Source organism: Burkholderia sp. BE12 (assembly GCF_002959955.1).
In the GTDB taxonomy this organism is placed as follows: Bacteria; Pseudomonadota; Gammaproteobacteria; order Burkholderiales; family Burkholderiaceae; genus Burkholderia.
Map to the genome: position 1 here is coordinate 1 of NZ_PREY01000019.1, position 57,528 is coordinate 57,528.

A 57,528-nucleotide genomic window follows, 5' to 3' on the forward strand; every position below is an offset into this window, starting at 1 on the left:
ACCAATCCGGCTGGCTGCATGGTCGGCTCCCGTGCTTGCTCAACGAGCCGTCCAGCATGCCAGCAGTCAAAAACACGACATCTGTAAATAGCCAGAACACGACATTAGGATATGGCTGCTACAACCACATCAGACGATAACGCGCCTTATGTCAAGGCCGGCCGCTTCGAGACGTTTCGCGGCGAAGCGACGCTGGGGCCCGGCATTCGCGCGGTGCCGATGCCCGGCCATACGCCGGGCCATACGGCTTATCTGATCGAGAGCGGCCACGCGGGCCTGCTCGCGTGGGGCGACATCGTGCACGTGGCGGCGATCCAGTTGCGGGACGTGAACGCGACGGTCCAGTACGACAGCGATGCCGGCGCCGCACGCCGCACGCGGCGGGACACGCTGAAGCGCGTCGCCGATCGACGCTATCTCGTCGGTGCCGCGCATATCGCGTTTCCCGGGCTCGGCCACCTGCGCCGGGACGGTGCGCAATACGACTGGGTGCCGGTCAACTATGACGCGACGCCGGTGCGGTGACGCCCCGGCGTGCGTCCAGGCCGCCGGTCAGCGCGACCGTGCGCGCCGCCACGCGCCGGGCGGATGGCCGACGATCCGCACGAATACGCGGTTCAGATGGCTCTGGTCGGCGAAGCCGCACGCGACCGCGATGTCGGCCAGCGTCATATCGGACGTCTCGATCAGTTCGCGCGCGCGCATCACGCGCTGTTCGAGCAGCCACTGGTGCGGCGTGCGGCCGGTGGTGCGCGAGAACGCGCGGATGAAATAACCGCGCGACAGGTCGCATTCGTTCGCCACTTCCTCGATCGATACGCCGAGGTCCGCCTTTTCCATCAACAGTTCCTGGGCGAGCGCCACCTTCGCGGGCGACAGCACGCCCTTGCGCTCGAGTTCGCACGCACGCGCGTTGCCGTAGCGGCGCACGAGATGCGTGCCCATCGCGAGCCCGACCTGTTCGATGAACAGCGCGTTCAGCGGGCCGGGTGCGTCGAGGCTGTCCGCCACCGCGTGCGCGAGATGGCCGAGGACCGGATCGCGTACGTCTGGGCGGCACGTGAGGCCGCTGATCGGCTGGCCGCCGTGCTCGGGGCCGACGTGTTCGAGATACGCATGCGGCAGCTCGACCAGCACGAAGTCGAAGTTGCCGTACAGGTCCGCGTGGAAAGGGCGCGAGAAGTCGCGAATGTAGATCGAGTGATGCTGGAACCGGCGCTCGCTCGCGCCGGCGTGCCCATAGAGCGTGCGGCGATGGCCGCCGCCCAGCGACACGCCGACCAGGAAGCCGCGATCGCACGCGGGCATCTCGATCCGTTCGACGTGCGCTTCGCTCATGCATTTGCGGTGAAGCCTCAGGCCGCCGGCCGCCGTCTCGATATCCTTCGACAGCAGGCTCGACACGCAGCCGAGCGTGTCTTTCGGCCGCCGCGGTGGCGATGCCACCGCGGCGGCGATGACGGAGTCTGACATGGAATTCCCCAGCGAGGGACTCGGAGCTGAAATGACGAGTCCAGTTTAGATGCGCACGCGGACGTTCAAAATGAATTTGCATAAACGTCCGCTCGTCATCCTGACAATTTGCTTTCAATGCGAGCGTGCGGTGAGTGCGTGTCCCGGCGCAACGCCTGCGCAAGCGGCCCGGCAGAGTATAGCGCCCCACTTTTACACGCAAGTGATCGTGCGCCCGGGCCCGCCCGGAATGCGCGAACAGCGCATTTTCCTCCAAGATTTTCGGCGACCGTCCGTCTACACTCGGTCCGGAATTCGACATTTTCCGTCCGGTGCAAGGTGCGCCGGACGCGGACTTCCTGCCGGGTGAACTGCCGCGTTCATCCGGCAGTCATCTCGAGGGACCGGAGGCGGCCATGATTCAGATCGGAACTTTGTCGGTGGATTTCGAGCAACGCGACATTCGTCGTCAAGGCGCGTCGCTGCGCATCGGCGCGCGCGCGCTCGACATTCTCGAAGTCCTGCACCGCGCCAGCGGTTCGGTCGTGTCGAAAGACGACATCATGGACGCGGTCTGGCCGGGCCTGATCGTCGAGGAAAACCGGCTTCAGGTGCATGTGGCGACGCTGCGCAAGGCGCTCGGCGCGAGCCGCGATCTGATCAAGACGGTGCCCGGCCGTGGCTACCTCCTGGTGGCGAACGCGTCGTCCGGCCCGGACCTCGCGTCCGCGCCCGAAGCGCCGGCCGTCGCCGCACCGCCCGATGCCCCCGTGTCCTCGCAGATCGCACCGCTCGTCGGGCGCGACGCCGAACTCGCGCAGATCGTCGACATGCTCGAACGCACGCCGGTCGTCACGCTCGTCGGCGCGGGCGGAATCGGCAAGACGAGCCTTGCGGTGCGCGTCGCGCACGGCGTGCGCAGCCGCTCGCGCGAGCGCGTGCTGTTCGTGGAGCTGGCGCGCGCGTCGACGCGCGACGACATGCTGATCGCACTCGCCGCCGAGCTCGGCCTCGATACGCAGGGCGTGCCCGCCGTCGACCGCATCGCCGACGCGTTCGCGACGGCGCGTTGCCTGCTCGTGCTCGACAACGCGGAGCACATCGTCGATCTGGTGGCGAGCCTCGTCGAAACGCTGACGTCGAGCGCCGGCTCGCTGCGCGTGCTCGTGACGAGCCGCGAGCCGCTGCACATCTCGGCCGAAGCGGTGCTGCGCATGAGCCCGCTCGCGGTGCCGGACGGCAACGCGTCCCTCGACGAAATCGTCCGCTGCTCGGCCGTCGAGCTGTTCCTGGAACGCGTGCGCGCGGCCGCGCCGGATTGCGCGATCGATGAAACCGGCGTGCGGCTGATCGGCGACATCTGCCGGCGCCTCGACGGGCTGCCGCTCGCGATCGAACTGGCCGCGGCGCGCGTGGCGACGCTCGGGCTCGCGGTCGTCGCATCGCGCCTCGACGACCGGCTGAACCTGCTGACCGGCGGGCTGCGCTCGGCACTGCCGCGTCATCAGACGCTGCGCGCGACGTTCGACTGGAGCTATGTGCTGCTCGATGGGGCCGCGCGCGCCCTGTTTCGCCGGATGGGGTGCTTCATCGGGCCGTTTTCGTTCGATGCCGCGCGCGCGGTCGCCACCGAGCCCGGTACATCGGCTGCTGACTTGATCGCGGTGCTCGGCGAGCTGGTGGCGAAATCGCTGGTGACGGTCGAGTTCCATGGCGCGTATGCGCGCTACCGGCTGACCGAATCGACGCGTGCGTACGCGCTGGAAAAACTGCACAACGAAGGCGAGTTCGAGCGCATCGTCGCGCGCCACGCGGAGTACGAGCGCGAGCGAGCGCCGGCGCGTCCCGCGGCGCTGGCCGACGCGCCGGCCGCGGATGCGCACGCGCCGGCCGTGGATGAACCGGCGGACGCCGCCGAGGCCGCAGGCGTGCCCGAACCCGACCGACTGGCGCGCGCGCTGCTGGAGCCGTCGCGGATGCGCGCGTGCACGGCGCGCGCCCGCCAGGTACTCGACGAACTTGACACGGGCGCCGCGGGCCCGGTCGACGCCGCGCGCGAGATGCGGCTTCGGGCGGCCTGCGCATCGGCGCTGCTGCATACCGACGGCGACGCACTGGCCGCCGCCGCGATGTGGGACCGCACGCTCGGTCTCGCCACGCACATCGGCGACGATGCGTTCGATGCGCGCGCGCTGGTGGGGCTGTGGAACACGATGCTGACGCTGTCGGACATTCACGAATCGCTGCGCTACGCGACGCGTTTCGAGCGGGCGGCGGAGCGGCGCGGCGACCGTTCGCAGCGGTTGCTGGCGAACACGATGGTCGCGACGTCGCTGCATTACTTCGGCGAGCATGCGCAGGCGCGCGAGCGGCTGGAAGCGGCGACGGCCGAGCTCGCCGACGCGTGCGAGCCGTCGTGCGCGCAGCCCGCGCTGGGCGTCGACATGGCGACGCTGGGGCGCACGATGCTGATCCGTCTGCTCTGGATGCAAGGCGAACCCGAGCACGCGATGCGCATCGCCGCGCAAGCGGTCGAGCACGCGCGCCGCGGCCCGTCGCCGCTCACGCTGTGCATCGTGCTCGGCGCGGCCGCCGTGCCGATCGCCCTGCGCTACGGCGATCACGACATCACGACAGACTATCTCGCGACGCTGCGCGCGACCGCCGACGCGCACGGCTTCGACATCTGGCGCAGTCACGCGGAATGCCTGACCGGCCAGTTCGACATCCAGGCCGGCCATCCCGGCGCCGGCCTCGCCCGGCTCGAACCCGCGCTGCGGCACGTCGAGGCGAGCGGATTCCGGCGCGTGCTCGCGCCGTTGACCGTCGCGTACGCGGAGGGCCTCGTGCGAACCGGCCGCGCCGATGAAGCGCGCATCCGGCTCGATGCGACGCTCGCACGCTGCCGCGCGCACGGCGAGCACCTGTTCGTCCCCGAGCTGCTGCGCGTGAGAGGCGTCGCGATGCTCGAACAGGCGCGCACCGTCGGCGCGAATCTCGCCGCGGCGTACGAGGCCGACGGGCATCGTCATCTGCAGATGGCGATCCAGACCGCGAACGCGCAGGGCGCCGCGATGTGGGCGCTGCGCAGCTCGCTCGATCTCGCCGATCACCTGATCGAGCGCGGGCACACCGGGCAAGCATCGGCGCTGGTCGCCGGCGTCGCGCGGCACTTCGATCCGCATTCGCGCGCACACGACGTGCGTCGCTTGCTGCGCGTGCAGAACTTCGTCCGTCAGGATGCGCCGCTCGCGCCATGCCTGACCCGCGCGCGACGCGATGCCGCCGACGCGGCGCAGCAGGCCGCATGACGATGCGCGATTCCGGTGCAGCCGCGCGGCCGCGCGATCAAAGCGTGCGTCTCGACGTGCGCGGTGCAGCCGCTTTCCGGGCCGCGGCGAGAAGCGGGGCGTGCCGCGCGGCGCCGCGCACGAGCGCGCGCGGGAGGCCCGACGGTGCTTAGAGCGACGGAACCCGCGCGCTCGGCGGACCTCGTCGTCTTCAACGGCAAGATCGCGACCCAGGACGAACAGCGCTCGTTCGTCCGCGCGCTCGCCGTGAAGGACGGGACCATCGTCGCGACCGGCGACGATCGCGACGTGCTGCGCCATGCGCACGACGGCACGACCTGCATCGATCTGCATGGCCGCACCGTGATTCCGGGCCTGATCGATGCGCACCTGCAGGCGATACGCGGCGGGATGAACTTCAATCTCGAGGTGCGCTGGGACGGCGTGTCGTCGCTTGCCGACGCGCTCGAGCTGCTGGGCCGGCAAGTACGACGCACGCCCGCGCCGCAATGGGCGCGCGTGGCGGGCGGCTGGACCGCGCTGCAGTTCGCGGAAAAGCGCGGCCCGACGGCGGCCGAGCTCAACGCGATCGCGCCCGACACGCCGGTATTCATCCAGCATCTGGGCGACTGCGCGTGGCTGAACGCGGCCGCGCTGCGCGCGCTCGGCTACGGGCGCGACACGCCCGATCCGCCCGGCGGCGAACTGCGACGCGACCGCCATGGGCGGCCGACCGGGCTGCTGATCGCGCGTGCGGACCCGGCGGTGCTGTTCGCGGCGCTCGCCCACGCGCCCATGCTCGATGCGGCCGACCGGGTCAACTCGACGCGGCAGTTCATGCGCGCGCTGAACCGCGTCGGCGTGACGAGCGCGATCGACGCCGGCGGCGACGGCCTCGCGTATCCGGACGACTATGCGGCGGTCGCGACGCTCGCGCGGCGCGGCGAATTGACGACGCGCATCGCCTATGCGTTGGGCGCGCGGCACGCCGGCCGGGAGCTCGACGACTTCGCGAAATGGATCGCGCTGACGGCGCCCGGCGACGGCGACGCGTTCCTGCGCGCGAACGGCGCCGGCGCGCGGCTGCTGTTCTCGGCGGTCGATCTCGGGAATTTTCTCGAGCCGCGCGTCGACCTGCCCGCGTCGATCGACGTGGAGCTGGCGGCCATCGTCCGGCTGCTCGTGCACCACCGCTGGCCGTTCCGGTTGCATGCGACCTACGACGAATCGATCGGCCGCTTCCTCGACGTGTTCGAAGCGGTGGATCGCGACACGCCGTTCGACGGGCTGCGCTGGTGCTTCGATCGCTGCGAGGCGATTTCGGATGCCAATATCGCGCGTGTCGCGGCGCTGGGCGGCGGCATCACCGTGCAGCCGCGCATGGCGTTCCAGGGCGAAGCCTTCATCGCGCGCCATGGTGCGGCGGCGGCCACGCGTGCGCCGCCGATCCGCGCGATGCTCGCGGCCGGGCTACCGGTCGGCGCCGGCTCCGGCGCGATGGGCGCGGCGAGCTACAACCCCTTCGTCGCGCTGTACTGGATGGTATCGGGGCGCTCCGTCGGGGGCACCGCGCTGTATCCGGCGCGCAACCGGCTGGGCCGGATGGAGGCGCTGCGCCGCTACACGGTCGGCAGCGCGTGGTTCTCCACGGACGAGCACCGCAAGGGCGCGCTGGTGCCCGGCCGGTATGCCGATTTCGCGGTGCTGAGCGACGACTACTTCACGATCGACGCGCGGCGCATCCCGGCGTTGTCGTCGGTGCTGACGGTCGTCGGCGGCAAGGTCGTGCACGCGGAGCAGGAATTCTCGCCGCTCGCGCCGCCGCCGCCGCCCGTCAGCCCCGCATGGTCGCCGGTCGCCGAGGGCCGCGTCGACGATGCGGCAGGCGCCGGCGGGCGCGACCGATCGCACGCGGCGGCGGCGGGCGACGCGTGCCCGGCGCCCGGTATCGATGCGTGCCGCGTGCGCGGCCATGGACGCCGCTTCGCGCGGCCGCGCTATCCGACGGCGAGTGCGGACGCCGAACCCTGCGAAGCCTTCGGCCGCTGCTGCGTCGCGTTTTGAGCGGTGCGAGCCGGTGCGCGACGCGCTGCCGGGGCGCCGCCATGCATTGAACGATTTTCCGCCCCGGGTACGGGGCACGAAGGAGACAGAATGAATGTTGCGCACACGCGCGCATTGGCCACCGGCGACGAAGTGGCCGGCGTTCGCATTCCGCGCACGCCCGTTGCGGTCGAGGCAGCCGACGCGGCCCGCGCGTCGTTGCCCGCCGCGCTCGCCGACCATGCGGCGCGCGTGTTCGTGTTCGCGTCGCTCGCCGCGCGGCGTGCAGGCGACGCGTGCGACGCCGACGCACTGTACGTCGCCGCGATGTACGCGAACATGGGATTGAGTCCGGCGTACTGCCGGTCGGCCGAACGCTACGAGCTCGACGGGGCGGACGCCGCGCACGCGCTGCTGCTGCGGCATCGCCGGTCGCGGCGCATGCGCGACGACGTGTGGCACGCGATCGCGCTGCATACGACGCCGGGTGTGGCCGCCCGTACGTCGCCGCTCGCGCGCGCGTTGGCAGGTGCGGTGTCGACGGACCTGATGGCGACCGACTTCGACGCCTACACCCTCGACGAGCGCACGGCGCTGCTCGCGACTTACCCGCGCGGCAGCGGCTTTCGCGAAGCGTTTCTCGACACGGTCGCGCGCGGCGTCGAGCATCGGCCGCAGTCGACGTTCGGCACGTGGAGCGCGGACGTGCTCGAGCGCGCGGATCCGGATTTTCATCGGCCGAATTTCTGCGGGCGCGTACTGGGCGCGCGGTGGAACGACACGTGACGGCGCTGGTCCGGCGTGCGGAGCCGGACGGACGACCGGCTGCATCGCGACACCGCGCGCGGCATGTCGCGCCGTGCGGATTCAGCCGCGTTTGCCCTGCAGCGTCGGAATCTGCTCGAACAGGCTCGCGAGCCAGTCGACGAACACCTTCAGCTTGACCGGGATGTGGCGATTGGGCGGATACAGCACCGAAATCGGCTTGGGCGGCGCGTTGAAATCGGTCAGGACCTCGCGCAGCCGCCCCGACTTCAGGTACGGCTCGACGAGGTACAGCGACGTCTTGATCAGCCCGATGCCGGCGACGCCGCATTCGATGTAGTTGTCCGCGTCGTTGACGGCCACCGTGCCGCACATCTGCACGATGCGCGGCTCGCCGTCGACGACGTAGTCCCACGCACGCGGCCGCCCGGTGTCGGCCGAGATGTGGCTGACCGCCACGTGCTGCGCGAGATCGTCGACGGTCGCGGGCTCGCCGCACCGCGCGAGATAGGCGGGCGACCCGCAGGTGCAGGTGGTCAGGCTGCCGATCCGCCGCGCGATCATCCCCGAATCGTCGAGCGCGCCGATGCGCACCACGCAGTCGACCCCTTCGCCGACGAGATCGATCTGCCGGTCGGTGACGCCGAGTTCGATCATGATGCCCGGATGGGCGTCGAGAAACGCCGGCAGCGCGGGCACCACGACCTGCTTGGCCATCGCGGGCGGCAGGTTCACCTTCAGCCGGCCGCGCGGCACGTTGCGGGCCTGCGAGACCGACGCCTCCATGTCGTCGATCTCGCGCAGCACCGCGACGGAACGTTCGTAATAAGCCTGGCCGTCCTCGGTCAGCGAGATCCGGCGCGTGGTGCGGTTCAGCAGCCGGCAGCCGAGATGCTGCTCGAGTGCGCTCAGCAGCGCGGACACGCGCGGGGTGGTGAGGCCGGTCGTGTCGGACGCGCGCGTGAAGCTGCCGGTTTCGACGATGCGCGTGAACACGCGCATCGAAAGCAAGGTATCCATCGTCGGAAGTTCTCCAGCCTGTCGGCATGCGACGCCGGTGCGTGCCGGCGCCGTCTGGTCGCGTATCGGGTAGCGCGTAGCGGGTGCGACCAAACCGCTATGCGTCGATGCGTTGTCTCAGTGCGTCGCCGGCGAACGGCATTTCGCGCATGCGCTGGCCGGTCGCATCGAAGATCGCGTTGGCCAGTGCGCCGGCGGTCGGCCCCATCGACGCCTCGGCGGCCCCGAGAAACGGCGCGCCGGGGCGATTGACCAGATGGACCGTCACGTTCCGCGGCACGGCCGAGAAGCGCAGGATCGGGTAGCTGCTCCAGTCGAAGCTGCGAATCCGCTCGGTGTCGTACTTCAGCGCCTCGTACAGCGTCCAGCTCGCGGCCTGCACGATGCCGCCCTCGATCTGGTTGCGGATGCCGTCCGGCGACACGATCTGGCCTGCGTCGACGGCGGCTTCCGCGTGTTCGAGCGTCACGTGGCCGGTTTCCGGCACGACCGACACCTCGACCGCGATCGCGACGTAGGCCATCAGGTTCTTGTACTTGCCGAACGCGAAGCCGACGCCGCGGTTGCGCGCGCGCGGCGGCCTCGGCCAGCCGAAGTGCTTCGCGGCGAGCCGGATCACCTGGCGCGCGCGATGGTCCTCCATGTGACGCAGCCGGAATTCGACCGGATCGACGCCGGCTGCGTGCGCGAGTTCGTCCATGAAACTTTCGATCGCCCAGATGTTCGTGTGCGCGCCGAGCGAGCGCATCGCGGACGTCTGCAGCGGCATCGTCGGCGAGAAGTTATTGACGATGTGCTGGTTCGGCAGCGCATACAGCGGAATCGCGTTGCGGTCGGCGCCGCCCTCGGGCTGCAGCATCGGCGTGGACGGCGCGGGCACGAACGGCGGCTCCAGCATGCGCGCGGGCAGCAGCCGGCCCGCGTTGACGATTCGCTCGTTGTGCGAGCTGCTCCACAACGCATAGTTCCAGTCGACGATGCGGCCGCCCGCGTCGAGCGATGCGCTGACCTCGGTCACCATCGCCGGCGTGAAATGATCCCACGTGTGCTCCTGTTCGCGCATCCATTGCACGCGGATCGGCTTGCCGGGCATCGCGGCGGCGATCAGCGCGGCATGCGCGGCCGCGTCGTCCGCCCCGTTGTGTCCGTAACAGCCCGACCCTTCGGTGTGAATGCAGCGCACGCTCGCCTTCGGCATCGACAGCATCTCCGCGAGCGCGTCGCGCAGCGGATAGACGCCCTGCGAGTGGGTCCAGACCGTCATCGTCCCGTTCTCGAGATGCGCGACCGAACACGACGGCCCGATCGACCCGTGCAGCAGGTAATTCTTCAGGAACGTCGCGTTGAGCGTCTTCACGGCCGGCGCGGTGGCCGCATGCGTGTTCGCGATCTCGATGCGCTGCGTCGAGATCCGCTTCAGATCCGCGTGCACGGTGCCGCGATCGGGCAGCGTGCGGCCCGGCGACCAGCGGCAGCCGGCGGCGAGCGCGCGCTGCGCGACCACCGCCTGCCATTCGCCCTGCGCGACCACCGCGAGCATGCTGCCGTTGCGCACGACTCGCACGACGCCCGGCAGCTTCAGGATCGCGGCTTCGTCGAACGACAGCAGCTTCGCGTCGTATACCGGCGGCATCACGACGCGTGCGTGCAGCATGCCGGGCAACTGCATGTCCTGCACGTAGCTGACGCCGCCCGTGACCTTGTTCGGGATGTCGACGCGCGGCAGCGACGTGCCGATCACGGCGAACGTCGCCGGGTTCTTCAGCGGCGACGTGGGCGCAGCATTGCGGTGCAGGTCGACCGTGCGAATCGCGTCGCCGTAGGTCATCGTGCGGCCGTCCGGCGCCTTGATCACCGCGTCGGCGGTCGTCAGCGTGCGCGGATCGACGCCGAAGCGTTTCGCCGCGCCTTCCACCAGCAGCGCGCGCACCTGCGCGGTCGCGTTCAGCAGCGCGGAGCCGCTGTCCGCCATCGTATGGCTGCCGGCGGTCAGTCCTTCGTCCGGCGACGCGCCGGTGTCGGCGGTCAGGAACGTGATCAGCGACGGCTTCATGTCGAGTTCCTCGGCGGCCACCTGCAGCAGTGCGGTGCGCACGCCGGTGCCGAGCTCCACTTTGCCGGTGAACACGGTGACCTTGCCGTCGGGCGCGATCTTGACCCACGCGTCGAGCAAGGGATTGGTCTTCAGGCTGCCGGCCAGCGTCTGAGTGGCTTTCGCGACATGCACGGCCGCGCCTTCGTCGGCGATCACCAGTTGCGCGGCCGCGCGCGACGCAGGCGCGAGGCTGAACGCGACGAACAGCGCGCCGGAGACGATGAAGTGCCGGCGGCCTTCGTCGATGTCGTCGTGGGAATTCATCACAGCCCCTTGCTGATCGTGACGGGAGCGGAAGCGGGTTCGGGGGGCGGCAGCCCCGCGACCGAGCGCACCGCCGCGAGAATCCGCATGTGCGTGCCGCAGCGGCACAGGTTCGGTTCCATGTGCGTGCGCAGTTCCTGCTCGCTCGGCTTCGGATTGCGTTCGAGCAGCGCCTGCGCGCGCATGATCATCCCGGCGATGCAGTAGCCGCACTGCGCGGCCTGGTGCTCGATGAACGCGCGTTGCAGCGGGCCGGGATGCTCGGCGGTGCCGAGGCTCTCGATGGTGCGCACGCTGCGCGAGCCGAGCGCGGCCACCGGCATCAGGCACGAGAAGGTCGGCTTGCCGTCGACGATCACGGTGCAGGCGCCGCATTGTCCCAGGCCGCAGCCGAACTTCGCGCCGTGCAGGTGCAGGTCGTTGCGCAGCGCGTACAGCAGCGGCGTGGACGGATCGATGTCCAGCGTGTGCCGCACGCCGTTGACGGTGAGGGTAATCATCGTGCGGAGTCCTCTTTTCTGAGCCTGGCGGCCATCGCGTTCACGCCGGACCATGCGGGACGATCGGTATAGGTCTCGCGCACGTATGCGGCGAGATCGGCGATCTGCGCGTCGTCGTACTGGTCGATGAACGAAGGCATCATGTTCAGCGTGTCCTCGCCGTGCCAGCCGATGCCGTTGAACATCATCTGGATCGCGTTACGCGGCGTATCGGCGTTGACCGCCGTGCTGAACGCGAGCGTCGGCCGCTCGCCGAGCGACTGCATCGGCGCGGCCGGCCCGTGGCACTGCGCACACGACGCCTGGAACAGCGTTGCGCCGCGCCGCGCGGCCGGCGTCGTCGCGGCGCGCTCTACCGGATTCGCGGCCGCACGCGCGTTCGCCGGTTTCTGGATCGACAGAATGTAGGCGGCGATCGCCTCGACGTCCTCCACCGGCACCGTCGCGAGATCGCGCGTGACCGGCAGCATCGGCCCGGCCGCCGCGCCGTGCTCGCTCGCTCGGCCGGTGCGCAGGTACGTGACGAGCTGCGCCTGCGTCCACGGGCGCGTCGCATGGCCCAGCGTATTGAGCGACGGCGCTTCCCAGCCGTCGACGATGCCGCCGTCGAACGCCTGGCCGCTGCGTTCGCCGCCGATCGCATTCAGCGGCGAATGGCACGACGCGCAGTGGCCGAGCCCGTCGACGAGCATCCTGCCGCGGTTCCATTGCGCGGACTGCGCGGGGTCCGGTTGATACGCGCCTTCGCGCAGGAACAGCACGTTCCAGAACGCGACCAGCGGCCGGAAGTTCAGCGGAAATATCAGGTCGTTGGCGGGCGCCGTCGCGTGTACCGGCTCGCGGGTCATCAGGTAGGCGTACGCGGCGGCGATGTCGTCGTCCGACATCCGCGTGAAATGAACGTACGGAAACGCCGGGTAAAGCGGCCGGCCGTTGCGTCCGATGCCGGTGCGCAGCGCACGAGCGAAGGCATCGCGCGACCAGCGGCCGATCCCCGTTTCGGCGTCCGGCGTGATGTTGGTCGCATAGATCGTGCCGAACGGCGTCGCGAGCGGCAGCCCGCCCGCGAACGGCTTGCCGTCCTTCGCGGTGTGACAGACGACGCAGTCGCCGAGCGCGACGACGCGCGCGCCGGCGCGCACCAGCTGCGGATCGAACGAAGCAGGGGCGGGCGGATCGATCGGCGCGATCGACGGCCGCACCATGATGCCGATCGCGACCGCGAGGCCGACGATCGCGATGCCGGCCGCGCCGAACCAGAGTCGTTTGTGCTTCATGTGCGCTCCAGGCGATGCGGTGCGCCGCAAGCCGTGCGATGCGCGGCAACACCGGACGATGCGTGTCGGCGATGCGTGGTCGTTCGATGCGGCCGCGACCGCCTTACCGCACGGCGATGATTGGCGACGGGGATCATATTGTCACTCCAGCAGTCGATGACGAGCGCAAGCGCCGTCCTGCGCGGCCGCTCATGAAGGCAGTCTACGCAGAGGCCGCGATGATTGCCTGAAGCGCGGGCTGAAACGTTCTGAAAGGTGTCCGGCCCCGGATCGACCGGGGTTCGGCGCCGGGGGCGGATGACGGCCGAGCGGGGGATACGCGGCATTGTGCGGCGCCGCGTCGCGGCCGGACCTTGATTGTCATGAAGCGGCCCGCGCGGCCCGCGCGTCGAGCGCCGGCGGCGTCCACCCGCCGCCCAGCGCACGCACGAGGCTCACCGTCGCGACGGCCAGCGCCTGCCGGCTGTGAATCAGCTGGCGCCGCGCATTCAGTGCATCGCGATCGGCGTCGATGACTTCCAGATAGCTGACGTAACCATGCGCGTAACGGCTCAGCGACAACCGCGCCGCCGCGTCCGTCGCGCGCGCCGCGTCGTCGTAGCGCACGATCCGCTCCTTTTGCGCGGCGATGTCGTTGAGCGCATCCTGCACGTCGCGCAATGCACCGATCGCGGTCGCGCGATAGTTTGCGTCGGCGATTTCGGTGCCGGCCCGCGCGGCGGCCACCGCGGCATCGCGCTTGCCGCCGTCGAACAGCGTCAGCGCGACGTTCGCGCCGAGACTCCACAGCGAGCTGTTGCGGTCGAGAAACGACCGCAGGTCGCGGGTGGCGAAACCGCCGTCGGCGGTCAGCGTCAGGGTCGGCAGCCACGCGGTGCGTGCGATGCCCAGTTCGAGCGACGCCGCATCGGCGCGCCGTGCCGCCGCGAATACGTCCGGGCGTTGGGCGAGCAGCGCGGACGGCAGCCCGGCCGGCACATCCGGCACGCGCACGGGCACGGCGCGCGTGTCGATGTCGAACGCGGTCGGCGATACGCCGGTCAGCACCGCAATGGCGTCGACGAGGTTCTCGCGCAGCCGGCGGCTCTCCGCGAGATCGGCATGCGCGGTATCGAGATCGGCCGACGCGCGCAGCCCGTCGAGATCGCTTGCCGCGCCGGCCCGCACGCGTGCGGCGATCACGTCGAGCGCGGTACGCCGCAACCCGATCGCGCGCATGAGTGTCATGAGATCGTCGTCGACGTAGCGCAGCGTCAGGTAGTCGACGGCCACTTCGGTTGCCACCCGAAGACGCACCGCATCGCGGTCGGCCGCCGCCTGCAGCACGTTCTGTCTGCCGATGTCGGCATCGCCGCGCAAGCGCCCCCACAGATCGACTTCGTAGCTCGCGGCGACGGGAACCGACCAGTTGTGCATCGTGCGCTTCGGCAGCGCGTTGTCGACCGTGCCGGATACGCGCGAGCGGCTGAACGACGGGTCGACGCGCACGCTTGGCGCCAGCGCGGCATCGCGCATGCCGAGCAGCGCTTGCGCCTGATCGACCCGCGCGGCCGCCGCGCGCAGGTCGAGGTTGTGCGCGAGCGCGGCGTCGACGAGGCGGCCGAGCTGTGGATCGCCGAACCCCGCGGGCCACTCGGCGAGCGACGGCGCGTGCGTATCGGTTGACGGATCGGCCGACGGATCGGCATGACGGAACCGGTCGGGCTCGACCGGGACGGGTGCGAGCGGCTGCGGTGCGATCGAGCACGCGGCCAGCAGGCTCGCGGCGAGCACGGCGAATGCGCGCTTCATCGCGATGTGCCGCCGTGCTGCAGCGTGACGACGACCGACAGCCCGGGCCGGATGCGCGGCTCCGACGCGGCCGGCCCGTCGAGCAGGATCTTCACGGGTACGCGCTGCGTGACCTTCGTGAAATTGCCGGTCGCGTTGTCGGGCGGCAGCAGCGCGAACTGCGCGCCCGTCGCGGGCGACAGGCTGTCGATGCGGCCGGTGAACGCGCGCCGCGGCAACGCATCGAAGCGCAGTTGGACGACGTCGCCGGCGCGCACGTGCCGCAGTTGCGTCTCGCGGAAATTGGCGACGATCCATGGATGCGGCTCGACCAGCGTGAGCAGTGCCTGGCCCGGCGCGACGTGTTCGCCGGTCTCGACGGTCTTCTTGCCGACGTAGCCGTCCGACGGCGCGACGACCGCCGTGTAGCCGAGTTGCAGCAGCGCGTCGCGCAATTCGGCATCGTTCTGGCTCGCTGCGGCATCGGCGGCCTGAGCGGCGGCGAGTGCGCTGCGCCGTTGCGCATCGGCCGCCGCGACGCGCGCGCGGGCGGATTTGCGTGCGGCATCGGCCGCGTCGAACTCCTGCTTCGACAAGCCGCGCGGCGTCTCGCGGGTCAGCTCGCGTGCGCGCGCGTAGTCGAGTTCGGCCTTGTCGGCATCGGCGTGCGCCGACACGAGCGCCGCGTCCGCCTGCTCGATCTGCGCGCGTGCGCGGCTCGCGTCGGCATGCGCCTGGGCGACGCGTGCGCGCTGCGCCGCGACGCGTACGTCGAAGTCGCGCCGGTCGATCTCGACGAGTGCGTCGCCCGCGTGCACGAACTGGTTGTCGTCGACGAGCACGCGCTCGACCGTGCCGGCGACGCGCGGCGAGATCACGTGCAGGTGGCCGGTCACGTATGCGTCGTCGGTGCCGCGATCGCGTGCGTCGAACTCGTACACGAGCAGTGCGACGAGCAGCAGCGCGATCATGGCGATCGCGACGATGGCCGGCCGTCGGGCGCGCGCGGACGCAGCGGGCGACGGCGTGGGGGAGGGTGGGGTCATGATCGGCAAACTCCATCGTACGGGCAGGATTCGACGCGCCGCGTTATGCTTGCGCCAGCTTGACAGGCGGGAGCCGCTCGACGATGAACACGACGTTCGCCACCGGCAGTGCCATGCCGGCGCCGGCCGCAGGCCCGGCCACCGACATCCCGACGTTTCGGTCGATCGCCGCGATCGCGGCCGTGCTGCTCGGCGCGATCATCGCGACGTTGACGTCGCGCATCACGTCGCTCGGGCTGGCCGACGTTCGCGGCGCGCTTGGCGTCGGCGTCGACGAAGGCGCGTGGATCAACACCGCGTTTACCGCGTCGCAGATGTTCGTCGGGCCGCTCGCGATCGCGGCGGCCTTCATGTTCGGCACGCGCCGCGTGTTGATGGCGGGCGCCGCGGTGTTTCTCTGTGCGGAAAGCGTGCTGCCGCTCTGCACGCAATTCGGCGCGTTCATCGTGTGCCAGGCGATCGCGGGGCTCGCATCCGGCGTGTTCGTGCCGTTGACGGTCGGCTTCGTCGTGCGCACGCTGCCGCCGCGGCTGATTCCGTTCGGCATCGCCGCGTATGCGATGAACCTGGAGATGTCGCTGAACCTGTCGGCCACGCTCGAAGGCTGGTACAGCGAACACCTGAGCTGGCGCTGGCTGTTCTGGCAGAACGCGGTGCTGACCGTGCCGTTCATCGCGTGCCTGATGGTGTCGCTCGCCGACGAGCCGATCAAGCGCTTCGCGTCCGGCATCGACGCGCGCGGAATGCTGCTCGGCGCGGGCGGCTTCGCGTGCCTGTGCATCGCGCTCGACCAGGGCGAGCGGCTGTTCTGGCTGCAGTCGCCGCTGATCGTCGCATTGCTGGCCGCCGGCATCCTGATGATCGCCGCGTTCCTGATTCACGAACTCGCGTCGCCGCGCGCGGGCCTCGATCTCGGCTACCTCGTGCGGCCCAACATCGCGCTGCTGATCGTGCTCGTCGGCCTCGTGCGCTTCACCGTGCTCAACACGAGCTTCATCCCGTCGCTGTTCCTCGCCAGCACGTACGGCCTTCGGCCGTTGCAGATCGGCGATACGCTGCGCTGGATCGCGATGCCGCAACTGCTGTTCGCGCCGTGCGTCGCGCTGTTGCTGCAGCGTGTCGATCCGCGGCGGCTCATCGTCGCCGGCTTCGCGATGGTGGCGATCGCGTTCGCGCTCGGGTCGCGGCTCACGCCGGTCTGGGCCGAGCCCGACTTCATTCCGTCGCAGTTGCTGCAGGCGCTCGGTCAGACGATGGCGCTCACGTCGGTCATCTTCTTCTTCGGCAAGCACGTGACGGCCGAACATGCGTTGACGTTCGGCGCGGTCGTGCAGACGACGCGCCTGCTGAGCGGGCAGCTCGGCACGACGTCGATCGCGGTGATTCAGCGCATCAGGGAGGCTACCCATTCGAATCTCGTCGGTCTGCATGTGTCGCTGTCGGATCCCGAGACGCTCGAGCGGCTGCGGGCCGGCGCGGCATCGCTGGTGGCGCATGGCGCCACGTTCGCGACGGGCAACCAGGCGGCCTATGCGCTCGTCGATCGCGCGGTGCGCGTGCAGGCCACCACGCTCGCGCTGGCCGACAACTTCCGCGTGGCGATGGCGTTCGCGCTCGCCGGTGCACTGCTCGGCATCCTGCTGCGTCCGGTGCGGGCGCCGTAAGCGCCGCATCGTGCGTCTGAAATAATCTGAAAATTCCTGAACGGCGCGTCTGCCGCGTCTGCCGCGGCGGCACGCGCGCCGCCGCGGCAGACGGCGCTTACGCTTGCAGGAACGCGAGCAGTTCGGCGTTGATGCGATCGGCGTTCACGACGCACATCCCGTGCGAGCCGCCCTCGATCACCTTCAGCACCGCGTGCTTCACGATCTTCGACGAGAGCCGGGCCGAATCGTCGATCGGCACGATCTGGTCGTCGTCGCCGTGCAGCACGAGCGTCGGCACGTCGATCTTCTTCAGGTCGTCGGTGTAGTCGACTTCGGAGAATTCCTTCACGCACAGGTACTGGCCGTGAATGCCGCCCATCATCCCCTGTGACCAGAAGGCGTCGATCGTGCCCTGCGACGGCTTCGCGTTCGGGCGGTTGAAGCCGAAGAACGGCACGGCGAGATCCTTGTAAAACTGCGAACGGTTCTCCGCGACGTTCTTGCGGATGCCGTCGAATACGTCCATCGGCAAGCCGCCCGGATTGGTCGGCGACTTCACCATCTGCGGCGGCACCGCGCCGATCAGCACGGCCTTCGACACGCGCTTCGTGCCATGGCGGCCGATGTAGCGCGCGACTTCGCCGCCACCGGTGGAGTGGCCGACGAGGGTGGCCTCGCGCACGTCGAGCGTGTCGAGCAGGGCGGCGAGATCGTCCGCGTACGTGTTCATGTCGTTGCCGAGCGACGGCTGGCTCGAACGGCCGTGGCCGCGGCGGTCGTGCGCGATCACGCGATAGCCGTGCTGCACGAGGAACAGCATCTGCGCATCCCAGGCGTCCGCGCACAGCGGCCAGCCGTGCGAGAACACGACCGGCCGGCCGCTGCCCCAGTCCTTGAAGTAGATCTGCGTGCCGTCCTTGGTGGTGATCGTGTTCATCGTGTGCGCTCCTGGGTGGGCTGAAGAGGTGCTGCGGGAAGGCGTGCCGGCTGCGGCCGCCATCGCGGGCAGGGCGGCTGCGGCGACGGCCGTCGCGCCGGCGAGCAGCATGTCGCGGCGGCGGGCCGACGCGACGGCATCGGTCTGTTCGGAATGCATCTGGACTCCTGAGGTATGCGGCTGCGATGCCGCACGGGATGGTGGATCGGTGGCGGTCTGCCGCGGCCATCCCGCCCGGCAGCCGTCCGGCCTGCGCCCGCCGCGCGACGACTGGTGCGCGCGGACGAACGAATGCCGTCAGGAGCGTATCCCGGCGCGGTGCGCGCCGTACTGAAATCCGGCTGAATTTTCTTGAACGCCGCGGCGTGGCGAGCGGATTTTGCCGCGCTGCAGAAAAATTAAGCGCGCGACCGGGACTCTTCAGCGAACGGCGGCTATCGTCAGCATCGGGTCACCGGCACACGTTGCGCACCATGCGAACGGCGCCGGCCGGCCCGCGCCGACCGTCACCTGCCTAGATATGCCGCCATGGACGCCTTCAATCGTTGGGAGCACATGATCACGTCGCTCAGGCCGTCGCCCGCCGCGAGCCTCCGGATGATGCCGATGCCGCGCGAGCGGACGGCCGACGGCTCGCGTCGCCCGCATCGGGACGACGCGCCGATGCCCTCGAGCGGCGACGTGCGCCGCCGCTGCGCGATCATCGCCGTCGAGCGGCAAACCGATTCGTCGATGCTGGTGTCGTGGAGCGACCCGACGCGCTGCCGCTACGACGAACAACGCTGGATCAGCGCGAAGGCGCGCGGGCCCGGGCTCGGCCGTTGCGCGCTCACCGGGCAGCCGATCCGGACCGGCGACGCGATCTACAAACCTCAGTGGCGCGGCGAGAAGCGCCCCGCGAATTGCCGCGAAATGATTCTCGCGACGGCGCTCGAGCAATTCGTCGCCCGGCAGTCCCGGGCATGACGTGCGGCGCCACACGCTTCGGCCGCGTCCGCGCACGCGCACGCGGCTTCCCTACTCGAAAGGAACCATCATGAGCACGTTCACCACCCGCGACGGCGTATCGATTCATTACAAGGACTGGGGCAGCGGCCGCCCGGTCGTGTTCATTCACGGCTGGCCGCTGAATGCCGACATGTGGGACGTGCAGATGCATCATCTCGCGTCGCACGGCCTGCGCTGCATCGCGTACGACCGGCGTGGCTTCGGGCGATCCGATCAACCCTGGAGCGGGTACGACTACGACACGCTGGCCGACGATCTCGCGACGCTGCTCGAGACGCTCGACCTGCATGACGTGACGCTCGTCGGTTTTTCGATGGGCGGCGGCGAGGTGGCGCGCTACATCGGCCGGCACGGTACGCGCCGCATCGCGAAGGCGGTGCTGATCGGCTCGGTGACGCCGCTCATGACGCGGCGCGACGATCATCCGGACGGCGTGGACGTCGCGGTATTCGACGGCATTCGCGCCGGCATCGTGGCCGATCGCGCGGCGTTTTTCGACAGCTTCTGGCCGCTGTTTACCGGATCGAACCGCGACGGTTCGACGGTTTCGCGCGCGGCGCTCGACTGGACGTCGTTCATGGCGCTGCAAGGCGGGATGAAGGGCACGCTCGATTGCGTTCGCGCGTTTTCCGAGACCGATTTCCGTGCCGACCTGCAACGGTTCGACGTGCCGACGCTCGTGATTCACGGCGACGACGACCAGACGGCGCCGCTCGCGCTGACGGGCGCCGCGACGGCGAAACGCATTCCGCATGCGACGCTGAGCGTCTACGAAGGCGGCCCGCACGCGCTCTACCTGACGCACGCGGCCAGGTTGAACGACGAGTTGCTGGCGTTCGCGCAGGCCTGAGCGAGCGAGGCATGCAGGCGGCGGGGCGGGCATGCGCGCCCGTTCCGCGCGGCGAATCGCGCCGCGAACGCAGTGAAACAAGCCGATGGACATTCGACCGCCGCAGTAATAGAAGGGCCTGAAAATAACCGGCCGGTCGAATCAAAACAAAAAAAGCACCGCATTGCTCCAATGGAAAACGATTCGTCTGATATATCGAAATCGTATTCATGGACGCATGCACGATTTGCACATGAAACGTGCGCGGCTCCGCCGCATTTCGGTGCAGGCGCGCAAAGCGGCGCCGCATCTCACTTCGCGGCGTTTTTTTGTCATTTCAAAAAATTCGAGCCGTTCATTCTGATAATTTGAATCATTCGACCATGCAAATACCGTAGCATTGATGCCGAACCGGCACCGGTTTCAATCGGAGCGCCGTTGAATGTCACCCACAAGAAATTCCCATGATCCGGATTGGAACACTTCACGTTTTTCTCGACAGACGTGAAATTCGTTCGAACGGCAAGCTGCTGCGTATCGGCAGCCGCGCATTCGAAATTCTCGAGCTGTTGATTCGGGCGAACGGTGCGCTGGTATCGAAAGACGACATCATGCAGCGCGTCTGGCCGCACACCGTGGTGGAGGAAAACAACCTGCAGGTGCACATCGCTTCGCTGCGCAAGGCGCTGGCCGGCGACCGCAACCTGATCGTGACGGTGCCCGGCCGCGGCTATCGGCTGGTCGTCGAGCAGGACGACGGCGATGCGCCCGTGCGTCCCGCGATGTGGCGGCCGTCCGCGGCGCCGAGCGCGTTGTTCGGCCGCGAACAGACGGTCGCCGACGTGCTGGCCGCACTGCGGAGCGCGCGCGTCGTGACGCTGGTCGGCGCGGGCGGCATCGGCAAGACACGGGTCGCGATCGAGGCGGCCGCGCGCGCCGACGCGCATTTTCCCGAAGGCACAGTATTCGTTTCGCTCGCCACCGTCGCGTGTCCGCGCTTCGTGCCGGACGCGCTCGCGGGCGCGTTCGGCATCGCGCAGCCGACCGGGTCGCTGACGCTCGAGGCGGTGCTTGCCAGCGTCGCGCGCCGCCGGATGCTGCTCGTGCTCGACAATTGCGAGCACCTGCTCGACGCCGCCGCGCGGATCGCGAGCGCGCTCACCGATGCGGACGACGGGCTGTGCGTGCTCGCGACGAGCCGGGAATCGCTGCGCATCCACGGCGAGCGCGTGTATCCGGTGCCGCCGCTCGACGTACTCGACGAAGGTGCCGGCGAGCGCGACGCGATGCGCGCGAGCGCGGTGCAATTGTTCGCGGCGCGTGCACGGGCGGCCGACCCGCGTTTTCCGCTCGATGCGCGCAGCCTGTCGTTGATGGCGTCGGTCTGCCGTCGCCTCGACGGCCTGCCGCTCGCGATCGAGCTGGCCGCGGCCCGTGCCGCCGTGCTGGGCATCGACGTGCTGGCCGCCCATCTCGACGATCACTTTCGGCTGCTGACCGGCGGTTTTCGCACCGCGTTGCCGCGCCATCAGACGCTGCAGGCGATGTACGACTGGAGCTACCGGTTGCTCGGGGAAGCCGAGCGCCTGCTGCTGCGATGGCTCGGCGTGTTCCGCGACGGCTTCTCGATCGAGGCCGTGCGCGAAGTCGTCGGTGCCAACGGGCCGGCCGGCGCCGACCTGCTCGATACGATCGCCGGCCTCGTGTCGAAGTCGCTGCTGATCCTCGAAACCGCGAACGGCGCGCCGCGCTATCGGCTGCTGACCACGACGCGGGCCTACGCGCTACAGCAGCTCGACAGTCACGGCGAGCGGGCGGCTGCCGCACGCGCGCATGCGACCTACTTCCTCGCGTTGTTCCGGCGCGCGACCTACGGCGGCGGCGAGCCGGGCAGCGAGGCGGGGAGCACGGCCCGGCTCGATGCGGTCCGACGCGAACTCGGCAATCTGCGTGCCGCGCTCGACTGGGCATTTTCGGCGCATGGCGACGCGGAACTCGGCATCGCGCTCGCGGCCGTCGCGGTGCCTTGCCTGTTCAATCTGTCGCTCGTCGACGAATGTCGCGAGCGGGCGCGCGCCGCGCTCGATGCGATGCGCGACGCGGACGCGGACGCGACCCCGGTGTCCGACGACGCGCGCGTGCGATTGCTGGCCGCGTATGCGGCTGCGCTCGCGCATACGGCAGGGTCGACCCAGGTCGCGCATGATGTGTGGTCGGAAGTGCACGCGCTCGGGCTCGGTGCGGCCGAGGCCGAGTTGCCGTCGCGCGAGTCGTGACACCGGCTTCGTGCGCATCGGTCACGTTTCAGAACGATTCAGCCCGGTTACAGGACAGCGGCAGGCGGCACGCGTAGATTGCGTGAACGGCGGGCGCCGGCACGCCGTCGGCACGCGTGCGCGCCGACCCCGAGCGCCCGTCGACATCGCGCGACCTCACTGAACGCCGGCGCGGCGAAATGCCCGGCGTGCGCGTCGTCGCGCATCCCGCTCAACCGACGAACCGCCGCATGAAACCTGACCCATCCGACCTTTCCCGTCACGCGACCGACCTCGGCCTGCTGTTCCTGCGTGTCGCCGCCAGCGTGCTGCTGATCGTGGTTCACGGCTTGCCGAAGATCGTTCATTACACAGCCGAAGCCGCCGCCATCGAGGATCCGTTCCATCTCGGCCGCACGCTGTCGATCCTGTTCGCGATCTTCGCGGAGGTCGTGTGCCCGATCTTCATGATCGTCGGTCTGTACCCGCGGCTGGCGGCGCTTCCGGTGATGATCGTCACGCTCGTCGCGCTGGTGTTCGTTCACCCTGACTGGCCGCTGCGCGATGCGCAGTTCGCGTGGATGCTGCTGATCCTGTTCGGCACGATCGCGATCGCGGGCGCCGGCCGCTATGTGTTGCGGCTGCCGTTGCCGGGTGTCATGCAGCGGCGCGACTAGCCGCTGCCAGCGCGTCGGCGGCCCGCACGCGATGTGCCTGCCGGTTCCGTGCCCGCAGCGACCTACGTGCTGCCGCTTTCACCCTTTCGCGCGCCGCGCTTGCGATCCGACATGTTGAATTTCTCCGATACGGCGCTCTACGGCGCGCCGATCGTGCTGGCCGACCTCGCCGCGTGGCGGCTGTTCGGGCGCGCGCGCTCCATGGCTCGTGCCGTCCGTCGATGCGCGGCGTTCGCCGCGCTGAGCGCCGTGCTGTTCGCGACCGGCATCAGCCCGCTCGCCGTTCCCGCCTCGCTAGGCGGGCTCGACCGAATCGTGGTCCAGGCCGTCTGCATCGCATGGTGGCTCCAGTGCGCGATCGTGTTCAGTCTGCTGATCAATCATCTGCTGCTGCCGCGTGCGTGGCGCAACCAGCGTCTCTTTCACGACATCGCCGAAGGCATCGTGTTCGGCGCGGCCGCGGTGGCCGCGCTGGGCTACGTGCTCGGCCTGCCGCTGAGCGGCCTGGTCGCGACATCCGGCGCCGTCGCGGTGATCCTCGGTCTCGCGCTCCAGAACACGCTGAACGACGTGTTCTCCGGGCTCGTACTGAATACCACGCAACCGTTCCGGCTCGACGATACGGTTTCGATCGGCGAACTCGAAGGGCGGATCGTCGAGAGCAACTGGCGGGCGACGAAGCTGATCGACAGTCTCGGCAACCTGGTCGTCGTGCCGAACAGCACCGCGGCGCGCGCGACGATCGTGAATCTCAGCGAACCCGCGGGCCTGCACGGCGTCACGCTCGTGCTCGACCTCGATCCCGCGGTACGGCCGGCCGTGGCCGTCGGCGCACTGGAGCGGGCCGCGGCGAGTTCGCTCGACGTGCTCGCGCGCCCCGCGCCGATCGCCGTCGTGAAGGCCTTCCGCGCGAACGCGATCCAGTACGAACTCGTCTGCTACGTCGACGCCCTGCTGAAGAAAACCGCCGTGCGCAACGCGCTCTACGATCTCGCGCATCGGCATCTGGCCGCGGCAGGCGTCGCGTGGCGGCCGCTCGCGGGCGCTGCGGCGGCGCCTGCATCGTCATCGATATCGCAAGGGCATCCGGTATCGCGTCGGCTGCTGCTGTTGCGTGCGGTCGAATTGTTCGCGTGCGTCGACGACGACGATCTGGCCGTGCTGGCGGATGCGCTGGTAGTGCGTTCGTTCGGCAGGGGCGACGTGATCTATGCGTCGAATTCGGAGTCGCGCGTGCTGACGGTCGTCGAATCGGGCGTCGCGGCGGTGTTCGTGCCGGGCGCGTCCGGCGATGTCGAAGTCAGGCGGATGGCGCCGGGCGATGCGATCGGGCAGTCGGTCGTGCTCGCCGGCACGCGGCTACACGCAACCGTCCACGCGGTGACCGCGATGACCGTGCATCAGTTGCGCAGCGAGGATCTGTCGGCGCTGATCGCCAGGAAGCCGGCGCTCGGCAGGCTGATGTGCGAGTCGCTCACCGACCATATCGCGACCGAGGAAAGGATGATGATTCCGCCGGTCGAGAAGGCGCACGCGGGATTCAGCCTGATCGGGTGGCTCGAGAAGGAAATGAAACGGCTGCACGATTCGCTCGGCTGACGCACGGCCGGATCGCGAGGGCCGCCCGCGGGCTGCGGCCCGTGAACGGGTGCGTCAGTCCGGCGTCGTGAACCGATCGACGAGATCGGGCTGGTCGAGTTGCTCGACCCACCAGTGCAGCGCGCGGCCCGCTTCGTCGCCGCGCCATGCGAGATAGCAGTGCGTGGTATCGCGCATGCCCGTCACCTGGCGCGCGACGAGCTTGCCGTCGGCGATCGCGCGCGCCGCGATGCATTCCGGCAGGGTGCCGACCGCGAGCCCTTCGCACTGCGCTTCGAGTTTCGCTGCCAGCGTCGGTACCGCGAGGTACGGCTGGCCTGCGTCGATCGCGACCGACTGCGGCTGCAATTCGCGCGACGTATCGCTGATCACCGCGCCGCGATACTGGACGACCGACGCCATCGACAGCGGTTCGGGCAGCGACGCGAGCGGATGGGACGGCGCGACCGCGAACAGATGTTTGAGCGAGCCGATCGGCCGCGCGATGATGCCCGGCAATTCCGGCGGTTCGCCCGCCGCGCCGACGACGAGATCCGCCCGCCGCGAAATCAGTGCATCCCACGCGCCGCCGAGCACTTCGGTCGACAATCGCAGCCGCGTGTCCATCCCGAGCGCATAGAACCGGTGTACATACGGCCACAGCGCGCCGAACGGCAGGATCTCGTCGATACAGACGCGGACTTCCGTTTCCCAGCCCTGTTGCGCACGCAGCGCCTTCATTTCGAGTTGCTCGGCCGCGCGCAGCAGACGCCGGCCTTCCTCGACGACGATGCGGCCCGCATGCGTGAGCTTCGCGCGCCGTCCGCTGCGGTCGAACAGCGCCACGCCGAGATCGCTTTCGAGTTTCTGCACCAGGTAGGTCAGCGCGGACGGGACGCGATGCAGCAGTTCCGCTGCTTCGGCGAAGGTTCCGGTGCGGTCGATCGCGTCCAGGGCTTCGAGCGCTTCGAATGACAGCTTCATCGCGAATTCCGGTAGGGTGGCTGGCGCATCATACCAGTGCCGGTACGGCGCGGGCGCCGGGCGAGCCGGTCCGTCGCGACGTGCTCGGCGTTCATGCGTAGAAGTCGATCAGCGTGTCGAGATTGCGTTGCGCGCGCCGCTCGAGCGGCGCGAATTCCGCCGATTGAAACAGCGGGGCCTGCTCGCGCAGATGCTCGAGCGCCTGCTTGCGGCCGGCGCGGAAGCTTGCCGACGGCGCATCGGGATCCTGCGCCCACTCGCGTGCAATTGCGCGGTCGTACTCGTGAAGCCGGTCGGGCGCGGCCGCGAGGATCGCGAGATCGGCGTCGAGAAAAATCCGCCCCGCGCGCTGCAATTGCGGATCGGCGGCGAACGTTTCGGGCAGCCGGTGCGACCGCGTCGCGAGGACGAAATCGGCTGCGACGGACACATGCGACGCGTGCGCGTGCAACCATGGAGCGGTACAGTGCGTGTTCGTGACCTGCGCGAGCCATTGCGCGCTGCGCGCTTCGTTGTCCGCGTAGTCGGGCAGCGTCGTCGCGTAGACGACATCGTGGGCCCATACCGCAAGCTCGATGGCCGGCCACAGCGGTTGCGACCGATACGGCGCGAGGTGCGCGAACAGTTCCGCCAGATGCGCGAGCGTGTGATAGAAGCGCTGCGGCTCGCCATAGGCGTGCGCGACGAGCGGCCACACGGCCGCCGTGCCGAAGCAGGCGTCGCAGGCGGCGCGCAGCGTGCGCTCGATATCGGGGGTGACGGCATTCATGGCGGCGATCGGCTCGGGCGGACGATGCGCGCAGCATAACAAACGCGGCGACGTGCAGGCATGCAACTTGCGCGCGAGCACGGCCCGCACCCCCTTCGGAGGTTTCCATGAAACGATGCTGGCCGCGACAATCGATGCTCGCGATAGGTGTGTCCGCGATATTCGGGCTGCATGCAGCCGCCGCATCGGCAGCGCCCGACGTCTCGATCAGCCGTGCGGATTACGGGACGACCGCGAGCGGGCAGGCGGTGAGCCAGTACACGCTCGCGAACCGGCACGGCGTGACGCTGAAAGTCATCACGTATGGCGGCATCGTGACTGCACTCGACGTGCCGGACCGCACCGGCCGCGTTTCCGACATCGTGCTCGGCTTCGATTCGCTGCGCGACTACGAAGCGCACAACGGCAACATCCATTTCGGCGCGCTGATCGGCCGGTATGCGAACCGCATTGCGGGCGGGCGTTTTACGCTCGACGGCAAAACGTGGAAGCTGCCGGTCAACGACGGGCCCAACACGCTGCACGGCGGCCCCGACAGTTTCGACGCGAAGGTGTGGACGGTCACCGGCACGCACAGCGACGCGAGCGGTTCGAGCGTCACGCTGCGCTACGTGAGCCCCGACGGCGAGAACGGTTTTCCCGGCACGTTGACGACGGACGTGACCTACACGCTGACCCGCGACGATCAGATCCGCATCGACTACCGCGCAACGACCGACAAGGACACGGTCGTGAACCTGACCAACCACAGCTACTTCAATCTGGCGGGGCAGGCCGGGGGCAGCGTCGAGCGGCAACTGATCGAGATCGCCGCATCGCGTTTTACGCCCACCGACGACACGTCGATTCCGACCGGGCAACTGGCGAGCGTCGCCGGCACGCCGATGGATCTGCGCCAGTTGACGCCGATCGGCGCGCATCTGCGCGATGCGTATCCGCAGCTCGCGATCGCCCATGGCTACGATCAGAACTGGGTGCTGGACCAGGGCGGTCAGCCGGCGCCGGCGTTTGCGGCGCGCGCTTACGACCCGGCGTCGGGGCGTTTCCTCGAGCTGTATACGACGCAGCCGGGGCTGCAGTTCTATACGGCCAACGGGTTGAACGGCAGTGTCGCGGGCAAGGGCGGCACGGTCTACCGGCAAACCGATGCGTTCGCGCTGGAAGCCGAGCATTTCCCCGATTCGCCGAATCATCCGGCCTTCCCGTCGACGGTGCTCAAGCCGGGCGAGACGCTGCACGAAGTGACGGTGTGGCGGGTGGGGGCGCGATGAGGGACGCTTTCAATGCGACGACACGAACACCGCATCGTCGAACGCCTCCGGAATCGCGAAGCTCGCGCGCATGCGCTGCGTTTCCTTCGCCGGCGTCAAGCCGAACAGGCGCTTGAATTCCCGGCTGAACTGCGACGGGCTCGTATAGCCGACCGCGTAGCCGGCCGCCTCCGCCGTCAGGTCCCGACGCACCATCAATAACCGCGCCTGATGCAGGCGCGTCGACTTCAGGTACTGCATCGGCGACACCTGCGTGATCGCCTTGAAATGACTGTGAAAGCTCGGCACGCTCATGCCGGCCGCGTCGGCCAGTTGCGACACGTCGAGCGGCCGCGCGTAATCGGTGTGGATCACGCGCAATGCGCGCCCGATCCGGCCGAATTGCCCGCGCATCGCCAGTGCGCTGCGCATCGCGTCACCCTGCGCGCCGGTCAGCACGCGGAAATACAGCTCGCGAAGCAGCGTCGGGCCGAGCACCGCGGCGTCGAGCGGCCGCTGCATCGCCTCGACGAAACGCAGCACCGACGCGTGCATCGCTTCGTCCATCGGCGTCGACATCATGCTCTTCGGCGCCTGCACGGTTTGCGCGAGGCCGGCGCGATCGATCTGCGCGGCGAGCTCGGCGGCCAGCGTGAAATCCAGGTGCAGGTACAGCGCGAGCAGCGGGCGCTCGGGCGTGGCGTCGGTTTCCATGCTGAACGGGACGGGCACGGAGACGGCCAGGTAATGACGCTCGTCGTACAGATAGCGCTCGCCGCCGAAGTAGCCGCGCTTCGATCCCTGGCACACGATCACGATGCCCGGGTCGTACAGCACCGGCGTGCGCGATAGCGCGCGGTTCGAGCGCAGGATGCGCACGCTCGGCAGCGCCGTCAGGTTGTAGCCTTCGTCGGGCGCCAGCGCGCGCAGCAGCGTCACCAGGCGCTTCCGGTCGCGCGGGGGCAGCGCAGGAGATCGGGCGGGGGCGGGCGAGCGGTTCATAGTTTTGTGCAAGAAAATCAGCGGAATCGGGCTTATTCGGCGCAGTTCGTCAGACTAGTATGCACGCTTCGATCGACATTCGGGAGAAGCTCACATGGCATCCGGCAACATCATGCTCATTACCGGCGTCAGCAGCGGTTTCGGCCGTGCGCTTGCCTGCGAGGCGCTGGCCGCCGGTCACACGGTGGTCGGTACGGTGCGCAGCGCGCAGGCGGCGCGCGACTTCGAGGCGCTGTCCGCGCACGCGGCCGTCGCGCGCGTGCTCGACGTGACCGACTTCGACCGCATCGACGGCGTCGTCGCGGACATCGAGGCGAACGTCGGGCCCGTCGACGTGCTGGTGAACAACGCGGGTTACGGGCACGAAGGGATCATGGAGGAGGCGCCGCTCGACGAGATGCGCCGGCAGTTCGACGTGAACGTGTTCGGCGCGGTCGCGATGATGAAGGCCGTCGTGCCGTTCATGCGCGAACGCCGGCGCGGCCGCATCCTGAACATCACGTCGATGGGCGGTCACATCACGATGCCGGGCATCGCGTATTACTGCGGCAGCAAGTTCGCGCTGGAAGGCATTTCCGAAACTCTCGGCAAGGAGCTCGAGCCGTTCGGCATTGCGGTGACGGCCGTGGCGCCGGGCTCGTTCCGCACGGACTGGGCCGGCCGCTCGATGGCGCGCACGCCGCGCTCGATTGCCGACTACGACGCGCTGTTCGACCCGATCCGACGTGCGCGCGAGGAGAAAAGCGGCAAGCAGTTGGGCGACCCCGCGAAGGCTGCGCGGGCGATGCTCGCCGTGATCGCAGCGGACCATCCGCCCGCGCATCTGCTGCTCGGCAGCGACGCGCTGCGGCTCGTGCGAAACAAACTGTCGGCGCTGGACGACGAAATCCGCGCGTGGGAAGCCGTGACGGTGTCGACGGACGGCTGACGCGCGCGGCATCGTTCATTTCCCGTCGGTGGATGATCGGCCCTCGCGGCCCGCGATGGCATTGGGGTTTCACAATAATGGCCGATAATGGCAGCCGGCCCGTTCGCCACGTTCATCCACCTCACAGGAGCATCGCGATGCCATACGTCACCACGAAGGACAACGTCGATATTTTCTACAAGGATTGGGGTCCGAAAGATGCACAGCCCGTCATGTTCCACCACGGCTGGCCGCTGTCCAGCGACGACTGGGATGCGCAACTGCTGTTCTTCGTTCAGAACGGCTATCGCGTGATCGCGCACGACCGGCGCGGCCATGGCCGCTCGGCGCAAGTCTCGGACGGTCACGACATGGATCACTACGCCGCGGACGCGTTCGCGGTCGTCGAGGCGCTCGACCTGCGCAATGCGGTGCATATCGGTCATTCGACGGGCGGCGGCGAAGTGGCGCGTTACGTCGCGAAGCACGGGGAGCCGGCCGGCCGCGTCGCGAAGGCCGTGCTGGTCAGCGCGGTGCCGCCGCTGATGCTCAAGACCGACTCGAACCCCGAGGGCTTGCCGCTCGACGTGTTCGATGGCTTCCGCAAAGCGCTCGCCGACAATCGTGCGCAGTTCTTCCTCGACGTGGCGAGCGGCCCGTTCTACGGGTTCAATCGCGAGGGTGCGACCGTGCACCAGGGCGTGATCCGCAACTGGTGGCGGCAGGGGATGGAAGGCAGCGCGAAGGCGCATTACGACGGCATCAAGGCGTTTTCGGAAACGGACCAGACCGACGACCTGAAGTCGATCTCCGTCCCGACGCTCGTGCTGCATGGCGAGGACGACCAGATCGTGCCGATCGCGGATGCCGCGCTGAAGTCGATCAAGCTGCTGAAGAACGGTACGCTGAAGACCTATCCGGGCTATTCGCACGGGATGCTGACGGTCAACGCGGACGTGCTCAACGCCGACCTGCTCGCGTTCGTGCGGGCATGACGGCGGCGGCGCCGGCCCGCTGCGGCGGGCGGCGTCGCGATCGAAGGCGGGCGATCCGGCCGCGCGTGGAAAAGGGCGGAGCGCCGGTGCCGACGGCCGGCTTGAACGGCAGCATGATCGCGAGCGCCGCGTAGCGCACCGGCGATCGGCATTACGCTTCGTTCGCGCCGCGTTTGCACGCGCTAGCCATTGCGCAGGAACACGACGTAGCCGCGGAACCACGGATTCGTTGCGAGATACGGCGGCGCGTCCCACTCGCCGCCCTGGATCACGCCGATGCGAAACGGCAGTTGCAGCCGTGCGACGCGCGGCAGATAGGCCGCGTAATCGGGGATCGTGCTGCGGCCCTGGTAGGTCTGCACGACCACCTCGTCGACGATCCCCTTGAGCTGGTTGACCTGGTCGGTATCGATGCGGCTGCTCCAGTCGAGCAGCCCCGTGATGCTCAGCCGGCAATCGGCGGGCAAGGTTTCGCGCAGCGTGCGCAGGAACGCGAGGTAATCCTGCAGGTGGCGCGTACCGGCGTCGAAATCGATCTGGATGCCGGCGATCGTGCGGCCCGACGCACGCCAGCGGGCGAGCTGCGCGAGCATGATCTGCGTGACGCGCGGCGTCCAGCGCAGCGTATGCGCACGATAGACGAGCCACACGCGCGCGTCGGGTGCGGGCGGCAACGCGACGCCCTGCGCGATCACGCGCACCTGCGACTCGTCGCGCGGCGACGCCTCGATCTGACCTTGCAGCACGTAGACGGCGCGCGCGCCGCGCACGACCGCCTGCGGCTTCACGCCCGCCCACAGCCAGAACGCGTCGTACCGTGCGGCGTCGACGGTGCCGGCCAGCGCGCCGCGCGCGGCCAGCAGCAGCGCGATGCACGCGATGCGCTTCATGCGGCGCTTACCAGTAGTAGCGAAGCTTCCGCGCCCACGGGCTGTCCGGATAGGCGGTCTTCAGCGTGTCGAACCAGCGCTTGCGCGTGCTCTTCGACACCTCCTTGCCGCCGCATTCGTTGGAGCCGCCCGGCGCGTAGCACTTGATCGCGCGATAGAACGCGTACGCGCGGTCGTTCGGGTTCGCCTGCGTATCGGCCATCACCGTCACGTAGCTCGACATCCGCTCGTACGGCTTGCCCGCGAACTGGGACGGCGCCGCGCCGAGCGTCGGCGGCACGCGCGTGGCAGTCGTGCTCGACGCGTTGCGAACCCACGGCGGCACCGGATCGATTTCGAGGCCGGGCGCCGGCGGATGAAGCCGCACGAAATCGGCGAGGCAGTTCAGCCCTTTCGGATCGGCGGGATTCTGCTGCAGCGTCGCGGCGATGTCGCGCGCCGAGAGGCACGTGTAACCGTCTTCGTTTTTCGCGCCGGCCGCGATGAACGGCTTCAACGGATCGGCGGGCGTGCCGGACACGAGCGCCGTATCGGCGAGGAAGTCCGCGTAGTGCGACCGCGTGAGCTCCTTGTACAGCAGCGTGTACAGCGCGGTGTCGCGCAGCGCGCCGCCGGTCGCCCGGTTTTGCGCCTGCGCGCGCAATAGGTCGGCATTGGCCGCGCGCTGCAGCAGCACCGCGCGGATCGCGGCGTTCTGCACGAGCGAATCGTCGGCGAACGCATCGTTGACGAGCCCGGCCTGCTCCAGGTTGATCGCGAGCGCGAGTTCCAGCATTTCGCGCTGGAAGCGGAATGTCGCGAGCGGGATCAGGTCGCGCCACAGCTGGCGCGCCTTGTCGTTCTGGCCGCTGTCCTCCAGCGCGAACCCGCGCAGCGCCTGCTGGCTCAGCCCGAAGTAGTCGAGCGGCGCGGCGGGCGTCTGCGGCAGCAGCTCGAGGGCGGCATCCGGCTTGTGCCCGATCTGCACGTACCAGGTCGCGAGCAGGTAGTCGTGGAGCGCGGGCGCGTTCGCGAAGCGCGGCTTCTGTGCCTGCAGTTCGTCGAGCGTCATCGGCTTGCGGTTCGCATCGCTGCTGTCCGACGCACGCATGCGCAGCAGATCGACGGTGGCGAGCACGGTCGGCGACTGGATCTGGCTTGCGTCGAATTCCGCGCCGAACAGCAGCTTGCTGTCGAGTTCGTTCGCCAGCTGCATCAGCGGCACGTTCGACGTCGCCGGCGACCAGCGCGCGAGCGCATGGCCGTACAGGTCGGCCTGTTGCGTGACGTTGCCGCCGAGCCATGCGACACGTCGCAGCAGCCCGGATGCGGACACCGCATAGCGGCCCTTCGGATACACCTTCAGGTAGGTCCGGAACACCGTGTTCGCCGCGTCGAGCGATACCTTCGTCACACGCGCGCGCGACGGTGTCGGGCTGTCGTTGTCGAATACGTTGGCCTGCGCGGCATTCAACTGCGCGCGCCCGGCCATGTAGAGGCCGGTTTCCTTCAGCCACGGGTCCGCGCTGTGCGATGCGTTCGCGAAGGCGCGGGTCGCGGTGAGGAAGTCGGCGCGATAGAACGCGTTCGTGCCGTCGAGGTACGCGGCGAACTGCTGGCCGAGCGGCGACTTGACCGGCGGCTTCGTCCACGCGGCGCTCGCGCCGCCCGCGGCACAGGTCTTCTGCGCGATGTCGGCGCGTGCCGCGCGCAGGCGCGCGGCTTCGTCGTCGGGCAGGCCGCCGGCGCCGCCCAATGCGTCGTTGAACGCTTCCGCGCCGGCGCTCATGCTGCGGCAGATGCTGCCTTCGCCGTCCGCGTACCGGTTCGACGACGCATCGGCATCCGCTGCGCCGTCGGTCTTGTCGGGCTCCTTCTGGCCGATATAGATCCATCCGGAGAAATCCATCGGGAACGGCACGACGATCCGGTCGATCCGCTCTTTCGCCGGGATGGTCTTCGGATCCGGAAACACCTGCGCGACCTTGCCGCTGTCGACCATCATCAGCATCGCGTTGATGCGCGTGTCGTTGGCGGGCGTCAGCATCGGCACGTTGCCGCACGAGTATGAAGTTTGCCGGAGCGTGTTCGGCACGTAGCAGCCGTCGTCTCCGCTGGCATGGGCGGCCGGCATCCAGAGCAGACCGGCCGCCAGCGCGGCGAACAGGTTTCGGTGCAGCATCGGGTTTCTTCGCATTTTTCTTGTGCTGGGTAGGGGGCCGCGACGGCCAGTTCTCTCAGGGGGCGCCTTGCCCCGGCGCGTATCGTACCTCACGGGCCGTCATGGTTGGCGTGGCCGGCGTGATCGGCGTGATCGGCGTGATCGGCGTGATCGGCGTGATCGGCGTGATCGGCGTGATCGGCGTGATCGGCGTGATCGGCAAGGTACCGTTCGGGGTGCTCACCAACTGAGCGGGCAGCACGCGGGCGTCGCGCGCCTGCCACGATCGCGCATCAGGCGCACACGCTGCTGGCGACGCCTCCGTCGTCCATCTCGTCGAGCGCGGCCCGCAAGTCGTCGATGGCCACCATCAGCTCGCGGACCTGCCGCAACGACGGGTACTGATGCAGCACGGCTTGCCATTGCGGCACGGTCAGCAGCGCGTGCCAGATGACACCGAGGCCGTCCGGATCGGCGTCCGGCTGCCGTGCGAGCGCGCTCGCGTATTCGAGGCTGGCCTGTGCCGACAGCAACTGCATCCGGCTCGCGGCGCCCAGCAGGCGCGGCGTCGCGTCCGCGGACGCGTCGCAGCAATACAGCACCTCGCGTTGCAGCGCCGCTTCGTTGGTCGTCAATGCGTGCAGCGATGCGCCATGCACGCGTACCGTGCCCTGGTGCGTCTCGAATGCATAGACCGTGTCGGGTGCCGCCTGCGCGAGCAGGTTCAGGCCGCGCAGCAGCCGCGGCAGGTCGGTCGTCGCGGCATCCGCGGATGCCTTCGCTTCGACGAGAAAGCGCACGTTCCACGCGAGCGCCGGATCGTTGCCGCGCGCGCGTTCGAGCAGAATCGCGTCCCATTCGGTTTTCGCGCGGTCGTGTTGGCCCGGGATCGACGAAGGCACGCGCATCGACGTGACCACGCGGTAGGTGCGCTGCTCGTCCACCGCGTCGAGCCGGCGCGCCAGCGCGTCGAGCGCCTGCGCCGCCAGCGCTTCGACGGCCGCGCCGCGCTGCTGGGACGCGGCGCCCTGCGCGACGGCGACCGTGCTGCCGACGAGCGGACCCTGACGGACCCACAGCGCGCGGTAGCGACGGACGTCGTTGTCCGCAGCCAGCGCATCGAGCCGCAGCATGCGTTCGAGCGCGGGGCTGTCCTTGAGCTTGACGATGTCCTGCTCGAACGCCGCGTCGCTCGCCATCTCGGGCAGCGCGAGCAGTTGCGCGAGCGCGGCACGCAGTTCGGCCCACGCCGCCGAGGTGGCGGCCGCATGCAGGCGCGCGAGGCCGTCGCGTTGCCAGGCCTGTGCGCTGCGTTCGAGCTTGGCCGGGTGCGCGATCGCATTGACGGCCGAGTGGAGTGCGCGCCGGTCCTGCTCGGCGTGCGCGGACAACGACGCGTATTCGCGCACGTTCGGCGCGTCGTGGCGCAGCACCGATGCCTGAAACGACGGATCGCCGGACGACGGATTCATCGCGTCGCGGATCATCCGTGCGAGCGCATCGATGAAGCGCTGCCGCAAGTCCGCGCCGGGCGCGTGGCCGTTCGCCAGCATCCCGCGCGCTTCCTCGATCACGACCGCCAGCGCGGTGGCCGGGTGCGTCGCACCGGTCAGCGACGACGCGCGGTCGAGCGGCGGCAGCCGATAACGGCGCGCGACGGTGCGCAGGGTGGCGTCGAGCAGGGCGGGAAGCGGTGTCAGCGACATGGCGGATCTGGGCGTGAATGCGGTTCGCGGGGGCGGCCGGCGGGCCGGAGCGCGCGACGATGTGCAACGTTATCACGGCGGGCTGAAGGTGCACGGTGCGGTGTTGTATCGGCGACGCGGGATGACGAGGGCGATGCTCGTGCCGTCGACGCCTGCACGCCACATTTCGCGCAATGCTGAAGCATCGCGCTTCCGGCCGTCGGCATAATCCGCACGTGCGGCCCGAAGCGAACGGGTCGACACCTCTCCGCCACGACCCCGAACGCGAGCGACCCGACATGCAGCCAGCCATGACCCGCAGCCCGCCCGCCGTCGCGGACCTGCTCCTGCTTTTGACGCTCTCGACGTTATGGGGCGCGTCCTACACGTTCATCCGGATCAGCGTCGAGACGATTCCGCCGCTGACGCTGATCGCGGCGCGGACCCTGATTGCGGGTTTGGTGCTGCTGCTATGGATGGGCGTCCGACGCATGCCGATGCCGCGCGATCGCGCGGTGTGGCGCCGCTTTTTCGTACAGGCGCTGCTGAACAGCGTCGTGCCGTTCACGTTGATCGCATGGGCCGAACGCTCGGTCGAGGCCGGCCTCGCGACGATCCTCAATTCCGCTTCGCCGGTGCTCGCGTTCGTCGGCACCTGGCTGTTCACGCGCCACGAACCCGTGACGCCGCGCAAACTGTTCGGCGTCGTCGCGGGGTTCGCGGGGATTGCGCTGGTGGTCGGCGTCGGTGCGCTCGACGGGCTGGGGCAGCAACTCGTGCCGCAACTGGCGATCGTCGCGGCCACCGTCTGCTACGCGGGCGCCGCAATCTACGGGCGCGGATTCAACGGGCTGTCGCCCGCGGCGCCCGCCGCGGGCTCGCTCGTCGTCGGCGCGCTCGTGCTGGTGCCCGCGAGCGTCGTGGTCGACCGGCCATGGACGCTGCATCCGTCGCCGCAATCGCTGCTGGCGCTCGCCGCGCTCGCGGTGTTCTCGACGGCGCTCGCGTTCGTCATCTACTTCCGTCTCGTGCAGACGCTCGGTTCGGTCGGCACGACTGCACAGGCCTATCTGCGCGTGCCGATCGGCGTCGGCATCGGCATGGCGCTGCTCGGCGAATCGCTGTCGATGTCGGCGTGGCTCGGGCTCGGCTGCGTGGTGGCGGGCGTGGCCGCGATGACGCTGCCGCCCCGCAGGGCCGCGCAGCCCCGCCCCTGACCCGTCACGCGGTCAACGTCACCGACAGGCTGCCGAGCTCGCCGAAGCGGACCGTCAGCACATCGCCGATCGGCACGTCGATCGCGCCCGCGTACGAGCCCGTCGTCACGATCTGGCCGGCACGCACCGCATCGCCGCGCGATGCGAGGAAATTGACGAGCCACACCAGCGGCTTGAGCGGATCGCCATCCGGATGGCGGCCGTCGATCGTGCGGTTCAGCGCGCCTTCGAACGACAGCGCCAGCGTCGCGAGCGGCACGTTCAGCCCGTCGGGCACGACCGGGCCGACGCACAGCCCCTGGTTGAATTGGCCGTCGGCCAGCAGCTCGAACTTCGACGCGCGCACCGGCTCCGCATAGCGGCAGCCAAGTATCTCGAGCACGACGCGCACTTCCCGGATCGCCGCCCGCACGTCGCCTTCGTCGTACGGCTGCTCGCGCGCGGGCAGGTCACGATCGAGCACGAATGCGATTTCCGGTTCGATCCGCACGATCGGCCCGCCGACGACGCGGTACGGCGCATCGGCTTCGCGGATCGTCGACGCGAAGATCGGCGCGAGGATCACGCGATCGGGCGGCGGCAGCGCGCATTTCCAGCCGCCGACGGGTTCGCCGAGCAGAACGGCGACGCGCTGCTGGATCGCGAGCGCGGTGTCGATGTCGTCGGGTCGCAGTGCATCGGGCAACAGCGGGCCGGGCGAGCCGGCATGGCGGGCGGCGACGAGATGCTGGGCGGCGCCGTCCACGCGTTCGGTAGTCGTTGTCATGTCGGTTGAGCGAGTTGAAAGTGGGGCCGGAAAAAAGGGCCGGACGAAAGTCGCACATTCGATGATAGCGCCTTCGGCGCGATGGCCGCTCGAAAGCGCGTCGGTGCACGCATGGCCGGCCCGCTTCGCGGCCTTGCCGACGACGCGAGCTTCCCCCCCTTCCCGTCGCGCCGTTTTGACGCATGCGTGCTCGCGGCCTCGTTTGACCGCCGTCAATATTCAAACTCGCCGTCGGCCGATGATGGAGACATGGCCGCGCGCGACAGGATGCGCGGCAACTCACCCCAGCGAGGTTTGCATGTACGAGAAGATCATGGTGGCCGTGGACGGCAGCGCTTCGTCGAAACAGGCGCTGGCCGAGGCCGTGAAGGTGGCGCTGGCGGGCGATGCGCACGTCAGCGTCGTGTACGTGGTCGACAAGTCGGTGCTGTTCACGTATGCCGGCCGCCTCGATCCGCACGCGCTCGTCGAGGAAATTCGCGACGACGGGCGCAAGGTGCTGCGCGAAGCCGAACAGATCGTCGCGCTGGCCGGTGCGAAGGGCGAAGCCGAACTGGTCGAGACCGAGAGCATCGGCGAGGACATCGCGGAACGCCTGCAACGTTACGTGAAGGAGCGCGGGATCGATCTCGCGGTGGTCGGTACGCACGGGCGGCGCGGCATCCGGCGCGTGCTGCTCGGCAGCGTTGCCGAGCGTTTCGTGCGCGGGTCGAAGTGCCCGGTGCTGTTGATTCGTGGCGACGACGCCGACGCGCCGGCCGCCGCGGCCGCGGCATGACGCGGCGCGCGCGATGATACGCCGCCAGTACCGGATCGTCGTCGCGGCGATCGCCGTGTTCGTGTCGCTCGCCGGGATGATGGCCGTCGTGACGGGCCTGCTGTTCGATGCGGCGACGGCGCTGCGCGGCGGCGCCCTCGCGTTGATCGTCGGCGTGGCCGGCTTCGTCGTGATGCTGAATCCGGGGCCGAAAGGCGAGGAGTGACCCGCATGGGCGAGGGGGCGGCGCACGTCCGGCCCCGGTGTCGCGACGACCGGCGATAGCCGTTGCCCCGCCCCGATTTCGCCTAGTCGCTCGTCGTCGCCTTCGTGCCGTCCTGCCCGACCTGAATCATCAGCCGCTTCAACGTTTCCGCCAGCGCGGCGTTCTTCGGCTGAATCTTCCCTGCCTGCGCGAACGCATCGCGCGCTTCGTCCTGGCGCCCCAGCTTCCACAGCACCTCGCCCTTGTGGGCCAACCCGGTCGCACGGGCTTCGCGCGCGTCGCCGTCGTCATCCTTCGCGAAGATCGCGATCGAGCGGTCGAACCACGCGAGCGCTTCGTCGTTGCGGCCGAGGCGATACAGCGCCCAGCCCTTGCTGTCGAGCGCGTACGCATCGTTCGGCGATTGCGCGAGATGCGCGTCGATCATCGCGAGCCCGCGCTCGACCTCGACGCCGGCATCGGCGAGCCGATAGCCGATATCGTTCAGGCGATCGTCGGGAATCCTGTCTAGATCGAGCACGGCGGCCACGCGGCTCGCGTCGCGTTCGGCGATCGCGAGCGACAGCAGCTTCGCGACGATCTGCCCTCGCAGCTCGCTGCTGATCCGCTCGCCGTTGGCGACCAGGGTGCCGAGGTACTGCGTATACAGGTCCGGTGCGCCGGGGGCGTTCGCGCTGTTCGCGATGGCCAGGCCCGGGCCCGCGCACCAGTCGATATCGGCCGAGCCGGCCAGCGTGCCGACGTAAAGATCGACGTTCCTCGGCGTGCGCGACTGCGCGTAGTAGGTGTAGCCGTTCGCATCCGAATAGCCGCACGCCAGATACTCGTTGTTCACGTCCAGCATGTACGGGACATGGCCGAGCTTCGCCGTGCCGCCCGGGTCGACGAGCCGGAACGATTCGCCCAGGTCGCCGTCGCCGACGATCGCGTTGAACACCCACTGCTTCAGAGGATGAAATTTCGGCAGGCGGATCTTGGCCGTGCGGCCGGCTGCGTCCGTCGTGCCGAAAATCACGCTGTCGTGCTGATCCGGCTTGACGGGCAGCCCTGCGATCACCTGGCCCGGCAGGAACAGTCGATAGCGCGCGTTCGGCAGCGGCTGCTGCGTGGCCGGGTCGCGCAGCACGAACTGGTGAACGTAAGCGCCTTTGCCGAGCGACACCGTCGGCGGGACATAGGTGCGGGCGTAGGCGGACGGCGCGGCGGCGCAATTCAAGGCCGCGACGATGAGCGCGGCGAGAAGTCGGGATGTCATGACAGTAGTTCTTATAGGTAGAGGTTTTATCGTTCGACGGCCGGAAATGCACTGAACGACCCACGCAGTCCTTGAAAAACGACGGGCGGCGGTGGGCGAATTCCGATGAGGTGAATCGAATCGTCCCGTGCAAATGAATGCGAATCCCGTATGCGTCGGCATGATGCAGCGAAGAGCCGGGCGGGCGATGCAGGAATGCAGTGCGCAGCATAGCAGGCTGCACGATTCGATCGATCCCGTCATCTGGTTTCGTTGTTGCAGGCGGATGAATGATTCCGTGATTTGTATCAAGTCGTGATATGCCGATCCGTCTGACAATGGGTTCGACCACGGTGAGCAGGGCGGAATGATCCAAATCCGATCGTCCTTTACAACCGGTATTTCACCTCCTTAAATAATCAGGGTCTGCCAAAAGACCGGAAAAACGAGATCCCCATGAGCCATTTCCTGGATAGATTGCGTTATTTCTCCACCGCGAGGCCACGTTTTTCCGACGGGCACGGCGCCGTCACCGACGAAGACCGCAAGTGGGAAGACGGTTACCGGATGCGCTGGCAGCACGACAAGATCGTCCGCTCGACCCACGGCGTGAACTGCACGGGTTCGTGCTCGTGGAAGGTCTACGTGAAAGGCGGGATCGTCACCTGGGAAACCCAGCAGACCGACTATCCGCGCACGCGTCCCGACATGCCGAACCACGAGCCGCGCGGCTGCTCGCGCGGTGCGTCGTACTCCTGGTATCTGTACAGCGCGAACCGTCTCAAGCACCCGATGGTGCGCAGCGCGCTCGTGAAGCTGTGGCGCGAGCGCCGCCGCACGCTCGGCCCCGTCGAAGCATGGCGTTCGATCGTCGACGACGATGCAGCGCGGCGCTCGTACCAGAGCCGGCGCGGCCTGGGCGGCTTCGTGCGTTCGAGCTGGGACGAGGTCAACGAGATCGTCGCGGCGGCCAACGTGCATACGGTCGAGCGGCACGGCCCCGATCGCGTGGTCGGCTTCTCGCCGATCCCGGCGATGTCGATGGTGTCGTACGCGGCCGGCTCGCGCTACCTGTCGCTGATCGGCGGGGTGTGCCTGAGCTTCTACGACTGGTATTGCGACCTGCCGCCCGCATCGCCGCAGACCTGGGGCGAGCAGACCGACGTACCGGAATCGGCCGACTGGTACAACTCAACGTTCATCATGATGTGGGGCTCCAATGTCCCGCAGACGCGCACGCCCGACGCGCACTTCCTCGTCGAGGCGCGCTATCGCGGCACCAAGGTTGTGTCGGTGTTTCCCGATTACGCGGAAGGCGCGAAGTTCGGCGACCTGTGGCTGCACCCGAAGCAGGGCACCGATGCGGCGCTCGCGCTCGCGATGGGTCACGTGATCCTGAAAGAGTTTCATCTGGCCGGGAAGAGCGATTACTTCGCCGACTACTGCAAGCGCTACACCGACATGCCGTGCCTCGTGCGCCTCGTGCCGCACGGCGACGGCTACGTGCCGGAGCGCCTCGTGCGCGCGTCCGACTTCGACGACGCGCTCGACGAAGCCGCGCATCCGGAGTGGAAGACCGTGATGATCGACGACGCGAACGGCGAATTCGTCGTGCCGGTCGGCTCGGTCGGCTTCCGCTGGGGGCAGCAGGACGACGCCGATAAAGGCAAGTGGAACCTGCGCGGCGAGACGTCGAAGGGCGCGGCGCTGTCGCCGCGGCTGTCGTGCACGGCCGCGCACGACGACGTGGTCGACGTGCTGTTCCCGTACTTCGGCAACCAGCCGCACGCGCACTTCAACTCGACGCAGCACGCGTCCGAGCTGTCGCGGCGGATCGGCGTGCGGCGCATCGCGACGCGCAACGGCGACATGCTGGTCGCGACCGTCTACGACCTGTTCGTCGCGAACTACGGGCTCGACCAGGGGCTCGGCGGCCGCGACGTGGCCGCAAGTTACGACGACGATCTCCCGTATGCGCCGGCCTGGCAGGAAACGATCACCGGCGTGAAGCGCGCGGACGTGATCTCGGTCGCGCGGCAGTTCGCGGAGAACGCGCACAAGACGCAGGGCAAGTCGATGGTGATCATCGGCGCGGGGATCAACCACTGGTTCCACATGGACATGTCGTACCGCGCGATCATCAACATGCTGATCATGTGCGGCTGTATCGGCAAGCCGGGCGGCGGCTGGTCGCACTACGTGGGCCAGGAGAAGCTGCGGCCGCAGACGGGCTGGACGGCGCTGTCGGGCGCGCTCGACTGGAGCCGCCCGCCGCGCCAGATGAATGCGACGTCGTTCTTCTACGCCCACACCGACCAGTGGCGTTACGACCCGATGGACCCGGCCACGCTGCTGTCGCCGCTCGCGGACAAGTCGCGGTTCCACGGTGCGCCGATCGACTACAACGTGCGCGCGGAACGGATGGGCTGGCTGCCGTCCGCGCCGCAGCTCTCGACGAACCCGTTGAAGATCGGCGCGGCGCTCGCCGATCCCGTGCACGCCGGCGCCGACATCGCGCAGCAATTGAAGGCCGGCACGCTGAAGCTGGCGAGCGAGGATCCCGACGCGCCCGGCAACTTCCCGCGCAACCTGTTCGTGTGGCGCTCGAACCTGCTCGGCTCGTCGGGCAAGGGCCACGAGTATTTCCTGAAGCACCTGCTCGGCACCACCAACGGCGTGCAGGGCGAGGATCTCGGCGCGACCGGCGGCCGGCGCCCCGAGGAAGTGACGTGGCATGACGAAGCGCCACGCGGCAAGCTCGACCTGCTCGTGACGCTCGACTTCCGGATGTCGACGACCTGCATGTATTCGGACGTCGTGCTGCCGACCGCGACGTGGTACGAGAAGGACGACATGAACACGTCCGACATGCACCCGTTCATCCATCCGCTGTCGGCGGCGGTCGATCCCGCATGGGAATCGAAGAGCGACTGGGAGATCTTCAAGGGGATCGCGAAGCGCTTCTCCGAGCTGTGCGACGGGCATCTGGGCGTCGAGCGCGACGTCGTGCTCGCGCCGATCGCGCACGACACGCCGGGCGAGCTCGCGCAGCCGTTCGACGTGCAGGACTGGAAGCGCGGCGAATGCGAACCGGTGCCGGGCCGCACGATGCCGAACGTGATCGTCGTCGAGCGCGACTATCCGAACACCCATGCGCGTTTCACGTCGCTGGGGCCGCTGATGGACAAGCTCGGCAACGGCGGCAAGGGCATCGGCTGGGACACGAAGGACGAAGTCAAGCTGCTCGGCGAACTGAACTACAAGGTGGCCGACGGTGCGGCGCAAGGGCGCCCGAGAATCGACACGGCGCTCGACGCCGCCGAGGTGATCCTCGCGCTCGCGCCCGAGACCAACGGCGAAGTGGCGGTGAAGGCGTGGCGCGCGCTGTCCGGCATCACCGGCATCGACCACACGCACCTGGCCGCCGCGCGCGCGGACGAGAAGATCCGCTTCCGCGACATCCAGGCGCAGCCGCGCAAGATCATCTCGTCGCCGACATGGAGCGGGATCGAGTCGGAGCACGTGTCGTACAACGCCGGCTACGTGAACGTGCACGAACTCGTGCCGTGGCGCACGATGACCGGCCGGCAGCAGCTCTATCAGGATCACGCATGGATGCGCGCGTTCGGCGAATCGCTGTGCGCCTACAAGCCGCCGGTCGATACGGGCAGCTACGAACACATGCTCGGCAAACGCTCGAACGGCAACCCCGAACGCGTGCTGAACTTCCTGACGCCGCACCAGAAGTGGGGCATTCACAGCACGTACACGGACAACCTGCTGATGCTGACGCTGTCGCGCGGCGGGCCGATCGTGTGGATGTCGGAGGACGACGCGAAGGCGATCGGCGCGGTCGATAACGACTGGATTGAGTGCTACAACTCGAACGGCGCGTTGTGCGCGCGGGCCGTCGTCAGTCAGCGGATTCCGTCCGGGATGGTGATGATGTACCACGCGCAGGAAAAGATCGTGAACACGCCGGGCTCCGAGATCACCGGCACGCGCGGCGGTATCCACAACTCGGTCACGCGCATCGCGCTGAAGCCGACGCACATGATCGGCGGCTATGCGCAGCTCGCGTACGGCTTCAATTACTACGGCACGGTCGGCTCGAATCGCGACGAGTTCCTGATCGTGCGCAAGATGAGCAGGATCGACTGGCTCGATGGCGAGGAAACCGCACCCGTCACCGCTCGCGCGGGAGAAACATCATGAAAATACGCGCACAGATCGCGATGGTGCTGAACCTCGACAAGTGCATCGGGTGCCATACCTGCTCGGTGACCTGCAAGAACGTGTGGACGAGCCGCGAAGGGATGGAATACGCGTGGTTCAACAACGTCGAGACGAAACCGGGCATCGGCTATCCGAAGGACTGGGAGAACCAGGACCGCTGGCGCGGCGGCTGGCAGCGGCGCGCGGACGGCAGGATCGAGCCGCGCCTCGGCGGCAAGTGGCGACTGCTCGCGCAGATTTTCGCGAACCCGCATCTGCCCGAGATCGACGACTACTACGAGCCGTTCACGTTCGATTACGCGCACCTGCAGGAGGCCGGCAACACGCGCGCGATGCCGGTCGCGCGGCCGCGCTCGGTGATCAGCGGCCAGCGGCTCGAGAAGATCGAGTGGGGGCCGAACTGGGAAGAAATCCTCGGCGGCGAATTCGAGAAGCGATCGAAGGACGCCAACTTCGAGAACGTGCAGAAGGACATCTACGGGCAGTTCGAGAACACCTTCATGATGTACCTGCCGCGCCTGTGCGAGCACTGCCTGAACCCGGCGTGCGTCGCGTCGTGCCCGTCTGGCTCGATCTACAAGCGCGAGGAAGACGGCATCGTGCTGATCGACCAGGACAAGTGCCGCGGCTGGCGCATGTGCGTGTCGGGGTGCCCGTACAAGAAGATCTACTACAACTGGCAGAGCGGCAAGGCCGAGAAGTGCATCTTCTGCTATCCGCGGATCGAGGCCGGCCAGCCGACCGTGTGCTCGGAAACCTGCGTGGGCCGCATCCGCTATCTCGGCGTGCTGCTGTACGACGCCGACCGGATCAGCGAGGCGGCCAGCGCCGAGAACGAGAAGGATCTCTACGAAGCGCAACTGTCGCTGTTCCTCGACCCGGACGATCCGGCCGTGATCGCGCAGGCCGAGCGCGACGGCGTGCCGGCCGCGTGGATCGAGGCTGCGCGGCGTTCGCCGACCTACAAGATGGCGATCGACTGGAAGATCGCGTTCCCGCTGCATCCGGAATATCGGACGCTGCCGATGGTGTGGTACGTGCCGCCGCTGTCGCCGATCAACGCGGCCGCCAACAGCGGCGATCTCGGCATGAACGGCTATCTGCCGGACGTCGAATCGCTGCGCATTCCGCTGCGCTATCTCGCGAACCTGCTGACGGCCGGCGATGAGGCGCCCGTGAAGCTCGCGCTCGAACGGCTGCTCGCGATGCGCGCGTTCATGCGGGCGCGCCACGTGGACGGTATCGACGCACGAGGCGTGCTCGACCAGGTGGGGCTGTCGCTCGCGCAGGTCGAGGAGATGTACCGCTATCTCGCGATCGCGAACTACGAGGATCGCTTCGTGATCCCGACCACGCACCGCGAATACGCGGAGAACGCGTACGACCTGCGCGCATCGTGCGGCTTCTCGTTCGGCAACGGCTGCTCGGACGGCCGTTCCGAGGCGAGCCTGTTCAGCCCGAGGAAGGGCAGCAAGACGATTCCGATTCACGAGGCTTCCCGATGACGAGCATCGCACCCGATCCGACCTATGCGGCGCTCGCTGCGCTGCTCGATTATCCCGACGAATCGCTGGTCGCCGCGCTCGATTCGATCGACACGCACCTGCGCGAGCGCACGCGCATGCCGAAAGCGGTGCGCGCGGGCCTCGACCGGTTCCTTGCGTACGTGCGCGAGCGCGATCTGCTGACGCTGCAGGAGAACTACGTCGGGCTGTTCGATCGCGGCCGTGCGACGTCGCTGTACCTGTTCGAGCACGTGCACGGCGAATCGCGCGACCGCGGACAGGCGATGGTCGACCTGCTGCAGATGTACGAGCGTCACGGGCTGTTCCTGAATCAGGGCGAGCTGCCCGACTACCTGCCCGTGTTTCTCGAATACCTGTCGCGGCTGCCGGCCCCCGATGCCCGCAAGCTGCTCGCCGAAACCGGCGAGATCCTGCGCGCGCTGGCCGGGCAACTCGCGCAGCGCGGCAGCCATTACAGCTTCGTGATGGGGGCGCTACTGCCGATGGCCGGCCTCACGCTCGCCGACGCGCCGGAGGCGGCCGACGACGACGTGGCCGCCGAGCGGCCGAGCGCCGCGGACTACCGCGCGCTCGATGCGTCGTATGCGGACGAGGCCGTGCGCTTCGTCGGCGCAGCAACACCGGCCGCGGAGCAGACGGTGCGATTCCATGACAAGCGGCCGGCCCGCGGCGCGTAAGCGCGGGCGCAACTGGGGAAAGACATGAACGCTTACCTGCATCAGTTCCTGTTCGGGATCTACCCGTACATCTGCCTCGCCGTACTGCTGGTCGGCAGCCTGATCCGCTTCGACCGCGAGCAGTACACGTGGAAAAGCGATTCGTCGCAGCTGCTGCGCCACGGCATGCTGCGGCTCGGCAGCAACCTGTTCCACTGGGGCGTGCTGGTCGTCGTGCTCGGGCACTTCGGCGGCTTCCTCGCGCCGCATTGGCTCGTGTCGCCGTTCCTGTCGGCGTCGGGGCACCAGCTCGTCGCGATGGTGGCGGGCGGCGCTGCCGGCGTCGCGGCGATCATCGGGCTGACGATCCTGATCTGGCGGCGCCTCGGCGACCCGCGCATTCGCCGCAACAGCCGCCGGTCGGACATCCTGATCGTGCTGATGCTGTGGGTGCAGCTCGCGCTCGGGCTCGGCACCGTCGTGCTGTCGACGCGCCACATGGACGGCGCGATGTTCGAACAGCTGACCGACTACGTGAAGGGCGTCGTCACGTTCCGTCCGGACATCGCGAGCCTGCTCGTCGGCGTGCCGCTCACGTACCGGCTGCACATCCTGCTCGGCTTCACGATCTTCCTCGTGTCGCCGTTCACGCGGATGGTGCACATCTGGAGCGGGATCGCGTCGGTCGCGTACCTGATCCGTCCGTACCAGCTCGTGCGCAAGCGCTGAGGAGGCCGCATGAACGACGTTCTCTCCGATGCACCGGTCGCGTTGCGCGTCAACGGCGTCGCGATCGGCGACGACGCGATCGCGGCCGAAGCCGCGCATCACGGCGATGCGTCCGATCCGCTCGATGCGGCGCGGCATGCGCTCGCGGTACGCGAACTGCTGCGGCAGCGCGCTGTGTCGCTCGCGCTGCTCGACGAAGGCGCGCCGCTCGACGACGCGGCCGTCGACGCGCTGCTCGAGCGCGAGTTGACGCATGTGCCCGAACCCGATCGCGCGGCTTGCGAGCGCTACTACGCGCAGCACCCGGCGCGCTTTCGGCGCAACGACATCGTCTATGCGAGCCACGTGCTGTTCGCGATGACGGACCGCGTGCCGCTCGCGCCGCTGCGGCAGCGCGCGGAACAGGCGCTCGCCGGCGTGGTGGCCGCGCCCGATACGTTCGAAGCGGTCGCGCGCGCGTCGTCGAACTGCCCGTCGGCGGAAGTGGGCGGCAGCCTCGGGCAACTGCTGCGCGGCGACACGGTGCCGGAATTCGAGGCCGCGCTGTTCGATACCGACGGCATCGGCGTGCTGCCGAAGCTGGTCAACACGCGCTTCGGCTTCCATATCGTGCGCATCGAGCGCCGCGTGCCGGGCGACGCGGTGCCGTTCGACGAAGCAGCCGACCAGATCGCCGCATACCTGGCCGCGCGCGTGCGACAGCAGGCGATGCGGCAGTACGTGGCGATTCTCGCGGGCGGCGCACGCGTCGAAGGCGTTGAATTCGACGGCGCCAACGGGCCGCTGGTCCAATGAAACGGGGTTTTGCGTATGGCAACTCAACAAGGTAATGCCGTGCCGGTCGCGAACGCGCCGGCCATCCCGCTGCGTGCGTGGTCGGTGCTGGCCGCGAGCACGCTCGCGTTCATGGTGTGTTTCGTCGTATGGATGATGTTCGGCGTGCTCGGCGTGCAGTTGCGCACCGACCTCGGGCTGAACAGCACGGAGTTCGGGCTGCTCACGTCGACGCCGGTGCTGACCGGCGCGCTGATGCGTTTGCCGCTCGGCACGTGGACCGACCGCTTCGGCGGCCGCATCGTGATGACGGTGCTGCTCGTCGTGTGCGCGGTGCCCGTCTACATCGTCAGCTACGCGACGCAGCTGTGGCAGTTCCTGCTGATCGGGCTGTTTCTCGGTTGCGTCGGCGCGTCGTTCGCGGTCGGCACGCCGTATGTCGCGCGCTTTTTCCCGCCGCAGCGGCGCGGGCTCGCGATGGGCGTGTTCGGCGCGGGCACGTGCGGCGCGGCCGTCAACCTGTTCGTCACGCCGCTGCTGCTCGACGCGTACGGCTGGCGCTTCGTGCCGCGCGTCTATGCGCTCGCGCTGCTCGTCACGGCGCTGATCTTCTGGTTCGCGTCGGCGCCCGATCCGGGTGCGGGCAAGCGCGGCGGGTCGATGCTCGATTCGTTCAAGGTGCTGCGCGACCCGCGCGTATGGCGGCTCTGCCAGTACTACTCGATCACGTTCGGCGGCTTCACCGCGCTGTCGCTATGGATTCCGCAGTACCTGAAGAGCGAATACGGGATGTCGCTCGTGATGGCGTCCGCGTTCGCGGCCGGCTTCTCGCTGCCGGGCTCCGTGCTGCGCGCGCTCGGCGGCGCGCTGTCCGACCGCTTCGGCGCGCATGCGGTCACGTGGTGGGGGCTGTGGGTCGCATGGATCGCGCTGTTCCTGCTGTCGTATCCGGCGACGGACTTCGTGATCCACACGATCGACGGCACCGCGACGCTGAACGTCTCGATGCCGGTGGCCGGCTTCGTCGCGCTGACCTTCGTGCTCGGCGCGGTGTTCGCGCTGGGGATGGCGTCGACTTTCAAATACGTCGCCGACGATTTCGCGGACAACATGGGCGTCGTCACGGGCATCGTCGGGCTCGCGGGCGGGCTCGGCGGCTTCCTGCTGCCGATCCTGTTCGGCGTGCTGCTCGACCTGCTGCGCGTGCGCACGACCTGCTTCATGTTCCTGTACGGAATCGTGTGGGTGTCGCTGATCCTGATCTACCGGTCGGAAGTGCGGCGCACGCCCGTCGTCACGGGCTGACGTCTTTTCGATCGATCCGATCCGATGCGCTTGCGCGATGCCCGCAGGGTACGGGGCCGCGCACGCGCATCGTCCCGTTCGGGAGGGCGCGCGCGACGTATCCGGCCGCGCGCGCTTCTGTCAAACTGGCGCCCATGAAACCGCGCCTCGCTTCACCGCTTTCTCCCGATTCCGCGCCTGCGCCCGCAGGTTTTCCCGACGCCGACGAACTGGCCGCCCTGCGCGCGTGCGTGAAGCGGGCGCGGCAGATGTCGAGTGCGTTCGGGGCGGACAAGTAGGCGAGTCGGACGTTGCCGGCTGGCACGTGCACGCTACGACAACGGTCGATGGTCGATGGTCGGGCGCGTTTCCCGTCCGCGAATGAATGACGCACCGCAGCGTATCGGCCGACGAGACGGAACGGTCCGGCCCAAACGACGGTCATAAACTTTTTCACCGGGAGCAGCGGATGGCATCGAGCCAGGGCACGGTCGATTTCATCGTCGAGCAGATCGCGGCGGCCGGCACGGTATCGGCCCGCAAGATGTTCGGCGAATACGGCATCTATTGCGACGGCAAGATGGTCGCGCTCGTCTGCGACGACCGGCTGTTCGTCAAGCCGACACCCGAAGGCCGCGCGTATCTCGGCGCGTGCGACGAAGCCCCGCCGTATCCGAGCGCGAAGCCGCACCTCGTCATCGCCGGCGATCGCTGGGACGACCGCGAATGGCTGTCGGCGCTGATCCGGATCACCGCCGCGCAGTTGCCGCTGCCGGTGAAGCGAAGCCGGTAGCGGCCGTGAGCCATGTGCCGTGTCGCGTAACGTGACATGGCGCACAGGCGTATTCTGTGACACATGCGCGCGACCCGCGCGCGCCCGGAGGGAGCACAAGAATGGAGACATCCGGACATCCGCGCGGCATGCGGCGTGCGGGCCACGCCTGGCACGCGTTCGTCGCGGCCGTTTGCGTCGGCTGGAGCGCGCTGGCGTTCGGCGCGGAAGGCGCAGGCGGCGCGGCCGCGCTGCTCGACCGTTACCACAGCCTCGGCGCGCAACTGAAGGACAACGCTTTCCGCCGGCCCGTGGTCCTCGAATCGTCGGAAGCATCGTCGTCGCTGAAGGGCGACATCTATGCGGTGGTCGACTATCCATTCCCGGTCGTGAACGGCCAGCTCAACGATCCCGCGCAGGGCCCCGCGAACTGGTGCGCGGTGCTGATCCTGCACCTGAACACCAAGTACTGTCACGCATCGAGCGGCGCCAACGGCCCGGTGCTCGACGTGAACCTTGGCCGCAAGATCCAGCAAAAGCTGTCGGACACCTATCGCGTGCAGTTCCGCTATCGTGTGGCGGCCGCGACGCCCGACTATTTCCAGGTCGACCTGACCGCCGACAGCGGCCCGATGGGCACGAAGGATTACCGGATCGCGCTCGAAGCCGTGCCGGTCGGCGCGTCGCGCACGTTCCTGCACCTCACGTATTCGTATGGCTTCGGCACGGTCGGCCGGATGGCGATGAAGACCTATCTCGCGACGGTCGGCAGCGACAAGGTCGGGTTTACGGCCGCCAGCGGCGCATCGGCCGCGCAGCCGCAGTACATCGGCGGCGTGCGCGGGCTGCTGGAGCGCAACACGATGCGCTATTACCTTGCGATCGACACCTATCTCGCGACGCTCGACAAGCCGGTCGACCAGCGCCTCGCGCGCTGGTTCGACGCGACCGAGCAGTATCCGCAGCAACTGCACGAAGTGGAAAAGGGCGCATATCTGCAGATGAAAGCGCAGGAGATACAGCGGCAGCAGGCGGCGCGGTAGGCGGCGCCCGCCGTCCTGCCGCTCAGTTCGATGCGCCGCCGACCGTGCGGATGCTGCGCCACTGCCCCTGTTCGACGCGGAACAGCGTGTAGGGCGGCTTGATCAGGTCGCCGCGCTCGTCGAACGAGATCTTCCCGGTCACGCCGGTGACCGACACGCCCGGCAGGCTCGCGACGATCCTGGCGCGATCGACCGAGTCGGCCTTGCGGATCGCCGCGATCATCGCGAGCGCCGCATCGTACGCGAACGGCGCATACAGCTCGACGTCCTGGTTGAAGCGCGCCTTGTAGCGCTGCGCGAATGCGACGGCGGATGGCAGCTTGTCGAGCGCGGGGCCCGGTTCGAGGTCCTGCGTGCCTTCGCCCGAATTGCCGGCGATCTTCAGGAATGCGTTGCTTTTCAGCGCGCCGGCGCCGAACAGTTGCGCGCGGATGCCGAGCGAGCGCATCTGCTTGATCAGCATCGCACCCTGTTCGTCGAGCCCGCCGAAGAAGATCAGGTCGACGTTGTTGCTCTTCATCGTCGTCAGGATGCCGCGGAAATCGACCGCCTTGTCGTTCGTGTATTCGCGGCCGACGATATTGCCGTGCGCGTCCTTCACGCCTTTCTCGAACGCGTCGGCGAGGCCTTGCCCGAACGCGGTGCGATCGTCGATGATGCCGATCCGCTTCGCCTTCAGCTGCTTGACCGCGAAGCGGCCGGCCACCACGCCGCCGATGCCGTCGTGCCCCATCGTGCGGAACACGTTCTTGAAACCCTGCATCGTCAGTTGCGGATTGGTCGAGCCGGGCGTGATCATCGCGACGTTCGCCTGCCGGTAGACGGCCGACGCGGGGATGCTGCAGCCCGAATTGTAGTGGCCGACCACGCCGGCCACGCCGTCGTCGACGAGCTTCTGCGCGACCTGGATCGCGATGCGCGGATCGGCCTGGTCGTCCTGCACGTCGAGCACGAAGCGCACCGGCTTGCCGCCGACGGTCGGATGCTTCGCGTTCTCCTCGTCGAGCGCGAGTTGCGCGCCGTATTGCAGGTCCTTGCCGACGCGCGCGACGGGCCCCGTCAACGGGCCGGCGAAGCCGATCTTGATGGTTTCCGGATCCGCGGCCTGCGCGGATGCGGCGACCGCGCCGAGCGAGCAGACGGCCAGCCAGACCAGCCAGTGACGACGATTCATGATGATCTCCTTGCGTTGGTTGAAATCGCGGCGCGCGTCAGAATCGCGCGGCCCGGTATGGCGCGAGGTCCAGCGGCGGTGCGCGCTGGACGACGAGGTCGGCGACGATCCGCCCGGTGATGCCGGCGAGCGTCACGCCGAGATGCTGATGACCGAATGCATGGATCACGCGCGCGCTGCGCCGCGCGCGGCCGATCACGGGCACGCCGTCCGGCAGGGTCGGCCGGAAGCCGAGCCAGCTGCGCGTCGGCGCGCCGAGCGACGGCAGCGCCTCACATGCCGAGCGCGTGAGCAGTGCGACGAGCGAGCGGTTCATCGGGGCGTCGAAGCCGCCGAGCTCGACGGTGCCGGCCGCGCGCAGCCCTTCGTCGAGCGGCGTCATGTAGAAACCGCGTTCGGCCCAGCCGACCGGCCGCGTGACGATCGACTCGTGTGCGGCGAACTGCACGTGATAACCGCGCTCGGTATCGAGCGGCACCGCGTCGCCGCACATCACCGCGAATTCACGCGAGCGTGCGCCTGCAGCGATGACGACGTGATCGAAGGTGCGCACCGAGCCGCCCGCGTTCACGTTCACGCCGTCGCCGACGGGCTCGATCCGCTCGACGCGCTCGCGTTCGAGCGTCGCGCCGCCGGTTGCGAGATGCGCGAACAGCTCGCCGAGAAACCCGTGCGGATCGGAGAAAAACCAGCTTCCGGCGAACAGCACGCCGCGCGCGAAGATCGGCGCGAGCGCGGGCTCGAGCCGGCGGATCCCGGTCGCGTCGAGTACCTCGAACGGCACGCCGAGCCTGCGCCGCAGCGCGAGCGACGGCTGCGCGGCATCGAACGACGCCTGCCGCGCATACAGGTACAGGCATTCACGCGGCCGCACGAACGCCGCGAGCCGCGCGGTGGCGAGCAGCGGCGCATAGCCGTCGGCGGCGCGCGACAGCAGCGCGGCCAGCGCGCTGGCGCTGCGTGCGTGGCGCGCGGGCGTCGATGCGAGCAGAAATCGCGCGAGCCATGGCGCGCCGCGCAGCAGGTACGGCCAGCGGATGCGCAGCGGGCTGTCGGCGGAGAACAGGAAATGCGGGATGTTGCCGAACACGGACGGGCCGTTCACCGGCACGCAGCCGTACGGCGCGAACGTCGCGGCGTTGCCGAACGACGCGCCGTGGCCGACGCCGGCCGGATCGAACAGCGTCACGCGATGCCCGTCGCGCTGCAGCCACGCCGCCGCGCCGAGCCCGATGAAGCCTGCACCCACGATGGCGACGTTCGCCATGACGCATTCCCTCCGGCACACATGGTTCACACAAAGTTGAGATAAAGAATCACACAGTAATTTTTTGTGTGCAATCAAAATGAGATTGTGTGGCGCTAGCGTTTACCCGATTTCAACTGGCTGATTCAACAGACTTTTCTGCCGACGTTTGACGGGGAGGGGATGTCATATACAATCGCTGGGCAGATCAAAATGACAGACAAACGCTTTTTGTGTGGTCACAGGCGACAAATGGCATCAGACAAACTTTCCGGCGAGCGCGACGGCGCAGCGCCGGTGCAGGCGAAGCGGCCGACTTATGTCGAGGTATCGAGCTCGATCGAGGAGGAAATCCGCAACGGCACGTATCCGCCGGGCAGCCGCCTGCCGCCGCAGCGCCAGCTCGCGACCGAGCTCGGCATCAACGTGTCGACCGTGTCCCGCGCGTACAAGGAGCTGCAACTGCGCGGCCTCGTGATCGGCAGCAAGCGCCGCGGTTCGCTCGTCACCGGCGGCGCGATGCCGAGCATCGCGCCGGCCCGCGCATCGCTCGCGGCGGGCAACGGCGTGATCGACCTGACCGTGAACCGCCCGGCGACCGGCGAGTTTCTGGCGAGCCTCGCGCAGACGTTCGGCACGCTGCCGAGCGACCCGCGTTTCGCCGCGCTGCAGGAATATCAGCCGCCGCAGGGTCCCGACTGGGCGCGCGCGGCCGGCGCGCAGTGGCTTGCCGCGCCCGGCTTCGAGCCGTCGCGCGACCAGGTGGTCGTCACGAGCGGCGCGCAGCACGGGCTGTATGCGGTGCTGAACAGCCTGATCGGCACCGACGGCGTGATCGTGGCCGATCGCCTCACGTATTACGGGCTCAAGGCGCTTGCGCCGGTGTTCCAGTTCGAGATCGTCAGCGCGCCGGCCGACGACGACGGCCTGCTGCCCGACGAGATCGAACGGATCTGCCAGCGCATGCCGGTCAAGGCGATCTTCGTCGTGCCGAATCTGCAGAACCCGACCGTGACGACGATGAGCCTCGCGCGCCGGATGGCGCTCGTCGACATCGCGCGGCGCCATCACGTGACGATCATCGAGGACGACGTGTACGGCCCGCTCGTGCGCGACCGGCTGCCGGCGATCGCGGGGCTGTGCCCCGAGCTGACGTTCCATATCGGCGCGACGTCGAAGATCCTCGCGCCGGGGCTGCGCCTCGGCTACCTGAGCTGCCCGCGCGACAGCGTCGCGCTGTGCGCGGAAGCGGTGCGCACGACCGCGTGGATGCCCGCGCCCACGTCGATGCTGATCGCGACGGTATGGATCGAGGACGGCACCGCCGAGCGGATCATGGCCTCGCAACTCGCGGAGATCCGCGCGCGCGTCGATCTCGCGCGGGAACTGCTGCCGGCCGGGCAGTTGAAGTCCGACCCCGCGTGCATGTTCGTCTGGCTGCGGCTGCCGCCGCCGTGGCGCGCCGACGACTTCGCCGCGAACGCGAAGGCGCGCGGCGTGATCGTGATGCCGTCGTCGACGTTCGCGGTCGATCGCGCGGAAATCGAGCACGGCGTGCGCATCAACCTCGCGTGCCCGGCCACGCGCGACGAGCTCGTTAACGGGCTGCGGATTCTGTCCGGCACGCTGAAGGACCGGCCGCGCGCGCTGTTCGGTTCGATCTGACGGCGAGCGTTCAGTCGATCAGGCCCGCGACGACGTCGACGATCCGCTGCAGCAGCGCTTCGTCGTAAGGCAGCCACGGTACCGCGCGCAGCGGCGAGGGCGGCGGCTCGATCGTCGCATCGACGGGCTCGCCGTCGCGCGTCACGCGCCCGGTCGCGCAATGCACCGACCACGCGCCGACGTGCACATGACGTTCGTCGATTGCCATCCTTCCTTGCGCGATCGCGTCGGCGAACACGAGCGACAGCACGTGCTTGCGATGCCGCGCCATCACACCCAGCGGCAAATCCGACAGCCGGTTCAGGCGCTGCCGGCGTTCCGTTTCCATCTCGCGCTGGCGAACCGGGTCGACCGTGAACGCGGCGGCGGCCGCGCGCGTCGCGTCGTCGTCGAGGGCGAACGCGGACACGCTGACGAGCAGGTCGACCGCGCGCGCCACTTCCGAGAACACGACGCGATCGATCTCGCCGATCGGCAGCGGCACCCAGCGCCGTTTGTCGCGGCGTTCGAAGTGCAGCCGGCGCGACGTGCCGTGAGTTTCCGAGCCGGGATAGAGCCGCGCATCGACGAGGAAGGTTGCACGCACGCCGCCGAACTCGCGGACGAGCCCGTCGTCGTACGCGCGGATCGACCAGCCCTCGCGGCGCGCGACGCCGAGCAGCGACCGGCTCGACAGCACGTGACCTTCGAACATCGCGGAATCGCCGGCTGCGGCGTCGCCGTCGGCCGGCACGTAGTACTCGCGGAATGCCTGCCTGACCGGCTGCCGCAGCGCGCCGCCGACGATCGCGCGCTGCCACGCGAGCCGCTCGTCCGCATCGGCCAGCAACGGGTGCCATAAGCGGATGTCGCTGCCGTCGGCGATGTCGCACGCGCGCCCGGCCGCATCGCGCGGCACGACCTTGCCTTTCGTGATTTCAGGCATGAACGACTGCGTCGTCCCATCGCGGCCGCACGCTTGCCAGATCATCCGCGCCGAGAACGCGGCGCCGGCCGGCGCATCGACGAGCCGCTCGCGCCATTCGGCGTGGCCGAGCGTCATCGGCTGCCAGAAGCCGGCCTCCATGCACGTGGCGAGTATCGCGAGCTGCTTCTTGTCGGGCTTCGCGTCGAGCGTCATGCGCAGCGCGGTATGCGGCCGCTCGCCGAGCACGCGTTCGGCCGGCTTCAGGTTGCGCGCGAGCTTCTTCTGCACGCCGGCGTGACGCACGACGGCCAGCGCGTCGCGCAGCGCGCGCACGCTCTCGGGTGTCGGGATCGTCTCGACCGCGTGGCCGAGCGCGATCGCGAGCGACTGCGACGGCGCCGTCTTCGCGGCCGTCGGCGCGACGCACACGCCCGTCAGCAGCGGCCCGATCAGCGGGCGCAGCCACGCTTCGTCGCGATATGCGGCCACGCGCGCCGCGCGGGCGACGACCTGCGCGTCGTCGGTCGTGAACGCGCGATCCGCAGCGTACGGAACGGCGCCGGCGTGAAGCGCCGCGACCTGCCGTGCGGCCTCGGTCAATGCGTCGCGCGCGAATTCGACATACGCGGCGTCTTCCGCGAGCGTGACGGCCGGATCGCTGAAATCGATCCACAGCCGCTTCGGCGCGAAGTAACCGTCGTGCGTCGCGGCCAGCGCGAGCAGCGCGGCCGGCCCGAGTTCGGGCAGCACGTCGAGTTCGCGTACGCGAAACGGCGAATCGGCCAGCGCTTGCGCATACGCGTCGCGTCGCGCCGAGAAATCGCGACGGCCGGCGAACCAGTCGAGTGCATAGGCGCCATACGCGGATGCCGCGCGCAGGCTGTCTTCCTCCGGTTCGCTCGCGATGCGCGCAAGTTCGGCCTGCAGCGCGGGCGACGGCAGTGCGTCGAGGCAGAGCAGTTCCTCCAGTGCACGCTTCCATGCGCCGGACGGGGTGTCGCGGAACAGCTCGAGCGCGGCATCGGCGTCGACCAGCGGCACGAGACCGAGCGCATCGATCTGCCCGCGCAGCCAGCGCACGAATTCGGCGCGCGGATCGTCGTATGCGTACGCGTGCTGGATGATCTCGCGCTCGGCACGACGCAGCGCCGGCCAGACCGCGCCGAGCGTGTGCGCGTCGAGCGCGGACAGGTCGATCGGCGTACCGGTGAAGCGCGGATAGTCGGCGGTGCCGGTCAGCCGCGCGACGAGCAGGGCGGCGAGTGCGCGTTCAGTCATGCGAGGTCTCCTTGCCAGCGGCGCGCGATGCGCGAATGCTGGCGCGGCGGCGCGCGCGCGCCGATTCGCGTTCGAGCCGTTCGTCGCCCGCATCGGGGAGGTCGACGACGATTCGGACGTCGGGCCCCAGCAGGATATGGAAAGCCTTGCCTCATTGCACGGTGTTCGCGCCGCGTTCGGCCTCGACCATGAGCGATTCGCTGACGCCGAGGCGGCCGGCCGCGGCGTTCTGGCGCGATTTCTGCTGTACTGGTCGCGCGACGCGTATCGCGCCGCCGACGCCGGCTACCTGTTCGATCGTGTGCTGCATGGTCTGGCTCTCACCTTGGAAACCCGGGGGGCGCACAGTATTGCACCCCAATTGGTCCGGTCGCCCGCAGGCCCGTGCGGCGGGGCTCCCGGGGCGGTCGGCCGTACCGCGTCGGCCCACCGGCCGTCCGGCCATTTCATAAGACGTACAGTTTTCCCGCGATGCGCGATTCGGGCCGAACTGTACTCTTGTTCGCGCGTGCGATGTGTGTACTCGCGGCCAACTGTTCTTCTCTTAAGATTCAACCATCAAGTGCACAGTGCCGCAGATCCGGTTGTCCGGACCTCTGCCGGCGCATCTTCAAGAGAGCCAGTGCGATGGAAAAGGCAAAACCGGAGGGAAAGATCAGGAATCACGACGGCCCGGTCGTCGGGCGAAACACGTGCGTGTCGGACGCACACGGCAGGGCGGCGCGGCTGCGCATGCCGGCGGGAGACGCACGATGAAACTCTATGAAAAACTCGCGGACGACATCGAGCGCCTGATCCGCCAGGGCGTGTACCGGCACGGCGACCGGATTCCGTCGGTGCGGCAGGCGAGCCAGCAGCACCGGATCAGCATCACGACCGTGCTGCATGCCTACTTGCTGCTGGAAAGCCGCGGGCTGCTCGAAAGCCGGCCGCAGTCGGGCTATTTCGTGAATCTGCGGCGCGA

At 68.7% G+C, this 57,528-nt stretch carries 47 protein-coding genes and 1 pseudogene (1 of these 48 only partly in view); 28 read left to right on the forward strand and 20 right to left on the reverse strand.

From position 1 onward, the window contains the following. Window positions 1–141 precede the first annotated feature (141 nt). Window positions 142–525: pseudogene (locus C4B30_RS21275) on the forward strand (MBL fold metallo-hydrolase); the annotation flags it as partial. 27 nt (window positions 526–552) lie between these two features. On the opposite strand, the gene C4B30_RS21280 reads toward C4B30_RS21275, so the two are convergent. After that, entirely contained in the window at window positions 553–1,473 is a 921-nt protein-coding gene (locus tag C4B30_RS21280) for a helix-turn-helix domain-containing protein (RefSeq protein WP_027786126.1), read from the reverse strand. A 395-nt stretch (window positions 1,474–1,868) separates the two neighbouring features. Between C4B30_RS21280 and C4B30_RS21285 the strand changes: the two genes are divergently transcribed. The 3 genes from C4B30_RS21285 to C4B30_RS21295 all read left to right on the forward strand — a co-directional run bounded on the left by C4B30_RS21285 (window position 1,869) and on the right by C4B30_RS21295 (window position 7,571). Then, window positions 1,869–4,763, forward strand: a complete 2,895-nt coding sequence (locus C4B30_RS21285) for an ATP-binding protein (protein ID WP_027786125.1) — start codon at window positions 1,869–1,871, stop codon at window positions 4,761–4,763. A gap of 144 nt (window positions 4,764–4,907) precedes the next feature. Continuing rightward, the gene (locus C4B30_RS21290) at window positions 4,908–6,806 is read left to right on the forward strand and encodes an amidohydrolase (RefSeq protein ID WP_027786124.1); all 1,899 of its coding nucleotides are present in this window, start codon (window positions 4,908–4,910) and stop codon (window positions 6,804–6,806) included. Window positions 6,807–6,896: 90 nt separating this feature from the next. Further along, window positions 6,897–7,571 carry a hypothetical protein gene (locus tag C4B30_RS21295; RefSeq protein ID WP_027786123.1) on the forward strand — a complete coding sequence of 225 codons (675 nt, stop codon included), beginning with the start codon at window positions 6,897–6,899 and terminating at the stop codon, window positions 7,569–7,571. Between the two features lie 81 nt (window positions 7,572–7,652). Here the strand turns inward: C4B30_RS21295 and C4B30_RS21300 are convergent, their stop codons facing one another. The 6 genes from C4B30_RS21300 to C4B30_RS21325 all read right to left on the reverse strand — a co-directional run bounded on the left by C4B30_RS21300 (window position 7,653) and on the right by C4B30_RS21325 (window position 15,522). Next, window positions 7,653–8,570: a LysR family transcriptional regulator gene (locus tag C4B30_RS21300; protein ID WP_027786122.1), complete on the reverse strand. Its 918-nt coding sequence runs from the start codon at window positions 8,568–8,570 to the stop codon at window positions 7,653–7,655. Between the two features lie 97 nt (window positions 8,571–8,667). Next, complete coding sequence (locus C4B30_RS21305; protein ID WP_089502437.1) at window positions 8,668–10,929, reverse strand: xanthine dehydrogenase family protein molybdopterin-binding subunit; 2,262 nt, start codon at window positions 10,927–10,929, stop codon at window positions 8,668–8,670. Next, complete coding sequence (locus C4B30_RS21310; protein ID WP_027786120.1) at window positions 10,929–11,429, reverse strand: (2Fe-2S)-binding protein; 501 nt, start codon at window positions 11,427–11,429, stop codon at window positions 10,929–10,931. Before C4B30_RS21310 ends, C4B30_RS21305 begins: the two co-directional genes overlap by 1 nt. Then, window positions 11,426–12,706: a c-type cytochrome gene (locus C4B30_RS21315; RefSeq protein WP_027786119.1), complete on the reverse strand. Its 1,281-nt coding sequence runs from the start codon at window positions 12,704–12,706 to the stop codon at window positions 11,426–11,428. Before C4B30_RS21315 ends, C4B30_RS21310 begins: the two co-directional genes overlap by 4 nt. Before the next feature lie 360 nt (window positions 12,707–13,066). Further along, complete coding sequence (locus tag C4B30_RS21320) at window positions 13,067–14,497, reverse strand: efflux transporter outer membrane subunit (RefSeq protein ID WP_027786118.1); 1,431 nt, start codon at window positions 14,495–14,497, stop codon at window positions 13,067–13,069. After that, entirely contained in the window at window positions 14,494–15,522 is a 1,029-nt protein-coding gene (locus C4B30_RS21325; RefSeq protein ID WP_027786117.1) for an HlyD family secretion protein, read from the reverse strand. The genes C4B30_RS21320 and C4B30_RS21325 overlap by 4 nt, the downstream gene beginning before the upstream one ends. An 83-nt stretch (window positions 15,523–15,605) precedes the next feature. Here C4B30_RS21325 and C4B30_RS21330 point away from each other — a divergent pair, with 83 nt between their 5' ends. Continuing rightward, on the forward strand, window positions 15,606–17,186 hold the full coding sequence (locus C4B30_RS21330) for an MFS transporter (RefSeq protein ID WP_027786116.1): 1,581 nt from the start codon (window positions 15,606–15,608) through the stop codon (window positions 17,184–17,186). A gap of 97 nt (window positions 17,187–17,283) precedes the next feature. Here the strand turns inward: C4B30_RS21330 and C4B30_RS21335 are convergent, their stop codons facing one another. Then, on the reverse strand, window positions 17,284–18,264 hold the full coding sequence (locus C4B30_RS21335; RefSeq protein ID WP_027786115.1) for an alpha/beta fold hydrolase: 981 nt from the start codon (window positions 18,262–18,264) through the stop codon (window positions 17,284–17,286). 369 nt (window positions 18,265–18,633) lie between these two features. On the opposite strand from C4B30_RS21335, the gene C4B30_RS21340 reads away from it, so the two are divergent. From C4B30_RS21340 to C4B30_RS21360, 6 genes are all read left to right on the forward strand, one after another. Beyond that, window positions 18,634–19,071, forward strand: coding sequence for a DUF3331 domain-containing protein (locus tag C4B30_RS21340; RefSeq protein WP_027786114.1), 438 nt, complete (start codon window positions 18,634–18,636; stop codon window positions 19,069–19,071). Window positions 19,072–19,141: 70 nt separating this feature from the next. After that, entirely contained in the window at window positions 19,142–19,963 is an 822-nt protein-coding gene (locus C4B30_RS21345; RefSeq protein WP_027786113.1) for an alpha/beta fold hydrolase, read from the forward strand. 72 nt (window positions 19,964–20,035) lie between these two features. Continuing rightward, window positions 20,036–20,314 carry a hypothetical protein gene (locus C4B30_RS35380; RefSeq protein WP_152777545.1) on the forward strand — a complete coding sequence of 93 codons (279 nt, stop codon included), beginning with the start codon at window positions 20,036–20,038 and terminating at the stop codon, window positions 20,312–20,314. A gap of 92 nt (window positions 20,315–20,406) precedes the next feature. Further along, entirely contained in the window at window positions 20,407–22,218 is a 1,812-nt protein-coding gene (locus tag C4B30_RS21350; RefSeq protein ID WP_027786112.1) for a winged helix-turn-helix domain-containing protein, read from the forward strand. A gap of 230 nt (window positions 22,219–22,448) precedes the next feature. Further along, window positions 22,449–22,874: a DoxX family protein gene (locus C4B30_RS21355; protein ID WP_027786111.1), complete on the forward strand. Its 426-nt coding sequence runs from the start codon at window positions 22,449–22,451 to the stop codon at window positions 22,872–22,874. Between the two features lie 111 nt (window positions 22,875–22,985). Then, a complete protein-coding gene (locus C4B30_RS21360) occupies window positions 22,986–24,473 on the forward strand; it encodes a mechanosensitive ion channel family protein (RefSeq protein ID WP_027786110.1) in 1,488 nt (495 codons plus the stop codon). Between the two features lie 54 nt (window positions 24,474–24,527). Here the strand turns inward: C4B30_RS21360 and C4B30_RS21365 are convergent, their stop codons facing one another. Both C4B30_RS21365 and C4B30_RS21370 read right to left on the reverse strand, forming a co-directional pair. After that, the gene (locus C4B30_RS21365) at window positions 24,528–25,436 is read right to left on the reverse strand and encodes a LysR family transcriptional regulator (RefSeq protein ID WP_027786109.1); all 909 of its coding nucleotides are present in this window, start codon (window positions 25,434–25,436) and stop codon (window positions 24,528–24,530) included. A 91-nt stretch (window positions 25,437–25,527) separates the two neighbouring features. Further along, a complete protein-coding gene (locus C4B30_RS21370) occupies window positions 25,528–26,205 on the reverse strand; it encodes a hypothetical protein (protein WP_143751681.1) in 678 nt (225 codons plus the stop codon). A gap of 107 nt (window positions 26,206–26,312) precedes the next feature. Here C4B30_RS21370 and C4B30_RS21375 point away from each other — a divergent pair, with 107 nt between their 5' ends. Continuing rightward, window positions 26,313–27,476, forward strand: a complete 1,164-nt coding sequence (locus C4B30_RS21375; protein WP_027786108.1) for an aldose epimerase family protein — start codon at window positions 26,313–26,315, stop codon at window positions 27,474–27,476. Between the two features lie 9 nt (window positions 27,477–27,485). Here C4B30_RS21375 and C4B30_RS21380 read toward each other — a convergent pair whose 3' ends face one another. Next, a complete protein-coding gene (locus C4B30_RS21380; protein WP_027786107.1) occupies window positions 27,486–28,457 on the reverse strand; it encodes an AraC family transcriptional regulator in 972 nt (323 codons plus the stop codon). Between the two features lie 94 nt (window positions 28,458–28,551). Here C4B30_RS21380 and C4B30_RS21385 point away from each other — a divergent pair, with 94 nt between their 5' ends. Beyond that, complete coding sequence (locus C4B30_RS21385) at window positions 28,552–29,385, forward strand: oxidoreductase (protein ID WP_027786106.1); 834 nt, start codon at window positions 28,552–28,554, stop codon at window positions 29,383–29,385. Between the two features lie 137 nt (window positions 29,386–29,522). Further along, window positions 29,523–30,359 carry an alpha/beta fold hydrolase gene (locus C4B30_RS21390; RefSeq protein ID WP_027786105.1) on the forward strand — a complete coding sequence of 279 codons (837 nt, stop codon included), beginning with the start codon at window positions 29,523–29,525 and terminating at the stop codon, window positions 30,357–30,359. A 182-nt stretch (window positions 30,360–30,541) separates the two neighbouring features. On the opposite strand, the gene C4B30_RS21395 is transcribed toward C4B30_RS21390, so the two are convergent. Further along, window positions 30,542–31,249, reverse strand: a complete 708-nt coding sequence (locus C4B30_RS21395; RefSeq protein ID WP_027786104.1) for a DUF3142 domain-containing protein — start codon at window positions 31,247–31,249, stop codon at window positions 30,542–30,544. A 7-nt stretch (window positions 31,250–31,256) separates the two neighbouring features. Continuing rightward, on the reverse strand, window positions 31,257–33,425 hold the full coding sequence (locus C4B30_RS21400; RefSeq protein ID WP_027786103.1) for a hypothetical protein: 2,169 nt from the start codon (window positions 33,423–33,425) through the stop codon (window positions 31,257–31,259). Between the two features lie 86 nt (window positions 33,426–33,511). Here C4B30_RS21400 and C4B30_RS36085 point away from each other — a divergent pair, with 86 nt between their 5' ends. Then, a complete protein-coding gene (locus C4B30_RS36085) occupies window positions 33,512–33,640 on the forward strand; it encodes a hypothetical protein (RefSeq protein ID WP_267896630.1) in 129 nt (42 codons plus the stop codon). Window positions 33,641–33,682: 42 nt separating this feature from the next. Here C4B30_RS36085 and C4B30_RS21410 read toward each other — a convergent pair whose 3' ends face one another. Then, window positions 33,683–35,095 (reverse strand): hypothetical protein, encoded by a 1,413-nt coding sequence (locus C4B30_RS21410; RefSeq protein WP_027786102.1) that lies wholly within the window; start codon window positions 35,093–35,095, stop codon window positions 33,683–33,685. A 290-nt stretch (window positions 35,096–35,385) separates the two neighbouring features. Between C4B30_RS21410 and C4B30_RS21420 the strand changes: the two genes are divergently transcribed. Further along, complete coding sequence (locus C4B30_RS21420; RefSeq protein WP_027786100.1) at window positions 35,386–36,291, forward strand: DMT family transporter; 906 nt, start codon at window positions 35,386–35,388, stop codon at window positions 36,289–36,291. 4 nt (window positions 36,292–36,295) lie between these two features. On the opposite strand, the gene C4B30_RS21425 is transcribed toward C4B30_RS21420, so the two are convergent. Further along, window positions 36,296–37,057, reverse strand: a complete 762-nt coding sequence (locus C4B30_RS21425) for a 2-keto-4-pentenoate hydratase (protein ID WP_027786099.1) — start codon at window positions 37,055–37,057, stop codon at window positions 36,296–36,298. Window positions 37,058–37,355: 298 nt separating this feature from the next. Here C4B30_RS21425 and C4B30_RS21430 point away from each other — a divergent pair, with 298 nt between their 5' ends. After that, window positions 37,356–37,835, forward strand: coding sequence for a universal stress protein (locus tag C4B30_RS21430; RefSeq protein ID WP_027786098.1), 480 nt, complete (start codon window positions 37,356–37,358; stop codon window positions 37,833–37,835). Between the two features lie 13 nt (window positions 37,836–37,848). Then, entirely contained in the window at window positions 37,849–38,040 is a 192-nt protein-coding gene (locus C4B30_RS21435; protein WP_027786097.1) for a DUF2964 family protein, read from the forward strand. Between the two features lie 82 nt (window positions 38,041–38,122). Here C4B30_RS21435 and C4B30_RS21440 read toward each other — a convergent pair whose 3' ends face one another. Beyond that, a complete protein-coding gene (locus tag C4B30_RS21440; RefSeq protein WP_051421430.1) occupies window positions 38,123–39,295 on the reverse strand; it encodes a tetratricopeptide repeat protein in 1,173 nt (390 codons plus the stop codon). A gap of 435 nt (window positions 39,296–39,730) precedes the next feature. Here C4B30_RS21440 and C4B30_RS21445 point away from each other — a divergent pair, with 435 nt between their 5' ends. The 8 genes from C4B30_RS21445 to C4B30_RS21485 all read left to right on the forward strand — a co-directional run bounded on the left by C4B30_RS21445 (window position 39,731) and on the right by C4B30_RS21485 (window position 50,294). After that, window positions 39,731–43,489: a nitrate reductase subunit alpha gene (locus C4B30_RS21445; RefSeq protein WP_027786096.1), complete on the forward strand. Its 3,759-nt coding sequence runs from the start codon at window positions 39,731–39,733 to the stop codon at window positions 43,487–43,489. Beyond that, a complete protein-coding gene (gene narH / locus C4B30_RS21450) occupies window positions 43,486–45,015 on the forward strand; it encodes a nitrate reductase subunit beta (RefSeq protein ID WP_027786095.1) in 1,530 nt (509 codons plus the stop codon). The genes C4B30_RS21445 and narH overlap by 4 nt, the downstream gene beginning before the upstream one ends. Further along, window positions 45,012–45,713 (forward strand): nitrate reductase molybdenum cofactor assembly chaperone, encoded by a 702-nt coding sequence (gene narJ, locus C4B30_RS21455; protein ID WP_027786094.1) that lies wholly within the window; start codon window positions 45,012–45,014, stop codon window positions 45,711–45,713. Before narH ends, narJ begins: the two co-directional genes overlap by 4 nt. 24 nt (window positions 45,714–45,737) lie before the next feature. Beyond that, window positions 45,738–46,421: a respiratory nitrate reductase subunit gamma gene (gene narI, locus C4B30_RS21460; RefSeq protein WP_027786093.1), complete on the forward strand. Its 684-nt coding sequence runs from the start codon at window positions 45,738–45,740 to the stop codon at window positions 46,419–46,421. Window positions 46,422–46,430: 9 nt separating this feature from the next. After that, window positions 46,431–47,216: a peptidylprolyl isomerase gene (locus tag C4B30_RS21465; RefSeq protein WP_027786092.1), complete on the forward strand. Its 786-nt coding sequence runs from the start codon at window positions 46,431–46,433 to the stop codon at window positions 47,214–47,216. Window positions 47,217–47,231: 15 nt separating this feature from the next. Then, complete coding sequence (locus C4B30_RS21470) at window positions 47,232–48,500, forward strand: MFS transporter (RefSeq protein ID WP_027786091.1); 1,269 nt, start codon at window positions 47,232–47,234, stop codon at window positions 48,498–48,500. 448 nt (window positions 48,501–48,948) lie between these two features. Beyond that, the gene (locus C4B30_RS21480; protein WP_027786090.1) at window positions 48,949–49,272 is read left to right on the forward strand and encodes a TfoX/Sxy family protein; all 324 of its coding nucleotides are present in this window, start codon (window positions 48,949–48,951) and stop codon (window positions 49,270–49,272) included. Window positions 49,273–49,373: 101 nt separating this feature from the next. Beyond that, entirely contained in the window at window positions 49,374–50,294 is a 921-nt protein-coding gene (locus C4B30_RS21485; RefSeq protein ID WP_027786089.1) for a hypothetical protein, read from the forward strand. Between the two features lie 22 nt (window positions 50,295–50,316). Here the strand turns inward: C4B30_RS21485 and C4B30_RS21490 are convergent, their stop codons facing one another. Next, a complete protein-coding gene (locus tag C4B30_RS21490) occupies window positions 50,317–51,468 on the reverse strand; it encodes a branched-chain amino acid ABC transporter substrate-binding protein (RefSeq protein ID WP_027786088.1) in 1,152 nt (383 codons plus the stop codon). Window positions 51,469–51,505: 37 nt separating this feature from the next. Next, window positions 51,506–52,735 (reverse strand): NAD(P)/FAD-dependent oxidoreductase, encoded by a 1,230-nt coding sequence (locus tag C4B30_RS21495; RefSeq protein WP_027786087.1) that lies wholly within the window; start codon window positions 52,733–52,735, stop codon window positions 51,506–51,508. Between the two features lie 231 nt (window positions 52,736–52,966). Between C4B30_RS21495 and C4B30_RS21500 the strand changes: the two genes are divergently transcribed. Then, a complete protein-coding gene (locus C4B30_RS21500) occupies window positions 52,967–54,379 on the forward strand; it encodes an aminotransferase-like domain-containing protein (protein ID WP_027786086.1) in 1,413 nt (470 codons plus the stop codon). 10 nt (window positions 54,380–54,389) lie between these two features. Here the strand turns inward: C4B30_RS21500 and C4B30_RS21505 are convergent, their stop codons facing one another. Continuing rightward, window positions 54,390–56,564, reverse strand: coding sequence for a DUF4132 domain-containing protein (locus C4B30_RS21505; RefSeq protein ID WP_027786085.1), 2,175 nt, complete (start codon window positions 56,562–56,564; stop codon window positions 54,390–54,392). Between the two features lie 151 nt (window positions 56,565–56,715). Beyond that, window positions 56,716–56,874: a hypothetical protein gene (locus C4B30_RS35880; RefSeq protein WP_227789569.1), complete on the reverse strand. Its 159-nt coding sequence runs from the start codon at window positions 56,872–56,874 to the stop codon at window positions 56,716–56,718. Window positions 56,875–57,316: 442 nt separating this feature from the next. Between C4B30_RS35880 and C4B30_RS21515 the strand changes: the two genes are divergently transcribed. Beyond that, window positions 57,317–57,528, forward strand: partial view of an aminotransferase-like domain-containing protein gene (locus C4B30_RS21515; RefSeq protein WP_027786084.1) — the beginning only. 1,213 nt of this gene lie beyond the right edge of the window; only the first 212 of its 1,425 coding nucleotides appear in the window; the start codon lies at window positions 57,317–57,319; its stop codon lies off the right edge, out of view.

Bases quoted from the DNA above. Each gene is read 5' to 3' on its own strand.
- C4B30_RS21485 (WP_027786089.1), top strand. From the start codon at position 49,374: ATGGAGACATCCGGACATCCGCGCGGCATGCGGCGTGCGGGCCACGCC.
- narI (WP_027786093.1), top strand. From the start codon at position 45,738: ATGAACGCTTACCTGCATCAGTTCCTGTTCGGGATCTACCCGTACATC.
- C4B30_RS21340 (WP_027786114.1), top strand. From the start codon at position 18,634: ATGGACGCCTTCAATCGTTGGGAGCACATGATCACGTCGCTCAGGCCG.
- C4B30_RS21350 (WP_027786112.1), top strand. From the start codon at position 20,407: ATGATCCGGATTGGAACACTTCACGTTTTTCTCGACAGACGTGAAATT.
- C4B30_RS21400 (WP_027786103.1), bottom strand. From the start codon at position 33,425: ATGCGAAGAAACCCGATGCTGCACCGAAACCTGTTCGCCGCGCTGGCG.
- C4B30_RS21335 (WP_027786115.1), bottom strand. From the start codon at position 18,264: ATGCATTCCGAACAGACCGATGCCGTCGCGTCGGCCCGCCGCCGCGAC.
- C4B30_RS21285 (WP_027786125.1), top strand. From the start codon at position 1,869: ATGATTCAGATCGGAACTTTGTCGGTGGATTTCGAGCAACGCGACATT.
- C4B30_RS21300 (WP_027786122.1), bottom strand. From the start codon at position 8,570: ATGGATACCTTGCTTTCGATGCGCGTGTTCACGCGCATCGTCGAAACC.
- C4B30_RS21440 (WP_051421430.1), bottom strand. From the start codon at position 39,295: ATGACATCCCGACTTCTCGCCGCGCTCATCGTCGCGGCCTTGAATTGC.
- C4B30_RS21490 (WP_027786088.1), bottom strand. From the start codon at position 51,468: ATGAATCGTCGTCACTGGCTGGTCTGGCTGGCCGTCTGCTCGCTCGGC.
- C4B30_RS21505 (WP_027786085.1), bottom strand. From the start codon at position 56,564: ATGACTGAACGCGCACTCGCCGCCCTGCTCGTCGCGCGGCTGACCGGC.
- C4B30_RS21480 (WP_027786090.1), top strand. From the start codon at position 48,949: ATGGCATCGAGCCAGGGCACGGTCGATTTCATCGTCGAGCAGATCGCG.
- C4B30_RS21365 (WP_027786109.1), bottom strand. From the start codon at position 25,436: ATGAAGCTGTCATTCGAAGCGCTCGAAGCCCTGGACGCGATCGACCGC.
- narH (WP_027786095.1), top strand. From the start codon at position 43,486: ATGAAAATACGCGCACAGATCGCGATGGTGCTGAACCTCGACAAGTGC.
- C4B30_RS21445 (WP_027786096.1), top strand. From the start codon at position 39,731: ATGAGCCATTTCCTGGATAGATTGCGTTATTTCTCCACCGCGAGGCCA.
- C4B30_RS21465 (WP_027786092.1), top strand. From the start codon at position 46,431: ATGAACGACGTTCTCTCCGATGCACCGGTCGCGTTGCGCGTCAACGGC.
- C4B30_RS35880 (WP_227789569.1), bottom strand. From the start codon at position 56,874: ATGCAGCACACGATCGAACAGGTAGCCGGCGTCGGCGGCGCGATACGC.
- C4B30_RS21425 (WP_027786099.1), bottom strand. From the start codon at position 37,057: ATGACAACGACTACCGAACGCGTGGACGGCGCCGCCCAGCATCTCGTC.
- C4B30_RS21470 (WP_027786091.1), top strand. From the start codon at position 47,232: ATGGCAACTCAACAAGGTAATGCCGTGCCGGTCGCGAACGCGCCGGCC.
- C4B30_RS21315 (WP_027786119.1), bottom strand. From the start codon at position 12,706: ATGAAGCACAAACGACTCTGGTTCGGCGCGGCCGGCATCGCGATCGTC.
- C4B30_RS21325 (WP_027786117.1), bottom strand. From the start codon at position 15,522: ATGACCCCACCCTCCCCCACGCCGTCGCCCGCTGCGTCCGCGCGCGCC.
- C4B30_RS21385 (WP_027786106.1), top strand. From the start codon at position 28,552: ATGGCATCCGGCAACATCATGCTCATTACCGGCGTCAGCAGCGGTTTC.
- C4B30_RS21305 (WP_089502437.1), bottom strand. From the start codon at position 10,929: ATGAATTCCCACGACGACATCGACGAAGGCCGCCGGCACTTCATCGTC.
- C4B30_RS21380 (WP_027786107.1), bottom strand. From the start codon at position 28,457: ATGAACCGCTCGCCCGCCCCCGCCCGATCTCCTGCGCTGCCCCCGCGC.
- C4B30_RS21375 (WP_027786108.1), top strand. From the start codon at position 26,313: ATGAAACGATGCTGGCCGCGACAATCGATGCTCGCGATAGGTGTGTCC.
- C4B30_RS21345 (WP_027786113.1), top strand. From the start codon at position 19,142: ATGAGCACGTTCACCACCCGCGACGGCGTATCGATTCATTACAAGGAC.
- C4B30_RS36085 (WP_267896630.1), top strand. From the start codon at position 33,512: ATGGTTGGCGTGGCCGGCGTGATCGGCGTGATCGGCGTGATCGGCGTG.
- C4B30_RS21330 (WP_027786116.1), top strand. From the start codon at position 15,606: ATGAACACGACGTTCGCCACCGGCAGTGCCATGCCGGCGCCGGCCGCA.
- C4B30_RS21500 (WP_027786086.1), top strand. From the start codon at position 52,967: ATGGCATCAGACAAACTTTCCGGCGAGCGCGACGGCGCAGCGCCGGTG.
- C4B30_RS21430 (WP_027786098.1), top strand. From the start codon at position 37,356: ATGTACGAGAAGATCATGGTGGCCGTGGACGGCAGCGCTTCGTCGAAA.
- C4B30_RS21395 (WP_027786104.1), bottom strand. From the start codon at position 31,249: ATGAAGCGCATCGCGTGCATCGCGCTGCTGCTGGCCGCGCGCGGCGCG.
- C4B30_RS21495 (WP_027786087.1), bottom strand. From the start codon at position 52,735: ATGGCGAACGTCGCCATCGTGGGTGCAGGCTTCATCGGGCTCGGCGCG.
- C4B30_RS21435 (WP_027786097.1), top strand. From the start codon at position 37,849: ATGATACGCCGCCAGTACCGGATCGTCGTCGCGGCGATCGCCGTGTTC.
- C4B30_RS21280 (WP_027786126.1), bottom strand. From the start codon at position 1,473: ATGTCAGACTCCGTCATCGCCGCCGCGGTGGCATCGCCACCGCGGCGG.
- C4B30_RS21410 (WP_027786102.1), bottom strand. From the start codon at position 35,095: ATGTCGCTGACACCGCTTCCCGCCCTGCTCGACGCCACCCTGCGCACC.
- narJ (WP_027786094.1), top strand. From the start codon at position 45,012: ATGACGAGCATCGCACCCGATCCGACCTATGCGGCGCTCGCTGCGCTG.
- C4B30_RS21370 (WP_143751681.1), bottom strand. From the start codon at position 26,205: ATGAATGCCGTCACCCCCGATATCGAGCGCACGCTGCGCGCCGCCTGC.
- C4B30_RS21320 (WP_027786118.1), bottom strand. From the start codon at position 14,497: ATGAAGCGCGCATTCGCCGTGCTCGCCGCGAGCCTGCTGGCCGCGTGC.
- C4B30_RS21360 (WP_027786110.1), top strand. From the start codon at position 22,986: ATGTTGAATTTCTCCGATACGGCGCTCTACGGCGCGCCGATCGTGCTG.
- C4B30_RS21355 (WP_027786111.1), top strand. From the start codon at position 22,449: ATGAAACCTGACCCATCCGACCTTTCCCGTCACGCGACCGACCTCGGC.
- C4B30_RS21310 (WP_027786120.1), bottom strand. From the start codon at position 11,429: ATGATTACCCTCACCGTCAACGGCGTGCGGCACACGCTGGACATCGAT.
- C4B30_RS21420 (WP_027786100.1), top strand. From the start codon at position 35,386: ATGACCCGCAGCCCGCCCGCCGTCGCGGACCTGCTCCTGCTTTTGACG.
- C4B30_RS21390 (WP_027786105.1), top strand. From the start codon at position 29,523: ATGCCATACGTCACCACGAAGGACAACGTCGATATTTTCTACAAGGAT.
- C4B30_RS21295 (WP_027786123.1), top strand. From the start codon at position 6,897: ATGAATGTTGCGCACACGCGCGCATTGGCCACCGGCGACGAAGTGGCC.